The organism is Leifsonia williamsii (assembly GCF_030433685.1).
GTDB classification, from domain to species: domain Bacteria; phylum Actinomycetota; class Actinomycetes; order Actinomycetales; family Microbacteriaceae; genus Leifsonia; species Leifsonia williamsii.
Map to the genome: position 1 here is coordinate 2,201,424 of NZ_JAROCF010000001.1, position 54,392 is coordinate 2,255,815.

The 54,392-nt window shown below is 71.5% G+C and carries 58 protein-coding genes, 2 tRNA genes and 1 other RNA gene (3 of these 61 running past the window's edge); 29 read left to right on the forward strand and 32 right to left on the reverse strand.

Annotated elements, in window-relative coordinates; genetic code table 11:
- Positions 1-32 carry the 3' portion of a carbon-nitrogen hydrolase family protein gene (locus P5G50_RS10320; protein ID WP_301209336.1) on the forward strand. Its footprint begins 835 nt before the window's first position, so the window shows 32 of its 867 coding nt (coding positions 836-867); the start codon falls outside the window, past its left edge; it ends in the stop codon at positions 30-32.
- On the opposite strand, the gene P5G50_RS10325 is transcribed toward P5G50_RS10320, so the two are convergent.
- Positions 1-1,240: the 5' portion of a pyridoxal phosphate-dependent aminotransferase gene (locus P5G50_RS10325; RefSeq protein WP_301209334.1), read on the reverse strand. It extends 8 nt beyond the left edge of the window; the window shows 1,240 of its 1,248 coding nt (coding positions 1-1,240); it begins with the start codon at positions 1,238-1,240; its stop codon lies off the left edge, out of view. The genes P5G50_RS10320 and P5G50_RS10325 overlap by 40 nt on opposite strands.
- A gap of 167 nt (positions 1,241-1,407) precedes the next feature.
- Between P5G50_RS10325 and P5G50_RS10330 the strand changes: the two genes are divergently transcribed.
- The 4 genes from P5G50_RS10330 (at position 1,408) to P5G50_RS10345 (ending at position 6,141) form a co-directional block, all read left to right on the forward strand.
- Entirely contained in the window at positions 1,408-3,240 is a 1,833-nt protein-coding gene (locus tag P5G50_RS10330) for a S1C family serine protease (protein WP_301209333.1), read from the forward strand.
- Between the two features lie 123 nt (positions 3,241-3,363).
- The gene (locus P5G50_RS10335; RefSeq protein WP_301209331.1) at positions 3,364-4,407 is read left to right on the forward strand and encodes a glycosyltransferase family 2 protein; all 1,044 of its coding nucleotides are present in this window, start codon (positions 3,364-3,366) and stop codon (positions 4,405-4,407) included.
- 2 nt (positions 4,408-4,409) lie between these two features.
- Positions 4,410-5,228, forward strand: a complete 819-nt coding sequence (locus tag P5G50_RS10340; RefSeq protein WP_301209329.1) for a CDP-alcohol phosphatidyltransferase family protein — start codon at positions 4,410-4,412, stop codon at positions 5,226-5,228.
- Positions 5,221-6,141: a glycosyltransferase family 2 protein gene (locus P5G50_RS10345; protein WP_301209327.1), complete on the forward strand. Its 921-nt coding sequence runs from the start codon at positions 5,221-5,223 to the stop codon at positions 6,139-6,141. The genes P5G50_RS10340 and P5G50_RS10345 overlap by 8 nt, the downstream gene beginning before the upstream one ends.
- A gap of 134 nt (positions 6,142-6,275) precedes the next feature.
- On the opposite strand, the gene P5G50_RS18655 is transcribed toward P5G50_RS10345, so the two are convergent.
- The 6 genes from P5G50_RS18655 to P5G50_RS10375 all read right to left on the reverse strand — a co-directional run bounded on the left by P5G50_RS18655 (position 6,276) and on the right by P5G50_RS10375 (position 10,777).
- Entirely contained in the window at positions 6,276-7,526 is a 1,251-nt protein-coding gene (locus P5G50_RS18655) for a hypothetical protein (protein ID WP_435870865.1), read from the reverse strand.
- A 53-nt stretch (positions 7,527-7,579) separates the two neighbouring features.
- Positions 7,580-7,885, reverse strand: a complete 306-nt coding sequence (locus tag P5G50_RS10355) for a helix-turn-helix domain-containing protein (protein ID WP_301209325.1) — start codon at positions 7,883-7,885, stop codon at positions 7,580-7,582.
- 104 nt (positions 7,886-7,989) lie between these two features.
- Positions 7,990-8,307 (reverse strand): hypothetical protein, encoded by a 318-nt coding sequence (locus P5G50_RS10360; protein WP_301209323.1) that lies wholly within the window; start codon positions 8,305-8,307, stop codon positions 7,990-7,992.
- 106 nt (positions 8,308-8,413) lie between these two features.
- Complete coding sequence (locus P5G50_RS10365) at positions 8,414-9,148, reverse strand: ABC transporter ATP-binding protein (RefSeq protein ID WP_301209322.1); 735 nt, start codon at positions 9,146-9,148, stop codon at positions 8,414-8,416.
- The gene (locus tag P5G50_RS10370) at positions 9,149-10,033 is read right to left on the reverse strand and encodes an ABC transporter permease (protein WP_435870866.1); all 885 of its coding nucleotides are present in this window, start codon (positions 10,031-10,033) and stop codon (positions 9,149-9,151) included.
- 51 nt (positions 10,034-10,084) lie between these two features.
- Positions 10,085-10,777, reverse strand: coding sequence for a phosphocholine cytidylyltransferase family protein (locus P5G50_RS10375; protein ID WP_301209320.1), 693 nt, complete (start codon positions 10,775-10,777; stop codon positions 10,085-10,087).
- Positions 10,778-11,054: 277 nt separating this feature from the next.
- Here P5G50_RS10375 and P5G50_RS10380 point away from each other — a divergent pair, with 277 nt between their 5' ends.
- From P5G50_RS10380 to P5G50_RS10390, 3 genes are all read left to right on the forward strand, one after another.
- Entirely contained in the window at positions 11,055-12,320 is a 1,266-nt protein-coding gene (locus P5G50_RS10380) for an ABC transporter ATP-binding protein (RefSeq protein WP_435870867.1), read from the forward strand.
- Positions 12,296-13,873, forward strand: a complete 1,578-nt coding sequence (locus P5G50_RS10385; protein ID WP_301209318.1) for a hypothetical protein — start codon at positions 12,296-12,298, stop codon at positions 13,871-13,873. Before P5G50_RS10380 ends, P5G50_RS10385 begins: the two co-directional genes overlap by 25 nt.
- A 64-nt stretch (positions 13,874-13,937) precedes the next feature.
- On the forward strand, positions 13,938-14,213 hold the full coding sequence (locus P5G50_RS10390; protein WP_301209317.1) for a DUF3039 domain-containing protein: 276 nt from the start codon (positions 13,938-13,940) through the stop codon (positions 14,211-14,213).
- Positions 14,214-14,235: 22 nt separating this feature from the next.
- Here P5G50_RS10390 and P5G50_RS10395 read toward each other — a convergent pair whose 3' ends face one another.
- Positions 14,236-15,546 (reverse strand): nicotinate phosphoribosyltransferase, encoded by a 1,311-nt coding sequence (locus P5G50_RS10395; protein ID WP_301209315.1) that lies wholly within the window; start codon positions 15,544-15,546, stop codon positions 14,236-14,238.
- 53 nt (positions 15,547-15,599) lie between these two features.
- On the opposite strand from P5G50_RS10395, the gene murI reads away from it, so the two are divergent.
- The 4 genes from murI to P5G50_RS10415 all read left to right on the forward strand — a co-directional run bounded on the left by murI (position 15,600) and on the right by P5G50_RS10415 (position 18,839).
- Entirely contained in the window at positions 15,600-16,418 is an 819-nt protein-coding gene (gene murI, locus P5G50_RS10400; RefSeq protein ID WP_301209314.1) for a glutamate racemase, read from the forward strand.
- 70 nt (positions 16,419-16,488) lie between these two features.
- Positions 16,489-17,244, forward strand: coding sequence for a ribonuclease PH (rph, locus tag P5G50_RS10405; protein WP_301209312.1), 756 nt, complete (start codon positions 16,489-16,491; stop codon positions 17,242-17,244).
- 5 nt (positions 17,245-17,249) lie between these two features.
- Positions 17,250-17,855, forward strand: a complete 606-nt coding sequence (gene rdgB, locus P5G50_RS10410; RefSeq protein ID WP_301209311.1) for an RdgB/HAM1 family non-canonical purine NTP pyrophosphatase — start codon at positions 17,250-17,252, stop codon at positions 17,853-17,855.
- Positions 17,856-17,936: 81 nt separating this feature from the next.
- Positions 17,937-18,839 carry a cation diffusion facilitator family transporter gene (locus P5G50_RS10415; RefSeq protein ID WP_301209309.1) on the forward strand — a complete coding sequence of 301 codons (903 nt, stop codon included), beginning with the start codon at positions 17,937-17,939 and terminating at the stop codon, positions 18,837-18,839.
- Positions 18,840-19,066: 227 nt separating this feature from the next.
- Here P5G50_RS10415 and P5G50_RS10420 read toward each other — a convergent pair whose 3' ends face one another.
- On the reverse strand, positions 19,067-19,768 hold the full coding sequence (locus P5G50_RS10420) for a DedA family protein (protein ID WP_301209308.1): 702 nt from the start codon (positions 19,766-19,768) through the stop codon (positions 19,067-19,069).
- 128 nt (positions 19,769-19,896) lie between these two features.
- Here P5G50_RS10420 and P5G50_RS10425 point away from each other — a divergent pair, with 128 nt between their 5' ends.
- A complete protein-coding gene (locus P5G50_RS10425) occupies positions 19,897-20,373 on the forward strand; it encodes an SRPBCC domain-containing protein (protein ID WP_301209307.1) in 477 nt (158 codons plus the stop codon).
- Positions 20,374-20,385: 12 nt separating this feature from the next.
- Here P5G50_RS10425 and P5G50_RS10430 read toward each other — a convergent pair.
- The 3 genes from P5G50_RS10430 to P5G50_RS10440 form a co-directional block, all read right to left on the reverse strand.
- A tRNA-Leu gene (locus P5G50_RS10430) sits at positions 20,386-20,465 on the reverse strand.
- Between the two features lie 27 nt (positions 20,466-20,492).
- A complete protein-coding gene (locus P5G50_RS10435) occupies positions 20,493-21,527 on the reverse strand; it encodes an LLM class flavin-dependent oxidoreductase (RefSeq protein WP_301209305.1) in 1,035 nt (344 codons plus the stop codon).
- An 82-nt stretch (positions 21,528-21,609) separates the two neighbouring features.
- Positions 21,610-22,887: an MFS transporter gene (locus P5G50_RS10440; RefSeq protein ID WP_301209303.1), complete on the reverse strand. Its 1,278-nt coding sequence runs from the start codon at positions 22,885-22,887 to the stop codon at positions 21,610-21,612.
- Positions 22,888-23,000: 113 nt separating this feature from the next.
- Here P5G50_RS10440 and prfB point away from each other — a divergent pair, with 113 nt between their 5' ends.
- From prfB to P5G50_RS10470, 6 genes are all read left to right on the forward strand, one after another.
- On the forward strand, positions 23,001-24,119 hold the full coding sequence (gene prfB, locus P5G50_RS10445; protein ID WP_301209301.1) for a peptide chain release factor 2: 1,119 nt from the start codon (positions 23,001-23,003) through the stop codon (positions 24,117-24,119).
- Positions 24,120-24,199: 80 nt separating this feature from the next.
- Positions 24,200-25,330, forward strand: a complete 1,131-nt coding sequence (gene ftsE / locus P5G50_RS10450; RefSeq protein ID WP_301209300.1) for a cell division ATP-binding protein FtsE — start codon at positions 24,200-24,202, stop codon at positions 25,328-25,330.
- Complete coding sequence (gene ftsX / locus P5G50_RS10455) at positions 25,327-26,232, forward strand: permease-like cell division protein FtsX (protein ID WP_301209298.1); 906 nt, start codon at positions 25,327-25,329, stop codon at positions 26,230-26,232. The genes ftsE and ftsX overlap by 4 nt, the downstream gene beginning before the upstream one ends.
- Before the next feature lie 78 nt (positions 26,233-26,310).
- On the forward strand, positions 26,311-26,787 hold the full coding sequence (gene smpB / locus P5G50_RS10460) for an SsrA-binding protein SmpB (RefSeq protein WP_301209296.1): 477 nt from the start codon (positions 26,311-26,313) through the stop codon (positions 26,785-26,787).
- A 68-nt stretch (positions 26,788-26,855) separates the two neighbouring features.
- Positions 26,856-27,596 carry a tyrosine-protein phosphatase gene (locus P5G50_RS10465; RefSeq protein ID WP_301209295.1) on the forward strand — a complete coding sequence of 247 codons (741 nt, stop codon included), beginning with the start codon at positions 26,856-26,858 and terminating at the stop codon, positions 27,594-27,596.
- 68 nt (positions 27,597-27,664) lie between these two features.
- On the forward strand, positions 27,665-28,267 hold the full coding sequence (locus tag P5G50_RS10470) for a DUF5666 domain-containing protein (protein ID WP_301209293.1): 603 nt from the start codon (positions 27,665-27,667) through the stop codon (positions 28,265-28,267).
- 7 nt (positions 28,268-28,274) lie between these two features.
- Here P5G50_RS10470 and P5G50_RS10475 read toward each other — a convergent pair whose 3' ends face one another.
- Positions 28,275-28,940: an SIMPL domain-containing protein gene (locus P5G50_RS10475; RefSeq protein WP_301209291.1), complete on the reverse strand. Its 666-nt coding sequence runs from the start codon at positions 28,938-28,940 to the stop codon at positions 28,275-28,277.
- Between the two features lie 124 nt (positions 28,941-29,064).
- On the opposite strand from P5G50_RS10475, the gene ssrA reads away from it, so the two are divergent.
- Both ssrA and phoA read left to right on the forward strand, forming a co-directional pair.
- Positions 29,065-29,460, forward strand: a transfer-messenger RNA (tmRNA) gene (gene ssrA, locus P5G50_RS10480).
- A gap of 185 nt (positions 29,461-29,645) precedes the next feature.
- Positions 29,646-31,577, forward strand: a complete 1,932-nt coding sequence (gene phoA / locus P5G50_RS10485; protein WP_301209290.1) for an alkaline phosphatase — start codon at positions 29,646-29,648, stop codon at positions 31,575-31,577.
- Positions 31,578-31,777: 200 nt separating this feature from the next.
- Here phoA and P5G50_RS10490 read toward each other — a convergent pair whose 3' ends face one another.
- Both P5G50_RS10490 and P5G50_RS10495 read right to left on the reverse strand, forming a co-directional pair.
- On the reverse strand, positions 31,778-32,644 hold the full coding sequence (locus P5G50_RS10490; protein WP_301209288.1) for an alpha/beta fold hydrolase: 867 nt from the start codon (positions 32,642-32,644) through the stop codon (positions 31,778-31,780).
- A 43-nt stretch (positions 32,645-32,687) separates the two neighbouring features.
- A complete protein-coding gene (locus P5G50_RS10495) occupies positions 32,688-33,764 on the reverse strand; it encodes an adenosine deaminase (protein WP_301209286.1) in 1,077 nt (358 codons plus the stop codon).
- A gap of 96 nt (positions 33,765-33,860) precedes the next feature.
- Between P5G50_RS10495 and P5G50_RS10500 the strand changes: the two genes are divergently transcribed.
- Complete coding sequence (locus P5G50_RS10500) at positions 33,861-34,310, forward strand: DUF2809 domain-containing protein (RefSeq protein ID WP_301209285.1); 450 nt, start codon at positions 33,861-33,863, stop codon at positions 34,308-34,310.
- Here the strand turns inward: P5G50_RS10500 and P5G50_RS10505 are convergent.
- The 7 genes from P5G50_RS10505 to P5G50_RS10535 all read right to left on the reverse strand — a co-directional run bounded on the left by P5G50_RS10505 (position 34,213) and on the right by P5G50_RS10535 (position 40,524).
- Positions 34,213-35,193 carry an NAD(P)H-quinone oxidoreductase gene (locus tag P5G50_RS10505; RefSeq protein ID WP_301209283.1) on the reverse strand — a complete coding sequence of 327 codons (981 nt, stop codon included), beginning with the start codon at positions 35,191-35,193 and terminating at the stop codon, positions 34,213-34,215. The two genes, P5G50_RS10500 and P5G50_RS10505, sit on opposite strands and share 98 nt — an antisense overlap.
- Positions 35,193-36,434 carry an ABC transporter permease gene (locus P5G50_RS10510; protein WP_301209280.1) on the reverse strand — a complete coding sequence of 414 codons (1,242 nt, stop codon included), beginning with the start codon at positions 36,432-36,434 and terminating at the stop codon, positions 35,193-35,195. Before P5G50_RS10510 ends, P5G50_RS10505 begins: the two co-directional genes overlap by 1 nt.
- Position 36,435: 1 nt before the next feature.
- Positions 36,436-37,311 carry an ABC transporter ATP-binding protein gene (locus P5G50_RS10515; protein ID WP_301209451.1) on the reverse strand — a complete coding sequence of 292 codons (876 nt, stop codon included), beginning with the start codon at positions 37,309-37,311 and terminating at the stop codon, positions 36,436-36,438.
- A 102-nt stretch (positions 37,312-37,413) separates the two neighbouring features.
- The gene (locus tag P5G50_RS10520; RefSeq protein WP_301209277.1) at positions 37,414-37,644 is read right to left on the reverse strand and encodes a hypothetical protein; all 231 of its coding nucleotides are present in this window, start codon (positions 37,642-37,644) and stop codon (positions 37,414-37,416) included.
- A gap of 140 nt (positions 37,645-37,784) precedes the next feature.
- Positions 37,785-38,414, reverse strand: a complete 630-nt coding sequence (locus P5G50_RS10525) for a response regulator (RefSeq protein ID WP_301209274.1) — start codon at positions 38,412-38,414, stop codon at positions 37,785-37,787.
- Positions 38,411-39,661, reverse strand: a complete 1,251-nt coding sequence (locus tag P5G50_RS10530) for a sensor histidine kinase (protein WP_301209271.1) — start codon at positions 39,659-39,661, stop codon at positions 38,411-38,413. The genes P5G50_RS10525 and P5G50_RS10530 overlap by 4 nt, the downstream gene beginning before the upstream one ends.
- Positions 39,662-39,735: 74 nt before the next feature.
- On the reverse strand, positions 39,736-40,524 hold the full coding sequence (locus tag P5G50_RS10535; protein WP_301209268.1) for an inositol monophosphatase family protein: 789 nt from the start codon (positions 40,522-40,524) through the stop codon (positions 39,736-39,738).
- 109 nt (positions 40,525-40,633) lie between these two features.
- Here P5G50_RS10535 and P5G50_RS10540 point away from each other — a divergent pair.
- Positions 40,634-40,709 (forward strand) — tRNA-Lys (locus tag P5G50_RS10540).
- Between the two features lie 76 nt (positions 40,710-40,785).
- Entirely contained in the window at positions 40,786-41,091 is a 306-nt protein-coding gene (locus P5G50_RS10545) for a nucleotidyltransferase family protein (RefSeq protein WP_301209266.1), read from the forward strand.
- Position 41,092: 1 nt separating this feature from the next.
- Here the strand turns inward: P5G50_RS10545 and P5G50_RS18660 are convergent, their stop codons facing one another.
- Entirely contained in the window at positions 41,093-41,494 is a 402-nt protein-coding gene (locus P5G50_RS18660; RefSeq protein ID WP_301209263.1) for a hypothetical protein, read from the reverse strand.
- Between P5G50_RS18660 and P5G50_RS10555 the strand changes: the two genes are divergently transcribed.
- Positions 41,487-41,798, forward strand: a complete 312-nt coding sequence (locus P5G50_RS10555; RefSeq protein ID WP_301209260.1) for a hypothetical protein — start codon at positions 41,487-41,489, stop codon at positions 41,796-41,798. The two genes, P5G50_RS18660 and P5G50_RS10555, sit on opposite strands and share 8 nt — an antisense overlap.
- Before the next feature lie 110 nt (positions 41,799-41,908).
- Positions 41,909-43,672 (forward strand): cell wall-binding repeat-containing protein, encoded by a 1,764-nt coding sequence (locus P5G50_RS10560; protein WP_301209257.1) that lies wholly within the window; start codon positions 41,909-41,911, stop codon positions 43,670-43,672.
- Between the two features lie 27 nt (positions 43,673-43,699).
- On the opposite strand, the gene P5G50_RS10565 is transcribed toward P5G50_RS10560, so the two are convergent.
- From P5G50_RS10565 to P5G50_RS10580, 4 genes are all read right to left on the reverse strand, one after another.
- The gene (locus tag P5G50_RS10565) at positions 43,700-44,845 is read right to left on the reverse strand and encodes an AI-2E family transporter (protein WP_301209255.1); all 1,146 of its coding nucleotides are present in this window, start codon (positions 44,843-44,845) and stop codon (positions 43,700-43,702) included.
- A gap of 83 nt (positions 44,846-44,928) precedes the next feature.
- The gene (locus P5G50_RS10570; protein ID WP_301209252.1) at positions 44,929-45,771 is read right to left on the reverse strand and encodes an NAD(P)-dependent oxidoreductase; all 843 of its coding nucleotides are present in this window, start codon (positions 45,769-45,771) and stop codon (positions 44,929-44,931) included.
- A complete protein-coding gene (locus tag P5G50_RS10575; RefSeq protein ID WP_301209250.1) occupies positions 45,768-47,096 on the reverse strand; it encodes an RNA polymerase sigma factor in 1,329 nt (442 codons plus the stop codon). The genes P5G50_RS10570 and P5G50_RS10575 overlap by 4 nt, the downstream gene beginning before the upstream one ends.
- Before the next feature lies 1 nt (position 47,097).
- On the reverse strand, positions 47,098-47,439 hold the full coding sequence (locus P5G50_RS10580; protein WP_301209247.1) for a YciI family protein: 342 nt from the start codon (positions 47,437-47,439) through the stop codon (positions 47,098-47,100).
- Between the two features lie 170 nt (positions 47,440-47,609).
- On the opposite strand from P5G50_RS10580, the gene P5G50_RS10585 reads away from it, so the two are divergent.
- Positions 47,610-48,731 (forward strand): baeRF11 domain-containing protein, encoded by a 1,122-nt coding sequence (locus P5G50_RS10585; protein ID WP_301209245.1) that lies wholly within the window; start codon positions 47,610-47,612, stop codon positions 48,729-48,731.
- Between the two features lie 3 nt (positions 48,732-48,734).
- Here P5G50_RS10585 and P5G50_RS10590 read toward each other — a convergent pair whose 3' ends face one another.
- Genes P5G50_RS10590 through P5G50_RS10600 form a run of 3 tightly spaced genes read right to left on the reverse strand, consistent with a single transcriptional unit; the run spans position 48,735 to position 51,381 of the window.
- Positions 48,735-49,247 (reverse strand): DUF2017 family protein, encoded by a 513-nt coding sequence (locus P5G50_RS10590; RefSeq protein WP_301209243.1) that lies wholly within the window; start codon positions 49,245-49,247, stop codon positions 48,735-48,737.
- A complete protein-coding gene (gene clpS / locus P5G50_RS10595; protein ID WP_301209240.1) occupies positions 49,244-49,546 on the reverse strand; it encodes an ATP-dependent Clp protease adapter ClpS in 303 nt (100 codons plus the stop codon). Before clpS ends, P5G50_RS10590 begins: the two co-directional genes overlap by 4 nt.
- Entirely contained in the window at positions 49,546-51,381 is a 1,836-nt protein-coding gene (locus tag P5G50_RS10600) for a glycoside hydrolase family 15 protein (RefSeq protein WP_301209238.1), read from the reverse strand. The genes clpS and P5G50_RS10600 overlap by 1 nt, the downstream gene beginning before the upstream one ends.
- Positions 51,382-51,410: 29 nt before the next feature.
- On the opposite strand from P5G50_RS10600, the gene P5G50_RS10605 reads away from it, so the two are divergent.
- Entirely contained in the window at positions 51,411-52,787 is a 1,377-nt protein-coding gene (locus tag P5G50_RS10605; RefSeq protein WP_301209235.1) for a glucose-6-phosphate dehydrogenase, read from the forward strand.
- Positions 52,788-52,799: 12 nt separating this feature from the next.
- Here P5G50_RS10605 and P5G50_RS10610 read toward each other — a convergent pair whose 3' ends face one another.
- Together P5G50_RS10610 and P5G50_RS10615 are read right to left on the reverse strand one after the other, a co-directional pair.
- A complete protein-coding gene (locus tag P5G50_RS10610) occupies positions 52,800-53,300 on the reverse strand; it encodes a hypothetical protein (RefSeq protein ID WP_301209233.1) in 501 nt (166 codons plus the stop codon).
- Between the two features lie 107 nt (positions 53,301-53,407).
- Positions 53,408-53,626, reverse strand: coding sequence for a hypothetical protein (locus P5G50_RS10615; RefSeq protein ID WP_301209230.1), 219 nt, complete (start codon positions 53,624-53,626; stop codon positions 53,408-53,410).
- A gap of 84 nt (positions 53,627-53,710) precedes the next feature.
- Between P5G50_RS10615 and P5G50_RS10620 the strand changes: the two genes are divergently transcribed.
- Positions 53,711-54,392: the 5' portion of an SLC13 family permease gene (locus P5G50_RS10620; RefSeq protein WP_301209227.1), read on the forward strand. Its footprint extends 476 nt past the window's final position; only the first 682 of its 1,158 coding nucleotides appear in the window; its start codon is at positions 53,711-53,713; its stop codon lies beyond the right edge, outside the window.

The following is a 54,392-nucleotide window of genomic DNA, read 5'->3' on the forward strand; positions in this document are numbered from 1 at the left end:
TCGAGCCGGTCGACGGGGTACCCGGGGACTGATCGCTCAGCCGCGCGAGCTGCGCGGCCGCCCGCTCCAGCACCTCCACGCGCTTGCAGAACGCGAAGCGGACGAGCGAGGCCGTGCGCAGCGCGTACTCCGGCGTGCAGAAGGCGCTGAGCGGCACCGCGACCACGCCGGCGAGCTCCGGCAGCCGCCGGCACAGCTCGACGGCGTCGTCGAAGCCGAGCGGGGCGGCATCCGCGACGACGAAGTAGGTGCCGTCGGTGCGGTGCACGCCGAAGCCGGCCGCCGCGAGGCCCGCTGACAGCACGTCGCGCTTGTGGGCGAGGTCGGCGGCGATACCCCGGAAGTGCTCGTCGGGGAGGCGCAGGCCCGCGGCGATCGCGGGTTGGAAGGGGGCCGCGTTGACATAGGTGAGGAACTGCTTCACAGCGACGATCGCGGTCACCAGCGCCGGGGGAGCGGTGAGCCAGCCGACCTTCCAGCCGGTGGTGTTGAACGTCTTGCCGCCGGACGAGACGGTGACGGTGCGCTCCCGGGCGCCGGGAAGGGTGGCGACCGGGATGTGCTGAACGCCGAAGGTGAGGTGCTCGTAGACCTCGTCGGTGACGATGACGGCGTGGTGCCGCTCGGCCAGCTCCACCACCAACTGCAGGGTCTCCCGGTCGAGCACGGCGCCGGTGGGGTTGTGCGGCGTGTTGACGAGGATGACCCGCGTCCGATCGGAGACGGCCGCGCGCAGCCGCTCGGGGTCGGCCTGGAAGAGCGGAGGCTCGAGCGGCACGGTCACGTGCCTGCCGCCCGCGAGCGCGATCACCGCTCCGTACTCGTCGTAGAAGGGCTCGAACGTGACGACCTCGTCGCCCGGCTCGAGCAGGGCGAGGAGGGTCGCGGCGATCGCCTCGGTGGCGCCCGCGGTGATCAGGACCTCGCGCTCGGGGTCGACCTCCATCCCGTAGAAGCGGCGCTGGTGCTCGGCGACCGCTTCCCGCAGCACGGGAACGCCCATCCCCGGCGGGTACTGATTGGCGCCGGAGCGGATGGCGGAGACCGCGGCGTCGAGCACGACCGCCGGGCCGTCCTCGTCGGGGAACCCCTGGCCGAGGTTGATGGCACCGGTGCGGGCGGCGAGCGCGCTCATCTCGGCGAAGATCGTGGGGCGGACGACGCCGTCCGCTCCGAGCAGTCCTGCTCCGCCTGCTGCGCGCCGCCATGCCCCGGGAATTGCCGGCTCCGAGACCGTCATGTCGCTCCTTCCGTGCGCCCTGTCTCCAACCTAGAGCCTCGGTCACGGCGGAGGCCTGGGATACCGTGGGCGGAGTCATTGAAACGCCGCAGATCGCCCACAGGATCGACAAATAGAACGCCCAGGTTGGGCCCCCAAGCTGTTGAGTGCTTGGAAGGAGCAACACCATGACCGACACCCCGAACACCCCGGAGCCCGCGAAGGCCCAGGCCGACACCGACTCGGTCGTGGACGCCGCCGCAGCCCGCTCCGCCGACAGCACCCCGGCCGCGGAGGGCACTCCGGCCGCAGAGAGCACGCCGGTGAGGGCCGAGACCTCGGCCCCGGCTGAGCACCGCACCGCCGAGTGGACCGCGCCGTCCGCTGCGCAGCCGGCGGCTCAGCACACCCCCTCGGCCGACGCGCCGACGGAGCAGACTCCGGCCGCGCAGGCCGCGCCCGCACACGACAGCACCCAGACGGCCCCCACGCAGCCGTACGGCCAGCACCCCTACCAGCCGCAGCAGCCTCAGCACTACGGTCAGCCCTACGGCCAGCAGTCGTACGGCCAGCAGGGCTATGGCCAGCAGCCCACGGGCGCCCAGCCCACCGCGCAGCAGCCCACCGCCCAGCAGCCCACCGCCCAGCAGCCGAACTACGGCCAGGGCTCCTTCGGCCAGCCCGCGAACGGCTACGGGCAGTCCCACGCCCAGTCGCACTACACGCAGACCCCCTACGGCCAGCAGCCGTACGCCTCCGCTCCGGCGGGCACGGCGACCGCCGACCGCCCGGCGAAGAAGCGCAGCGGCGGCCTCATCATCGCGACCCTCGCCATCGGCGCCCTCGTCGGCGGCGTGGCGGGAGCGGGAGCCGGTGTCGGCATCTACTCCGCCACCAACGCCGGCTCGGCGACGATCAAGACCGTCTCGGGTCCGCAGAACATCACCGTCAACGACGCGAACGATGCCACCACCGTCACCGCCGTCGCCGCCAAGGCGTCCCCGAGCGTCGTGACGATCTCCGTGACCGCGTCGAGCGAGGGCGGCACCGGCTCCGGCGTCATCCTGACCTCCGACGGCTACGTGCTGACCAACACGCACGTCGTGACCCTCGACGGCCAGGCGGCCAACGTCAGCGTCAGCGTGACCGACAACGATGGCAAGATCTACAGCGCGAAGGTGGTCGGCACCGACCCGACGACCGACCTCGCCGTGATCAAGCTCGACGGCGCCTCCGGGCTCACCCCGATCACCTGGGCGAACTCCAGCAAGCTGAACGTTGGCGACACCGCCGTCGCGATCGGCGCACCGCTCGGCCTCTCCGGCACCGTTACCGACGGCATCGTCAGCGCCCTCAACCGCAGCATCAGCATCGCCTCCTCGGCAGCTCCGGAGTCGGGCGACAGCACGGACGGCGGCGACAGCGGCCAGGGCGGTCAGCAGGGCCCGTTCAACTTCGACTTCCCCGGCCAGGGCGGTCAGTCGCAGCAGCAGTCCAGCTCGCAGGGCACGATCTCGCTGCCGGTCATCCAGACCGACGCGTCGATCAACCCGGGCAACTCCGGCGGCGCGCTCCTCAACAGCAAGGGCGAGCTGATCGGCATCAACGTCGCGATCGCGAGCGCGGGCGGCAGCAGCAGCTCCGGCCAGCAGTCGGGCAGCATCGGCGTCGGCTTCTCGATCCCGTCGAACCTCGCCAAGCGCGTCTCCGACGAGATCATCAAGGACGGCAAGGCCACCCACGGCCTGCTCGGCGCCTCCGTCGCCGACGCGAGCACCTCCAGCGACGCCACGACGGTGGGCGCGCTGATCAAGGAGGTCACCTCCGGCGGCGCCGCGGCGAGCGCCGGCCTGAAGGCGGACGACGTCGTCGTCAACTTCAACGGCCTGCCGATCACCGACGCGACCGACCTCACCGCCCAGGTTCGCGCACTGGCGGCCGGCGCCAAGGCCGAGGTCACCTACGTCCGCGACGGCCAGACGAAGTCGGCCACGGTCACCCTCGGGTCGCTCTCCGAGTGATCCCCGGCCACCGGAGAGGGCCGTCCCGCAGCAGCGGGGCGGCCCTCTCCGCATGCCTGCCCTCCCGGCGTCCGCGCCGGCCCGGCTGGTAAGCTCGATCGACCCGAACGACGATTGGACCAGATGCCGGACGACAGCGTGAACACCCTCCCGGGTGTCTCATACGTGATGCCCGTGCTCAACGAGGTCACCCACGTCAGGGCGGCGGTCGACAGCCTCCTCGCGCAGGACTACGCCGGCCCGTTCGAGGTCACGATCGCCCTCGGCCCGAGCATGGACGGCACCACCGAGCTGGTCGAGGAGCTCGCAGCCGTCGACTCCCGCATCCACGTCGTCGACAACGTCGTCGGGTCGACCCCGGCCGGTCTCAACCTGGCGATCCGCGAATCGCACTACCCGGTCGTCATCCGCGTCGACGCGCACAGCGTGCTGCCCCCGGACTACGCGCGCATCGCCGTGGAGACCATCCTCGAAACCGGCGCGGACAACGTCGGCGGCCTCATGGACGCGCAGGGCACGACGCCGTTCGAGCGCGCGGTCGCCCGCGCGTACGGCAGCCGCATCGGCCTCGGGGGCACCAAGCTGCACGTGGGTGGGGAGGCTGGGCCCGCCGAGACCGTGTACCTGGGCGTCTTCCGCCGCGACCGCCTGCTCGAGGTCGGGCTCTTCGACGAGGAGATCAAGCGCGGGCAGGACTGGGAGCTCAACCGGCGCCTCCGCTCCACCGGCGGCATCGTGTGGTTCACGCCGCGGCTCAAGGTGACCTACCGGCCTCGGCCCAACCTGTACCGTCTCGCCCGCCAGTTCTTCTCGACCGGCATCTGGCGCGGGGAGCTCGCCCGACGCTTCCCGGCCTCCAACGGTCTGCGCTACTTCGCGCCCCCGGTGATGGTGCTCGGCGTCGTCGTCGGCACGCTGCTCGGCATCGCCGGCATCGTGCAGGCCATCGTCGGCGCGGCGCCGTGGCTGCTCTGGGGCTTCGCGATCCCGGCGTTCTACGTGCTCATCGTGCTGGTGTCCGCGCTGCTCTGGGGCCGGCGCGACGGTTTTCGCTCGTTCTGCTGGTTTCTCGTAGTCTTGCCCTGCATCCACTTCTGCTGGGGGATCGGCTTCGTCCTCGGATACCTGTCGCTCACCCGCAACATCACGGCCCACACGGGAAGGTAGGCATGTCCGCACAGGGAACCGGAGCGCACGGCGCGCGACCGGGCTCGATCGCCGAGCTCAGAGCCGTCGCCCAGCCGCCGGAGGTGCGCGGCCGCCGCAACGCCGAGCACTGGACGGCGTCGCTCTACCTGCGCCGGCTCTCCCCGTACCTGACGTGGGTGCTGCTCAAGACCTCGATCTCGGCCAACGGCGTGACCGGGCTGATGATCCTCACCGGCTGGGCGACCGCCGCGAGCCTTCTCATCCCCGGCATCGGCGGTGCTGCGCTGGCGCTCGTGCTCGGCCAGCTGCAGATGCTCGTCGACTGCTGCGACGGGGAGGTGGCGCGCTGGCGACGCACGTCGTCTCCCGCCGGGATCTTCCTCGACAACGTCGGTCACTACACGACGGAGACCCTGATCGCGATCGTGCTCGGCATCCGTGCCGCCGGGTATCCGCTGGAGACGCCGGAGGACTTCCTCTGGACGAACCTCGGCACCCTCCTCGCCCTCATCATCGTGTTGAACAAGGCGCTCAACGACATGGTGCGCGTCGCGCGGGCCAATGCCGGGCTGCCGAAGCTGGCCGATACGCAGTCGGAGTACGCGCCCACGCACGGCCTCGTCGCCACGCTGCGCCGGGCGGCGCGCTTCCTGCCGTTCCACCGCCTGTACCACTCGGTCGAGCTGACCATGCTGATCTTCGTGTTCGCCATCGTCGGGCTGTTCATCGGCCCGGTGCTCGCCGACCGCATCCTGCTCTCGGCGCTCGTGCCGCTGGCGCTGCTGGCGCTGGTCGGGCACTTCGTCACGATCATGGCCTCCCGGCGGGTCCGTGGCTGACGCCCGGCCCGCTCGCGACGTGGAGGACCGCTCGGCGGCCCCCCGGGTCGGAGTCGTCGTCCTGACGCAGGGCAGCCGGCCTGCGGAGCTGCGGCGCGGCATCGAGTCCGTGCTCGCGCAGCAGGGCGTCACCACCGACATCGTCGTCGTCGGCAACGGCTGGGACCCGGCGACAGCCGACCCCGCGCTGCCCGCCGGCGTCGCGTCGGTCGCCCTTCCCGAGAACGTCGGCATCCCTGCCGGCCGCAATCGCGGCGTGCCGGCCGTCGGCGGCGAGTGGTTGTTCTTCCTGGATGACGACGCGGACATCCCGTCGCCGACCTTCCTCGCCGACGCCGTCGCGACGATCGTCGCCGACCCCGGCATCGGGATGCTGCAGCCGCGGCTCGTCGACCCGGATGGGCGACCGTCGCCCCGGCGCTGGATCCCGCGCATCCGCAAGGGCGACCCGGCGCGCTCCAGCAACGTGTTCTCGGTGCTGGAGGCGGCGGTGCTGCTTCCGCGCGTCGTGTTCGAGCGCGCGGGAGGCTGGGCCGACCCGTTCTTCTACGCCCACGAGGGCATCGACCTCGCCTGGCGCGTGTGGGACCAGGACAAGCGCGTCTGGTACGCGGGCGACCTGCAGGCGGAGCACCCGGCCGTCTCGCCGACGCGGCACTCGTACTACTACCGCCTCAACGCCCGCAACCGCGTCTGGCTGGCCCGCCGCAACCTCCCAACGCCCCTGATCCTGCTCTACGTCGGATCGTGGACGGGCATCCAGCTGCTGCGCTGGTTCCGGAAGCCGGCCGTGCTGCGCGCCTGGTTCGGCGGCTGGCGCGAAGGCTGGCGCACCGACCCGGGCGAGCGCCGCCCGCTGCGCTGGCGCACCGTCTGGCGGATGACGCTGGCGGGCCGTCCGCCGATCGTCTGAGGGTCGTTCCGGAGGCTCGCTGCCTGGTAGTGGCGGCCGCTCGACGGCGGTCGCCGGACTGGCGGGTTCGGCTGGCGCCTTCGGCCGGCGCTGCCGTGACGCGTTCCGGGCCGCGAACCGAGGTACCACCGACCTCAGGCGGAGCGCTCCTCACCCGGCGCGACGTCATCGTGCGCGGCAGGCAGCGTGATGGCGCCGCGACGATCCGCGCCCTCGGCGGCTGCAGAAGGCTGCTGAGCCGTCTCGGGCGACGGGGGAGTGCTGTCGGGCTGCTGCGTGGTGCTTGCGGGCGTCTGCGGGGCATTGGCGGGCGGCTGCGAGCTCCCCGCGCCTCCCGACGGCAGCGCGATCGCACCGCCGCCGGTCGTACTCTCGGCCACGACCTCCGCATCCCGGCCGTCCTCGCGGCCCTGAGCCCGCGAGCGGCCTCCCCGACGCAGTCGACGCGGTCGGCCACGACGATCCTCCACATCGGGTGTCGAGGCGACCGCGCCGGGTGTCGAGGCGTCCGCGCCGTCGACCTCCTCCTCCGCAGCCCCGCCACGTCCGCGGCCGATGCGGGGCATGGCGCTGCGGAGCACACGTCCGGCAGCGACCGCGCGGACGCCGGCAGCGGCGCCGAGGCGGTAGACGGGGTTCGGGCCCTCGGCGACGTCGAGTGCCGGCGGGATCTGCAGCGGGGCCGGGCCGAAGGCGAGGCGGGAGTTCTGCACGACGCGGCGGCCGACGATGTGGTTGCCCGTCCCGCCGATGACGGCGCCGACGCCGAAGGGGAGCGCGCGTCCGATGATCCCCGCGCCGCCGCGCACGGCGAAGTGGCGGATGAAGGCGTTCTTCAGCCGGTCCACGAGCGGGCCCACGAGGGCCGACGGGAGGTTGGAGGTCACGAGCTCGCCCCAGTACGCGCTGCGCGAGACGCCCGCGCCGCCGAACTGCCCCGCGAGCTGGCGGACGAGCTCGGAGCCCTCCCGCCCGAGCATCATGGTGAGCACGAGCGCGCGGGCACGCTCGGGATCGTCCACGGCGATGCCGTGCAGCTCGCCGAGCGACTGCGCGTACAGGGCGGTCGCCTCCAGGAAGCCGGCCGTCTCGAGCCCCGAGAGCGCCAGCGTGACACCCGTGCCGATCGCCGGGATGACCGCGGTCGCGCCGACCGCGGCGCCGCCCGTCGTCACCGCGGCGAGGTAGCGGCGCTCGAGGATCGCGGCCAGCTCGGGTCCGGTGGCGTCCGGGTGCCGTCGGCGGATGCTGCGCAGGTGCGCCAGCACGACCGGGCGCTGGATGCCGAGGAAGCGGTCCAGCGCCGCGTTGAGTGCCCGCGGCGTCTCGCCGCCGCGGGCGGGTCCTCCGGTGACGGAGACGAACGGTTCCTGCTTCTTGGCCATCCCTACCGAGTGTAGGTCGTGGTTCCGGGAGCGCCAGGGGGTTGCGCACCGGCTCAGGCGATGCGGCGTCGCTCGCGCTCGCGCAGATACTCGGCGGCCGTGACGACGCTGAGCTGCGGAGGCAGGTGCTCGCCCTCCAGCCCGCCGGTGAGGGCGGCGACGTCGCAGCCCAGCACCGTGGCGATGCGCACGATGGTCAGGAGGCTGGGGTTGGCGGCGCCGCGCTCGATCTTGCCGTAGTTGGTCACGTGCATCTGGGCGAGCGCGGCGACGGTCTCCTGGCTCAGAGCGAGCCCGGTGCGGGCGAGTCGCACGCGGTCGCCGAAGACGCGTGCGGCGGGGGAGAGAACTTCTGGCATGTGATATTTGTAAAGCGGGCGATGCATGCTGACCAGAGCGCTTCTGCCTGAGGTGCAGACGCGCGGCCCTCCCGCGTCCGACAGAGCACGCGGGAGGGCCGCGATCAGAAGCTCACCGACCAGAGGTACTCGCGACCGTCCGGCGGGAACCAGCGCACGACCAGCACGGTGTCGAGCGCGGGATCGGGGCCGGAGAGGCTCGCGCGCACGGCCTCTCCCGGCCGCACGACGGCCGGAGCGCTGACCCGGAGGCGCGATGAGCCCGCGACGCTGACGGTGACGCCGCGAAGGGGCTGCCGGCCGGTGTTCACGAGCCGGAAGTGCGGCGCGGTGCTCCGGTCGACGCGCCAGGGCACCGGGTAGGCGATGCGGCGAGGACGCGGCGGGCGAGACGGCTGGCGAAGGATCCGAAGGTGTTTCATGCCGCAGACGTTAGCCACCCCGTCCGACGCTCGAGGCGTCGGATCGGGCGTTCGTGCCCCTTCTGTGGACAACTCGTCTGAGAATTCTTCTGTGGACGGATCCGGGTCAGCTCCCGTAGTCCTTGTTGTAGAGGTCGAGCACGTCCCCGATCGGCCCGTCGAGGACCAGCCGGCCCTTGTCCAGATAGAGGCCGCGCTCGCAGAACCGGCGCAGGTCCTTCTCGTTGTGCGACACGAAGAACAGGGTGCGGCCGCCCGCCAGCAGCTCCTCGATCCGCCGGTAGCACTTCTCGCGGAAGCCGCGGTCGCCGACCGCGAGCACCTCGTCGACGAGCAGGACCGGCTCCTCGAGCTGGGCGATGACGGAGAACGCGATGCGCACCTTCATACCGCTCGAGAGGTGCTTGTACGGGGTGTCGACGAAGTCGCCGATCTCGGCGAAGTCGATGATCTCGTCGAAGCGGGCGTCGATCTGCGCGCGCGACATGCCGTGCAGGCCGGCCGTCAGATACACGTTGTCCCTGACGGTGAGGTCGTCCACGAACCCGCCGGTGATCTCGATCAGGGGAGCGACGCCGTCCGTGACCTTCACCGTGCCCTCGTCGGGAAGCAGCACGCCGGCGACGAGCTTCAGGAGGGTCGACTTGCCCTGGCCGTTGCGGCCGACCACGCCGATCGCCTCGCCGGGCTGCACATGGAAGGTCACGTTGCGCAGCGGCCAGAAGTCGTCAGGGCGGGTGCGGCGCTGCCGCGACGAGAACAGGTCCTTGAACGAGCGGCGCGCTCCGCGGTTGCGGCGGAAGCGCACGCCGAGACCGTCGACGGCGATGACGGGGGCCACTCAGATCTCCTTCAGCACGTCGCGCTCGAACCGCTTGAACACCAGCCAGCCGATACCGAGCAGCAGCACCGACATGACCGCACTCACGCCCACCAGGAACCAGTCCAGCTCCTCGGGGAAGAACGCGGAGCGGTAGAGGCTGAAGATGCCGGTGAGCGGATTGAAGGCCGACCAGAAGTGCAGCGAGAACAGGGTGTCCGTCTGCGCGCCCGGATGGGCCGCCAGGTACGCGGCGCAGTCGCGGGCGGCGACGCCCCCGCCGCAGCCGCCCGGCAGGTCGCGCGCGCTGTAGATGATGGGGGAGGCGTAGAAGAGGAACCGCAGCACGAGCTTGACGGCGCGCTCCAAATCGCGGAAGAACACGACCAGCGGAGCGACGATGAGGCCCACGCCGATGGTGAGGATCGTCTGCAGCACGATGGCGAGCGGGAACAGCAGGATGTCGACGTTCACCGGCGCGCCCGTGATCACCGCGAAGAACGCGAGCACCGGCAGCGACAGCAGGAACTCGATGCCCTTCGACGCCACGATCCGGTTCACCCAGATGGTGCGCGGGATCATGGTCGAGCGGATCAGCTTCGCCTCGCGGATGTAGGCCCTGGTGCTGTCGGAGACGGCGCCGTTGAACCACATCCACGGCAGCAGCGCTGCGAGCAGGAAGACGATGTACGGGTTCTCACCGACGTCGCGGCGGAACACCACGGTGAACACGAACCAGTAGATCGCGCTCATGACCAGCGGGTCGAGGATCGACCACACGTAGCCGAGCACACTCGTGGAGTACCGCACCCGCAGGTCGCGCTTGGTCAGCAACCAGAGCGAGTGCCGGTAGCGCGCGAAGCGCGTGCGCTGCGCAGGGCGCAGCTCAGCGGAAGTACTGGTCACGGGAACCCATCGTATTGATCGAAGCTGCGTGCCATGCGCACGCGGCTTCGACTATACGAAAAGATTGGCCCGCTCGAGGTCCTCCTGGAAGTCGACCTCCACGGCGTAGAGGTCGGAGATGTCGACCGGCTCGACGAGCAGGCCGTCCTGCTCGATCGCGAGCTCGATGCCGCGCTCGAAGTAGTCCTGGTCGGCGACGCGCTGCAGCTGGCGCAGCAGGGCGGCCTTGTCCTTGCCGGAGATGTAGTTGATGCCGACGGCCTCGCCGAGACCGCCCTTGACGGTCTTGGACAGCTCCTGGATGTAGCCCTCCGGGCCGGTGGTGTACTTGACCTCCTCGTCGGCGACCGACGAGGTGTTGACGGTGACGAAGGTCTGATCGCGGGCGACCATGGCGGCGCCGCGCACGAGCACGGCCGGGTCGAAGACCACGTCGCCGTTCATCCAGAGCACGCCGCCCTGGCCGGACGCCTGAAGGGCGCGCATGAGGCTCTTGGAGGTGTTGGTCTGGTCGTACTGCTCGTTGTAGACGAACTGCGCGTCGGGGAAGGCCTCGATGATGTGCTCGAGCTTGTAGCCGACCACCAGCGTGACGGTGACGTCGTTGCCGAACGCCGCGTGGATGTTGTCGAACTGCTGCTGCATGATCGTGCGACCGTCGCTCAGCTCCGTCAGCGGCTTGGGGAGGCTCCGCCCGAGCCGGCTGCCCATGCCGGCGGCGAGGATCACTACCTGAGTCGTCACAATCTTCTCCTTGTCATCGCGTGGATGCGGCGGAGACGGCGGGTCGCCGTCCGAGCCGGAGCCGGACCGATTAACCCGGGGTTCATCCGCGCTTACGCGTATCGACACCTCTTCATGCCTCGGCAAGACTACCGGGGCCCCCGATTCGGGGGCAGGGGTTGACGGCGGTCGTTGCCGGGTCGTTATGTAGCTCCCAGGACTTTCGGAGGCGGCGGATCGGCGCCCGGACGGCCGCGCGGAGGGTTCGCATCCAGCCGGGTGTTGGTACGGTGGCGTGGTGAGTCCCGAGCGCGCGCGAGTACAGAACGGCGAGGTCCAGCAGGCCCGTTCCGTCCCCGACGAGCCCGGGATCGCACAGGGCGCGCCCGCACCGGGCGGCGCTGCGGGGAAGCAGACGGGGGACAGCATGGCCGAGGCCACAGGCGACGAGCAGGCGCCGCCGACGAAGGCGCGTCCTGCCGCGAAACGCACGCCGCAGAAGACCGCTGCCGCCGGCACGGCGAGCAGCACGCGCACCCCGCGCACCCGCAGCACGGCGGCCAAGCCGCGCACGCCGAAGACCGCGGCGGCGCGCGCCGCCGCGGCGAAGGCGCCCGCCGCTCCCGAGACGCCGGCGACTCCCGTGGAGCCCGTCGTGGCGGCCCCCGAGGAGACGACGGTCGCCGCTCCCGCGCAGATCGCCGCGCCTCCGGCGCCCGCCGCGCCCGCCGCGCCCGCCGCGCCCGCCGCTCCGGCCGCCCCGGTCACCCAGGACACCGTCCCCGCCGCCGCGCCCGACCCGCGCCCGACCGTGCTCTCGCTGCACGGCCTCCGCAAGCGCTACGGCGACACCGTGGCCGTGGACGACGTCTCCCTCGACATCAAGGAGGGCTCGTTCTACGGCATCGTCGGCCCGAACGGCGCCGGCAAGACGACGACGCTCTCGATCGCGACCGGGCTGCTCCGGCCGGACGAGGGTCGCGTCGTCGTGCACGGCGTCGACGCCTGGGCCGAGCCGGTGCGCGCCAAGCACGTGATCGGCGTGCTCCCCGACAAGCTCCGCCTGTTCGACCGCCTGACCGGCGCGCAGTTCCTGCACTACGCCGGCACCCTGCGCGGCCTCAACGCCAAGACCGTGCGCGCCCGCACCGCCGATCTCGCCGCGGCGTTCGGCATCGAGGACGCCCTCGAACGCCTGGTCGCCGACTACTCCGCCGGCATGACGAAGAAGATCGCGCTGGCCGCCGCGATGATCCACTCGCCGCGGCTGCTCGTCCTCGACGAGCCGTTCGAGTCGGTCGACCCGGTCTCGGCGGCGAACGTCGTCGACATCCTCCAGCGCTACACCGCCGCAGGCGGCACCGTCGTCGTCTCCAGCCACGGCATGGACATGATCCAGCGGGTCTGCGACAGCGTCGCGATCATCGTGCGCGGCAGGGTGCTGGCCTCCGGCACCATCGACCAGGTGCGCGGGGAGCAGACCCTGGAGGAGCGGTTCGTCGAGCTCGCCGGCGGGCGCAAGGCTGCGGAGGGCATGGAGTGGTTGCACAGTTTCTCGGACTGAAGCTGCGGCTGCTGGGCAACGCCTTCCGGCGCAGCACCTGGCACGTGGTCGGGCTGGTCGCGGGGCTGCTCTACGGCGCCGTCATCACGGTCATCGTCGTCTCGTCGCTGTTCGCGGCGCGGACGCTTCCGGACCTCGGCGCGGTGCACACCGTCCTCGTCGTGCTCGGCTCCATCGTGGTCGCCGGCTTCGTGCTGCTGCCGCTGCTGTTCGGCATCGACGACACGCTCGATCCCCGCAAGTTCGCGCTCTTCGGCATCCCGAGCAGGAGGCTGGCGGCCGGCCTGCTGCTGGCCGGGCTCCTCGGGGTGCCTGCCCTCGTGCTCGCGCTGTGCAGCGCGGCGACGGTCGTGACGTGGTCCAGCAACCCGGGCGCCAGCCTCCTCGCCGTCCTCTGCACGGTGATCGTGGTGCTGACCTGCGTGCTGGCGTCGCGGGTCGTCGCGAGCATCGCCTCCACCCTCCTGGACACCCGCCGCTCGCGCGAGGCCGGGAGCGTCGCGGGCGTGGTCGTCGTCGTGCTGCTCGCGCCGGTGCTGCTGCTCCTGCTCACCGTCGACTGGGGTCGCGACGGCCTCGGCGTGCTCGGCGGCTTCGCCGGGTGGCTGCAGTGGACGCCGCTCGGCGCCGTCTGGAGCGCGCCCGGCGCCGCCGCGACCGGCGACGTGGGCGGCGCGCTCGTGCAGCTGCTGATCGCCCTCGTCACCCTCGCGCTGCTGTGGTTCGCCTGGCAGGCGCTGGTCGACCGTGTCGTCGTGACGCCGACCAGGGAGGCGCGGGCGCGCGACTACCGCGGGCTCGGCTGGTTCTCGCGGTTGCGCGGAGGCCCGACGGCCGCCATCGCCGCCCGCTCGATGACGTACTGGGGACGCGACCCGCGCTACTGGGTGTCGATGATCATGATCCCGGTCATCCCGGTGTTCGTCATCGTCGCGCTCACGCTCGCCGGCATCCCTGCGCACTACGTGTGCCTGGTGCCCCTGCCGCTGGTCTGCCTCTTCCTCGGCTGGAGCATCCACAACGACCTCGCCTACGACAGCACCGCCGTGTGGCTGCACCTCGTGTCCGGCACGCGCGGCATCGCCGACCGGGCGGGCCGCATGTTCCCCCCGGTGGTCATCGGCATCCCCGTGATCGCGATCGGCTCGGTCGTCACCGCCGCGACGTTCGGCGACTGGGCCGTGCTCCCCGCGGTCGCGGCGCTGAGCGGCGCCGTCCTGGTCATCGGACTCGGTCTCTCCAGCATCTCGTCGGCCTTGGTGCCGTACCCGGCCACGAAGCCCGGCGACAGCGCGTTCACCCAGCCGCAGACCTCGGGCGGCTCGGCCGCGCTGATCCAGACGTTCAGCTTCTTCGCGACCGTGATCATCTCGTCGCCGGTGCTCGTGTTCCTCATCCTCGGTCTCACGGTGAGCCCGTTCTGGCTCGGCATCGCGCCCATCGCGGCGGTGCTGCTCGGCTTCGGCACGCTCTTCCTCGGGCTGTGGGTCGGGGGCCGCGTCTTCGACCGGCGCGGGCCGGAGCTGATGGCGTTCGCCAACCGCAACGACTGACGGGCCCCGTCCGCTTCCTGCCCCGCCCCGACACGCCGTGCTGTCGCGCGTCTAGACTGGAGGCATGAACGACGCCAGCATCTCCGAGCCGGGTGGACTGCCCACCGGCGGCGGCTCGACCACGTTGGAGCGCGAGCTCCAGGAGCTGACGCAGGACTTCGACCCGGGCGACCACGACCGCTTCTCGCACTATGTGAAGAAGGAGCAGATCCTCGAGTCGGCCGTCACCGGCAAGCCCGTCAAGGCGCTGTGCGGCAAGAAGTGGACGCCCGGCCGCGACCCCGAGAAGTTCCCGGTCTGCCCCGCCTGCAAGGAGATCTACGAGTCGCTGACGGAGTGATCCGTCTCCGGGCGGGCGGTCGTCACGCGAAGATCGTCGGCAGCACCGGGTCGCCGCGGCCCAGCCGGAACGCCTCGTCGGGCAGCTCCCGCATCGCCGTGGCGCGGTGCTCGCGCGCCCGGCGCGTGCCCTCGACGCCCAGGTGCTCGCGGTGCACCTCGCCGTCGGTGATCAGGGGCACCAGGAGGTCGCGACCGTTGTCGTCGGGCGTCTCGCCCTCCTCGATGATGTGCACGACCTCCGCCACGGCCTCCCCGGCCCGGTCGAGCCGGCGCACGGGGTGCTTGCGTCCGCCGACGCTCGCCTTGCCGTCGGACTTCTTCGCGACGGGGATCCAGTCGCCCTCGCTGCCGCGCGGCCGGTGGGCGACGAGCTTGTAGACCATCCCGGAGGCGGGGGAGCCCGACCCGGTCACGACCGACGTGCCGACGCCGTACGAGTCGACGGGCGAGGCGGCCAGTGCAGCGATGGTGAACTCGTCGAGGTCGTTGGTCACGGTGATCTTCGTCTTCGTGGCTCCGAGGGAGTCGAGCTGCTCGCGCACCTGCCGGACCAGCTTGGGCAGGTCGCCGGAATCGAGCCGGATCGCGCCGAGCTCGGGACCGGCGACCTTCACGGCGGTCTCGATGCCCTTCTCGACGTCGAACGTGTCGACGAGCAGCGTGGTCCCGGGGCCGAGCGCGTCGACCTGGGCGCGGAACGCGTCCTCCTCGCTGTCGTGCAGGAGGGTGAAGGCGTGGGCCGCGGTGCCCATCGTCGGCACACCCCAGGTGCGGCCGGCCTCCAGGTTGGAGGTGGCGCTGAAGCCGGCGATGAAGGCCGCCCTCGCCGCGGCGACCGCGCTGTGCTCGTTGGCGCGCCGCGATCCCATCTCGGCGAGCGGACGCCCTCCCGCCGCGCTCACCATGCGGGCGGCGGCGGAGGCGACGGCCGAGTCGTAGTTGAAGACGCTGAGCAGCAGCGTCTCGAGGATGACGCCCTCGGCGAAGGGCGCGTCGACGATGAAGAACGGCGACCCCGGGAAGAAGACCTCGCCCTCCCGGTAGCCACGGATGGTCCCCGAGAACCGGTAGTCGGCGAGCCAGTCGATCGTCTCGTCGCGGACGACATGGTTGTCGCGCAGGTAGGCGAGCTCCTCGTCGCCGAACCGGAACCGCTCGATCAGCTCCAGCAGCCGCCCGGTGCCGGCGAGCACGCCGTAGCGGCGCCCGGCTGGCAGCCGGCGGGTGAACGCCTCGAACACGCACTCGCGGTCGTGCGTGCCCTTGAGCAGGGCGGCGTCGAGCATCGTGAGCTCGTAGCGGTCGGTCAACAGCGCGGAGGACTCGGTCACTGCTCCACCATAGCCGCGCCCCTCCCGGCCGGCGGGGGATAGGCTGGGATGCTGTGACGGATGCGCCGATCGGGATCTTCGACTCAGGGGTCGGCGGGCTCACCGTCGCCCGCGCGATCCGCGACCAGCTGCCCAACGAGTCGCTGCTCTACGTCGGCGACACGGCCCACTCGCCCTACGGGCCCAAGTCGATCGCGGACGTGCGGCGGTACTCGCTCGAGGTGCTCGACTTCTTGGTCGACCAGGGCGTGAAGCTGCTCGTGATCGCGTGCAACACGGCGTCCTCCGCGATGCTGAGGGACGCGCGCGAGCGGTACTCCGTTCCGGTCATCGAGGTCATCCAGCCGGCCGTGCGCCGAGCGGTGGCAGCGACCCGCACCGGCCGCGTCGGCGTGATCGGCACGGTCGGCACCATCGCCTCACGGGCGTACGAGGACGCCTTCGCCGCCGCTCCCACCCTCCAGCTGTTCACGCAGGCCTGCCCGCGGTTCGTGGAGTTCGTGGAGGCGGGCATCACGAGCGGTGATGAGGTGCTGCGCGTGACCGCCGAGTACCTGGAGCCGCTGCGCGCGGCCGACGTCGACACGCTCGTGCTGGGCTGCACGCACTACCCGTTCCTCAAGGGCGCGATCTCATACGTGATGGGGGAGGGCGTCTCGCTCGTCTCCAGCGACACCGAGACCGCCAAAGACGTCTACCGAACGCTCGTCGGCGGCGGCCTGGAGCGGCGCTCGTCCGCGCCTCCCACCATCCGCTACGAGGCCACCGGCTCCGACGCCGACAACTTCCTGCGCCTTGCGCACCGCTTCATCGGCCCGGAGGTCTCGAGAGTCGATCTGGTGACCACCGGCGTCATCGACCTGCCGCTCTGACCGCACCGCCACCGCACTCCACCGCAGCATCTTCGCCGCGCACCGCCCCACCCCCACCGAGGAGACGACCGTGACCGACACCACCCGCGCCGACGGGCGCACCGCCGACCAGCTGCGACCCGTGACCATCGAACGCGGCTGGAGCCGCCAGGCCGAGGGCTCGGCGCTGATCTCGTTCGGCAACACGCGCGTGCTCTGCACCGCCTCCTTCACCAACGGCGTGCCGCGCTGGATGGCCGGCAAGGGCCGCGGCTGGGTCACCGCCGAGTACGCCATGCTGCCGCGCTCCACCAACGAGCGCATGGACCGGGAGGCCGTCAAGGGCAAGGTGGGCGGCCGCACGCACGAGATCAGCCGGCTCATCGGCCGCAGCCTCCGCGCCGTCGTCGACATGAAGGCGCTCGGCGAGAACACGATCGTGCTGGACTGCGACGTGCTGCAGGCCGACGGCGGCACCCGCACCGCTGCGATCACCGGCGCTTACGTCGCCCTGGCCGACGCGCTGGAGTGGGGGAGGCAGAAGCGGTTCATCGGGCAGAAGGCCACGCCGCTGATCGACTCCGTCTCCGCCGTCTCGGTCGGCATCATCGACGGCACGCCCATGCTCGACCTGGCCTACGTCGAGGACGTGCGCGCCGAGACCGACATGAACGTCGTCGTCACGGGCCGCGGCCTGTTCGTGGAGGTGCAGGGCACGGCCGAGGGCGCGCCCTTCGACCGCAGCGAGCTGAACAACCTGCTCGACCTCGCCCTCGGCGGGACCGCGGAGCTGGCCGGCATCCAGCAGACGGCGCTCGCCTCGTCCGCGTTGGGCATCGAGGGCTGACGCCGATGGTCCGCGTCGTCCTCGCCACGCACAACCCGCACAAGGCGCGGGAGTTCCAGCAGATCCTGGGCGACGCCGTTCCCGGGCTCGAGATCGTCGCCTACGACGGTCCAGAGCCGGTCGAGGACGGCGTCACGTTCGAGGAGAACGCCCTGATCAAGGCGCGTGCGGCGGCGGCGCACACGGGCCTCCCGGTGCTGGCGGACGACTCCGGCATCTGCGTGGACGCGATGGGAGGCGCGCCCGGCATCTTCTCGGCGCGCTGGGCGGGGCGGCACGGCGACGCGGAGGCGAACCTGCGCCTCCTGCTCGACCAGCTCGCCGAGCTGCCGGAGGCGTCGCGCGGCGCCCACTTCACGGCGACGCTCGCGCTCGTCGTGCCCGGGCAGGAGCCGACGGTCGTGCAGGGAGTCTGGCCGGGGCGGATCGCGCTGGAGGCGCGTGGCGAGCACGGGCACGGCTACGACCCGATCTTCGTGCCGGAGGGGCACGACGTGACGGCGGCGCAGCTCCCGTCCGAGGCCAAGAACGCCGAGAGCCACCGGGCGCGCGCGTTCGCGGCGATCGTGCCGGCGCTGCGCGGGTTGGCCGAGCGGGCCGCCGGGGTATGAGAGCGGCGCTGAGAACGGCACTCATTCCCATCTAGGTCGTGGGCCTGGCGGGGCGGCCGACTTCTATCTACCGTAGAAGTAATGAGTCACTCCCACGGCCATGAGGCCAACCGCAACCGGCTGCTGATCGCGATCGCGATCGTCGCGGCCGTGCTCGTCGTGGAGGTCGTGGGCGCCTGGCTGAGCGGGTCGCTGGCGCTGCTCGCCGACGCCGGGCACATGCTGAGCGACGGCACGGGCCTCGTGATCGCGCTCATGGCGACGATCGTGGCGGCGCGGCCGGCGACCGACCGGCAGACCTTCGGCTTCCGGCGCGCGGAGGTGTTCGGCGCGCTGATCAACGGGCTCATCCTCGTGGCGGTGGCCGTCGGCGTGGCGATCGGCGCGGTCTCGCGGCTGATGTCGGGGGAGGCGGAGGTGCACAGCCTCCCGATGCTGGTCGTCGCGGTGATCGGTCTGCTGGCGAACCTGGTGGCGCTGCTGGTGCTCCGCCCCTCCGCAGGGCACTCGATCAACATGCGCGGCGCCTACCTGGAGGTGCTGGGCGACCTGATCGGGTCGGCGCTGGTGATCGCCGCCGCGCTGGTCATCCTCACCACGGGCTTCCTCCCGGCGGACGCGATCGCGTCGCTGGCGATCGCGGCGCTGATCCTGCCGCGGGCGTTCGTGCTGCTGCGCGACGTGGTGCACGTGCTGAGCGAGTCGGCGCCGGCCGACACCGATGTCGCGGAGATCCGCCGTCACATCCTCGGGACGCCGGGTGTGGTCGCCGTGCACGACGTGCACGTGTGGGCTATCACGTCGGGCGCGCCGGTGTTCACGGCGCACGTGGTGGTGGAGCCGCGAGTGTTCCGCTCGGGCGAGACCGGCCGCCTCCTCGACGACCTCTCGGGGTGCCTTGCGAAGCACTTCGACGTGGAGCACTCGACGTTCCAGCTCGAACCCGCCGAGCATGCCGCCCACGAGGACGAGCTGCACCGCTAGCGGTGCTGCCGCCGCGTCGGCAACTCCGGAGGATCGGCCCGACACGCCGCTGCGCTGCCGGTAACTCCGGAAGGCGGAGCCGCGATTCGGGCGGCCTCCGGAGTTGCGCGCGACGGCCGGGGTGTCCGCAACTCCGGAGGATCGGAGCGGGACGCGGCCCGGTTCCGGAGGAACGGGCCCGGCAGCGGCGCGTCGCGCGGCGCCTCCGGAGATGCCGACGACGCGGCTCAGATGTCGGGGGTCGGCGTGGGGTGCGCGGCGGCGGCCTCGGCCGCGCGCTTGCGCTTCGCCTTGCGGAGCGACTGGAAGTAGTGGAACAGCGTCGGCACCAGCGTGATGACGACCGCGCCGATCAGGATGATGTCGATGTAGTTCGAGACGAAGGTCGCGACCGGCGGGATGTAGCCGATCAGATAGCCGAACAGAGTCAGGCCGGCGCCCCAGAGCAGCGCGCCCATCGCGTTGTAGAGCGAGTACTTGCGGTAGTTCATGTGGCCGACGCCCGCGGCGACCGGCGCGAAGGTGCGCACGATCGGGACGAAGCGGGCGAGGATAATCGCCAGCGCGCCGAACCGCTCGAAGAAGGCGTTGGTGCGGCGCACGTTCTCGACGCTGAACAGCCCGCTCTCCTTGCGTTCGAAGATGCGGGGCCCGGCCTTATGGCCGATCAGATACCCGACTTCGCCGCCGAGGAACGCCGCGAAGGCGATCGCGAGGCACACCCACCAGATGTCGACGCCGAACACCAGCGAGGTGTGCGTCAGCAGGCCCGAGATGACGAGCAGCGTGTCGCCCGGGAGCAGGAAGCCGACCAGCAGACCCGTCTCGGAGAAGATGATCCCGCAGACGACGAGCAGGGCCCACGGGCCCGCGGCCGAGATGATGGTCTCGGGGTCGAGCCAGGGGATGAGGCCGGCGTGGTGGATCACGTGTCTCCAGAGGGGTTCGGGGCGATGCTGCCGAGTCTAGCGGCGCTAAGCTGCGCGCTCCGTGAAAAATCCGCGGCATGCGTGAAGATCATCCTGTGGTCTGACACCGAGAACGCTGGGAGGCGCCGATGACCGGAGAGCTGCACGAGACCTTCACCGTCACCAGTCGGCTGGAGGCACCGCCCGAGCGGGTGTTCGCCGCCTTCGCCGACGACGCCGTGCGTCGGCGCTGGTTCCGCCTGCCCGGTCGGTCGCCCGAGTACCGGCACCTCTTCGCGGTCGGCGGAGGGGAGGAGGCGCACAGCACCTTCACGCATCCCGACGGCAGCACCGAGAGCCTCCGGTACCGCTCGCGCTACCTCGACATCGTGCCGGCGCGGCGCATCGTGTTCGGCTACGAGTCGTCGGTGGACGACGTGCTGCGCTGGACCTCCCTGGTCACCGTGCTCCTCGCGCCGGACGGCGACGGCACGACGCTCGACTGGATCGAGCAGGTCGCGTTCCTCGAGCGGACGGGCGACGGGAGCGCCGACCTGCCGCACCTGCGCGGCGGCACGATCCTGCGCCTCAACGGGCTGCCGGCGGCTCTCGACGGGGCCGCCTGAGCGGCGGCGCAGTGCGGGAGAAGGGACTCGAACCCTCACGCCGAAGCACAGGAACCTAAATCCTGCGTGTCTGCCAGTTTCACCACTCCCGCGGCGCGCTGAGCACGGCTGCAGCGCGGCTACGACAATAGCTCATGCACGCGCGGCGCCACCTGCGTGCCGTAGAGCTCGATCGCCCGCATGAGGTGGTCGTGACCCAGCGTGCCGTTGCTGATCTTGAGGTCGAACCGCGACAGGCCGAGGCCGCGGGCGGCGTAGGCGATCTTGGTCGCGACGGTCTCGGGCGAGCCGACGAACAGCGCGCCGTCCGGTCCCGCCTCGTGCTCGAACCGGGCGCGGGAGGCCGGCGGCCAGCCGCGCTCGGCGCCGATGCGGTTGGTCATCGCCTCCCAGTGCGGCCAGAGCAGGTCCTTCGCCTCGTCGTCGGTCGCGGCGATGAAGCCGGGGGAGTGGACGCCGATCGGGAGGGTCGCGTCCTGCTCGAACTGGTCGAGCGCCTTGCGGTACAGCTCGGCGAGCGGCTGGAAGCGCATCGGGCCGCCGCCGATGATCGCGAGCATCAGGGGGAGGCCGTAGTGCGCGGCGCGGATCACCGACTCGGGGCTGCCGCCGACGCCGATCCAGGTCTTCAGGAGGCCGTGCTCCAGGTGCGGGAAGACCGACTGCCCGTCGAGCGACGGCCGCAGCGACCCCTCCCAGGTGACGGGCTGCTGCTTGCGGACCTCGGCGAACAGGTTGAGCTTCTCCTCGAAGAGCTCCTCGTACTGGGCGAGGTCGAAGCCGAACAGCGGGAACGACTCGATGAACGAGCCGCGGCCCAGGATGACCTCCGCCCGGCCGCCCGAGACGCCGTCGAGCGTCGCGAAGCGCTGGAAGACGCGCACCGGGTCGTCGGAGCTCAGCACGGTGACCGCGGAGCCGAGGTGGATGTGCTCCGTGCGGCCGGCGATCGCGGCGAGCACGACCTCCGGCGCGGACACGGCGAAGTCCTTGCGGTGGTGCTCGCCGACGCCGATGAAGTCGAGGCCGACCTGGTCGGCCAGCACGCCCTCCTCGACGACGTTGCGCAGCACCTGCGCGTGCGGCAGCGGCGCGCCGTCCGCGTCGAGCGTCACGTCGCCGAAGGTGTCGATGCCGAGTTCGAGCGCGGCCATGGTGAGTCCTCCCGTCGGTGCGCCCAGTGTATGCGAACGCATGGAGATGAACCTCCTCCGCGCGGAGGCTATTCCGGCAGCGCTACTCGCTGACGGGCAGGGGCTGCGGCCGCCGCGGCACGTAGCGCGGGATGTACCGGCCGAGCAGAGCGGCCCCGACCAGTCCGAGCGCGCCCATGACGCCGCTCGCGAAGGCGATCGAGACGAGCGCGGTCAGCAGCGACACCACCAGTGGTGCGACCGCCTGCCCGGCGTCGCCGGCGAACCGCCAGGCGCCGAGGAAGGCCGCCGGGCTCTCCTTCGGGGCGAGGTCGGCGCCGAGCGTCATGATGATGCCCGAGCCGATGCCGTTGGCGACCGCCAGGAAGATCGAGACCGCGATGTACCAGGCGACCCGGGCGTCGAGGTCGTGGGAGAACGCCAGCACGAGGAAGCCCGTGCCGAGCCCGATCATCGACGGGATGGCGCTCCACATCCGGCCGAACCGGTCCATGATCTGCCCGCTCGCGTAGAACAGGGCGAAGTCGACCGCGCCGGCGATGCCGATGATCAGCGCCGTGTTCGACTCGCTCAGACCGATGGAGACCGCCCACAGCGGCAGGAGCACGGTGCGTGCCGAGCGGACCGCGGCGACCAGCGAGACGCCTCCGCCCATCCGCGCCAGCACGGCCCGGAACGACCAGATCGTGCGGAACAGGCCGTGCGTGCGCTCCTCGGCCTCCTCCTCGCCCGCGGTGACGAGCGCGCCGGAGGCGTCGGCGGTCCGCGGACTCGGTCCGAACATCCGCTCGGGGTCCGGCAGTGCCAGCAGCACGATGACGGACCCGAGGCAGCTGACGATGAAGATCCAGAACACCGACTGCGTCGAGCCGGTCAGCGCGATCACGGCCGAGGCGATCAGCGGCCCGACGAACCAGCCGGCCCGGAACACGCCGCCCAGCGTCGACAGCGCCCGCGCGCGGTAGCGCGGCGGCACGTACGTGGTCATGAAGGCATGACGCGCGAGCGCGAACACCGCGGTCGAGAGCCCGACGACGAAGATGCCGGCCGTCAGCACCCAGTAGTTCGGCGCGAGGAGGCACACCACGACCCCGAGGATCGCGACGACGGCCGCGCCGATCATGGCGCGACGCTCGCCGATGCGCGACACGATCCACCCGCTCGGGATGTCGCCCGCCAGCTCGCCCAGCATGATCATCGACGCGATGAAGCCGGCCATCGCGAGCCCGGCGCCGAGGTTGCCCGCGGCGATCGGGATGATGGGGATGATCGCGCCCTCGCCGATCGAGAACAGCAGCGTGGGCAGGAACGCGGCCAGGGCGACGGAGCGGAAGCTGAAGGGGCGCTCGTCGGAAGTCATCTCGTTAACAGGCTACAACTTCCGTCGGAGGCGGCCCCGGCCTCCCCGCTGCCGGATCCCCGCTGCCGGCTCCCTGCTCACGCGGGGCGGCGGCCGGTAGGCTGGACGCCGACATGATCGAACTAGACCTCTCCCAGCAGATCGCCGACCTGCGCTCGACGCTCTCCGACATCAAGGCCGTCGTCGACGTCGACAAGCTGCGCGCCGACATCGCCGCCCTCAGCGAGCAGGCGGGCGCCCCCGACCTCTGGGACGACACCGCGAACGCGCAGAAGGTGACGAGCGCGCTCAGCCACCGCCAGTCCGAGCTCAACCGCATCACCTCCGTGGAGCAGCGCCTCGACGACCTGGAGGTGCTGGTCGAGCTGGCGAACGAGGGCGACGACGAGGAGTCGGCGGCCGAGGCCCGCACCGAGCTCGAGGCCCTGCAGAAGACGCTCGGCGACCTCGAGGTGCAGACCCTGCTGAGCGGCGAGTACGACGAGCGGTCCGCCATCGTCACGATCCGCTCCGGCGCCGGCGGCGACGACGCCACCGACTTCGCCGAGATGCTGCTGCGCATGTACCTCCGCTGGGCCGAGCAGCACAAGTACCCGGTGAAGGTGATGGACACCTCCTACGCCGAGGGCGCCGGCATCAAGTCGGCGACCTTCGAGGTCGACGTGCCGTACGCCTTCGGCACGCTGTCGGTGGAGGCCGGAACGCACCGCCTCGCCCGCATCAGCCCGTTCGGCTCTGCCGACAAGCGCCAGACGTCGTTCGCGGCGGTCGAGGTCATCCCGCTCATGGAGGAGGCGACCGAGGTCGACATCCCCGAGGGCGACATCCGCGTCGACGTCTTCCGGTCCTCCGGTCCGGGCGGCCAGTCGGTCAACACCACCGACTCCGCGGTGCGCATCACGCACCTCCCGACCGGGATCGTCGTCTCGATGCAGAACGAGAAGTCGCAGATCCAGAACCGCGCCGCCGCCATGCGCGTGCTGCAGACGCGCCTCCTGCTGCTCCAGAAGGAGGAGGAGGCCGCCAAGAAGAAGGAGCTCGCCGGCACCATCACCGCGAGCTGGGGCGACCAGATGCGCTCCTACTTCCTCTACGGCCAGCAGCTCGTGAAGGACCTTCGGACCGGCTACGAGTCCGGCAACCCGCAGACCGTCTTCGACGGCGACCTCGACGGCTTCATCGCGGCGGGCATCCGCTGGCGCGCCGGAAGCAAAGCCGAGGCTCAGGCGTAGTCCACCCGACGCTCAGGCTTGACCGCGCCTGGCATGTCGCGGTGCCGGTTGCGCCGGATCGTGTCTAGTCTCTAGACGTCATGATCCGGTTCGAACACGTATCCAAGCAGTATTCGGGCACCACGCGTCCGGCGCTGAACGGCATCAACCTCGAAGTGCTGCGCGGAGAGTTCGTCTTCCTCGTCGGCGCCTCGGGGTCGGGCAAGTCCAGCTGCCTGCGCCTCATCCTCAAAGAGGAGAAGCCGTCCAAGGGCAAGATCCACGTGCTGGGTCAGGACCTCGGCACGATCTCGTCGCGCAAGGTGCCGTACTTCCGCCGCAACATCGGCGTCGTCTTCCAGGACTTCCGCCTGCTGCCCAACAAGACGGTGTTCCAGAACGTCGCCTTCACGCTGCAGGTGATCGGCAAGTCCCGCGGCTTCATCCAGGAGGCCGTCCCGGACGTGCTGAAGATGGTGGGCCTCGAGGGCAAGGAGCAGCGCCTCCCGAACGAGCTCTCCGGCGGTGAGCAGCAGCGTGTCGCGATCGCGCGCGCCGTGGTCAACAAGCCGCAGATCCTCCTCGCCGACGAGCCGACCGGAAACCTCGATCCCGCGACCAGCGCCGGCATCATGGCGGTGCTCGAGCGCATCAACGCCGGAGGCACCACGGTGCTCATGGCCACGCACGAGGCCGCGATCGTCGACCAGATGAAGCGGCGCGTGATCGAGCTGGTCGGCGGCCAGATCATCCGCGACGAGCGCCACGGCGGGTACGGCTTCACGGCCGCGATCCCGGTGGCGCAGGGTGCGCATGCCGCGCAGCCGGCTCCGCAGGCCGCGCCTGCTCCGCAGGCCGCGCCGGTTCCGGCCGGTGCAGCAGCGGCAGCCGCGGCGCAGCCGATGACGCGACCGCACGCTCCGACCGGCAACCCGACCGGACCGGTGTCCGCGCCGCAGCCGGTGCAGCAGCAGCCCGTCCAGCCGCAGCCGGTCCAGCAGCAGCCGGTCCAGCAGCAGCCGCAGCCCGCGCAGCACCAGCCGGCTCCTGCGCCGCAGCCGGTGCCCGACCGCTACCCGGCGCCCGTGCAGTTCGCGACGGCGCCCGTGCCTCCGGCCCCGGCCTCCGAGGAGCTGCCGGAGCACCTCAACTTCACCGCGAACCTCGACCTGCGCGGACTCCGCGACGGCGACGACCGCGACGGCGAGCAGAATGTGGGGCCGACGAAATGAGATTCGGGCTCATCTGGTCGGAGGTCGCCAACGGCCTCCGCCGCAACCTCTCGATGGTCGTCTCGGTCGTCCTCGTGACCTTCATCTCGCTGACCTTCGTCGGTACCGCCGTGCTGCTGCAGCTGCAGATCGGCCAGATGAAGACCTACTGGTACGACCGCGCCCAGGTGGCGGTGTACATGTGCACCGAGACCGACAACTGCCAGGGCGGCGCCGCGACCGAGCAGACGATCGCCGCCGTCAAGAAGCAGCTGGAGTCGCCGGAGCTGTCGCCGTACATCCAGAAGTTCTACTTCCAGGACCAGCAGCAGGGCTACGAGCAGTTCCAGCAGCAGTTCAAGGGCAACCAGATCGCCGACTTCGTCACGCCGGAGATGATCCCGCAGACGTTCTGGGTCAACCTGAAGGACCCGAACAACTCCGCGGTGCTCACCGAGACGCTCTCCGGCGCCGCCGGCGTGCAGAGCGTCGTCGACCAGCGCAGCTACCTGGACCAGATCTTCAGCATCCTGAACGCCGCGAGTCTCACGGCCATCGGGATAGCCGTGATCATGCTCGTGGCCGCGGTGCTGCTGATCGCGACGACGATCCGGCTCTCCGCCTTCTCGCGCCGCAGGGAGATCGGGATCATGCGGCTGGTGGGCGCCTCCAACCGCTTCATCCAGACCCCCTTCATCATCGAGGGCGTGATCGCCGCGCTGATCGGCTCGGTGCTCTCGTGCGTGGTGATAGCGCTGCTCGTGCAGTTCTTCGTGCGCGACTTCCTCGGCAACCGCATCCAATCGATCAACTTCGTGTCGATGGAGCAGGCCTGGCTCGTGATCCCGGTGCTGATCGTGATCGGCGTCGTGCTCGCCGCCGCGAGCGCGAACTTCGCGATCAAGCGGTATCTGAAGGTCTGATCCGCACTGCGCTAGACTGGTCTGCTGCCCGGCCGCGTGCCGGGCGGCATCCCGTCGTCTGATCGTGAGGAGTGAGCCGTGCCCAAGGAGAAGGGGCAGAAGGTGGTCGCCACCAACCGCCGCGCCCGTCACGACTACCTCATCGAGGACACCTTCGAGGCGGGGCTCGTGCTGACCGGCACCGAGGTGAAGTCGCTGCGGCTCGGCCGAGCGTCGCTCGTCGACGGGTACGGGTTCATCGACGGCGGGGAGGCGTGGCTCGATGCCGTGCACATCCCCGAGTACGCCGACGGCACCTGGAACAACCACGCGCCGCGGCGCAAGCGCAAGCTGCTGCTGCACAAGCCTCAGATCCTGAAGATCGAGAGCAAGGTCAAGCAGGGCGGCTACACGATCGTCCCGCTGCAGATCTACTTCAACGACGGCCGGGCGAAGGTCGAGATCGCGGTCGCGAAGGGCAAGCGCGAGTACGACAAGCGGCAGGCGCTGCGCGAGCGGCAAGACAAGCGCGAGGCGGAGCGCGCGATGTCGAGCCGCAAGCACCTGGGGGAGTGACCGGCCGCACCGGGCGCCGGGCGCCGGCCGCTGAGCGGCGCGTCGGCCGTGGGTGACAGACTGAGGCCATGACGACTCCGGCCTCCCGCATCCCGGTCAACGGCACGTACAACTTCCGCGACATCGGCGGCTACCCGGCCGACGGCGGCGCGACCCGCACCGGCAAGTTGTACCGCTCCGACGGGCTCGCCCGGCTCGGGGAGGAGGGGCGCGAGGCCCTGCGCGAGCGCCGCATCCGCGTCGTCATCGACCTGCGCGACGACTTCGAGGTCCGGGCACTGCCCGACGACCTCGACGGTCTCGACGTCACCGTGCTGCGGCTGCCGGTCTTCGAGGGCTCCGGAGCCTCCGCCTCCACGATCGGCGCCACGCTCGTCGACCTCTACGAGAAGATCGTGCTGCAGCACCGCGACGTCGTCGTGCGCGCCCTGCGGGAGATCGCCGACACCGGCGACGAGGCCGTCGTCGTGCACTGCACCGCAGGCAAGGACCGCACCGGCATGGTCGTCGCCCTCGCGCTCCTCGCCGTGGGCGTCGACCGCGAGACCGTGATCGCCGACTACGCGGCCACCCAGGCCAACCTCGACGGGCCGTGGCTGGAGGGCATGGTGGCGCTGATCCGCTCGCACGGCGTCGAGGTGACCCCCGACCTCCGCATCATCCTCGGCGGCAGCCCGCCGGAGGCGCTGGAGGCGGTGCTCGACCTGATCGACCGCGAGCACGGCGGCGTGCGCGAGTACCTGCTCGACGCCGGAATGGACGAGTTGGAGCTCGCCAAGCTGCGCTCGGTGCTGGTGCAGCCCGCCTGAACCGGCTCACACCCGATCCATAACGATCTGGCAGCCCGGATTCGGCGAGTCGGTGCTTGCATGAGTTCATGGACGAGAACGAGGCGAGGGAGCCGGCCGAGAGGGTCGCGCCGGCCGAGCAGCCGGCCGCGCCGGCTGAGCAGCCGCCCGTGCAGCCGGTCGTGCGCGAGCCGTTCTACAGGCGGCACGGGCTGGCGTTCGCCATCTCGACGCTCGTCCTTGGCCTGATCGTGCTGTTCGGCGCGGTCGGCGTGGGCGCCTTCACGGTCGCGACCGTCGCCTCCCACTCCGGTCCGGTGATGTCGTGGCTGAACCGGCTCGACCACGGGGAGCGCGGAGACCGCCCCGGCAAAGCGCAGCCTCCCCGCGAATCGGGCCCGCAACGAGGGCTCGTGCAGGGCACGATCGACTCCGTCTCGGGGTCGACCTGGAAGCTCACTGCGGATAACGGGCGCACGCTCACGGTGAAGCTCACCTCCTCCACGCGCTTCGGCCACCCCGGCGCCGAGGGAGGCTCCGCCTCCGACTTCGCGAAGGGCGACGAGGTGATCGTGGTCGGCACGCGCGAGGGCTCGACCGTCACCGCCACCCGGGTGCTGCGGCTCGCGGACTTCCCGCTGCGACCGCCGTCGACGCCCGGTCCGCCGGCGACGCCGGGTTCCGGTCTGTAGAGGTGGCTCAGGAGGCGGCGAACCGCGCGTGCACCTGCACAGCGATCGTCAGGTCCTCCGGCTTGAGGGCGAGCGTCGCACCTCCCAGATCGGCGGCGGCCCGGGCGAACATGGGCTGCGGAGGCTGCGGGGGAGCGGCGCCGTCGCCGAGCATGCCAGGGTCGCTGAGCGCGACGGGACGCACCGACGACAGGCCGAGGCTGGTGGCGTACACCGTGGCCTTGGCGACGGCGTTCTCGACGGCGCGGCGACGGGCCTCCTGCGTGAGCGACTGCCGCCTGGCCTCCGTGAGACCCCACGTCACCCCCTCCACCTGGACGCCGTCGAGGAGCGACACGACGCCGACCCAGTCGGAGAGTGCGCCCAGCTCGCCGAAGACGGCCTCGACGCCCACCTGGGCGTGGAAGACGACAGGGAGGCGGCGCCCCTCCTGGTTCCAGGGCCGCTCGCCCCAGACACGGAGGCTGTCGGACGACCACTGCGCGACCGGGCCGGAGGTGCCTTCCTGGAGATCGCGGAGCTCACGCGCGAGCTGCTGATGACGCTGCGTGGCGAGGGCGAGCGTCTCCTCCCTGTCCTCGCCGTCGTAGGCGACGAGGAGGCGCACCGTGCCGCGCTCCGCCGGGTGCCGCAGCTCGTACTCGCCCTGGACGGTGATGATGGTGTCGGCCATGCCCCGATGCTGGCATAGAAGTGGGGGCCGTGGTGTTATAGAATGAGAAGCTCGCCGGAGACGGCGACCAGCACCTCCACAACTCAACAGCGCGTGACTGCGACCCGGCCATCAGGCCGCGCATGGGGATGATCGGTTTCGACATTGTCTGCGTGACTGTGAGAAGCGGGTCGAGGATGCATGCTTATCTCGTTAACGATGCATGCGAAAAAATAAGTGCCAATTCCAAGAGCACTGTCTCGGCCAAGGCCGACTTCGCCCTCGCGGCGTAAGTTCACCTCCGCCATTTAGAGAGACCGTCAGACCGGGAATCGTCTCCTACCCGGATCCTGGCGTCAGCTAGGGGACTTGCTTCTGCGTTGAGCATCAGGGCGCAGAGGGACTTCCACTGATACTGGGCCCGTCGGATCAGGTGCCAGCGACAAGATCCGGGGCCGAGAACACGTCTGCACTGGCTACGCCCGTAGAAGGCACATGACCACAGCAGTGGACGGGGGTTCGATTCCCCCCATCTCCACCATCAGGTCGCGTCACGCGATGTTCGAGGCGAGGGCCTCCTCCGGTTGCGGGGGAGGCCCTCGTCATTTCGGAGCAGGCGTGCGCGCCCCTGAGGATGTTCACATCGTCGCCGACCCCCGTTCACGGGGGGTTCATGGCGCACCGGTGGGCTGTGGGGCGTTCCCTCTTCGAAAGGATCACCTCACCATGTCCTTCTCCTCCTCCCGTCGGCGCGGCGGCGTGCTGGCGCTGGCGGCGGCCTCCGGGCTGCTCGCGGCGGCGCTGATCCCGTCGGCCGCCCTCGCGGCTCCGTCCGACAACGGCGGCGCGACCCGCGACCAGCAGGACTCGACGGCCGCCCTGCGCGCGTCGATCGTGAACGGCCCGGCCAAGAACGTCATCCTCCTCATCGGCGACGGCATGGGCGACAGCGAGATCACCGTCGCGCGCAACTACCAGTACGGCGCAGGCGGGATGCTGCCGGGCATCGACGCCCTGCCGCTCACCGGCCAGTACACGACCTACTCGCTGTACAAGGACGGCGCCAACAAGGGCAAGCCGGACTACGTGCCCGACTCGGCCGCCACCGGCACCGCGTGGTCGACCGGCACCAAGACCTACGACAATGCGGTCGGCGTCGACATCGACGGCAAGCCGCACGCCACGCTGCTGGAGCTGGCCCGCGCCAACGGCCTCCGGACCGGCAACGTCAGCACCGCGGAGATCCAGGACGCGACACCGGCCGTCGAGGTCGCGCACGTCGGCGCGCGCTCCTGCTACGGCCCCGACAGCGCCACCTGCGGCACCGACGCGCTCGACAAGGGCGGTCTCGGCTCCATCAGCGAGCAGCTGCTCGACGCGCGCGCCGACGTGACGCTGGGTGGAGGCTCCACCTCCTTCGGCCAGACCGCCAAGGCCGGTCAGTGGCAGGGCAAGACGCTGTTCCAGCAGGCGGCGGACCGCGGCTACCAGGTCGTCGGGGACGCCGCGGGCCTCGACGGCGTCACCGAGGCGGACCAGGACAAGCCGCTGCTCGGCCTGTTCACGCCCGGCAACTTCCCGACCCGGTACGCGCCGACCACTGCGACCGTCGGCGGTGCCGACCAGGCACCGGTCACCTGCCAGCCGAACGCCGACCGCCTCGACACGAAGCTCTCGCTCGCGTCGCTGACGAACAAGGCCATCTCGCTGCTCGACAAGCCCAGCGGCGACGGCTTCTTCCTGCAGGTGGAGGGTGCGAGCATCGACAAGCAGGACCACTCGGCCAACGCGTGCGGCCAGATCGGCGAGACCGTCGACCTCGACGAGGCCGTGCAGGCCGCCCTCGCCTTCGCTAAGAAGGACGGCAACACGCTCGTCATCGTGACCGCCGACCACGCCCACACCAGCCAGATCGTCGACTCCACCCCGCCGGCCACGCTCAGCACCGCGCTGACCACGGCCGACGGCACGGTCATGAAGGTGGCTTACGGCACCGCGGCGGCCGGCGGCTCGCAGCAGCACACCGGCGCCCAGCTCCGCATCGCCGGCTACGGGCCCGGTGCGGCGAACGTGGTCGGCCTCACCGACCAGACCGACACCTTCTTCACCATCGCGAACGCCTTGCAGCTGGAGCGCAGCTACGCGAAGCTCAGCGCGGGCGCGAAGGCGACCCCGTCGGCGACGTCGGTCAAGCCGGGCCAGGAGTTCACGGTGGCGCTCAGCGGCTGGGCCGGCGACCGCCAGGTGAACGGCGTGGTGCAGTCCGACCCGGTGACGCTGCCGCGCACCGACGTCCTGAGCGGCGGCGCCACCATCACGGTGACGGCCCCGCAGGAGACGGGCCAGCACACGGTGACGCTCACCGGCGCGCAGAGCGCGGTGCAGGTCGTGGTGCCGTTCGAGGTCACGGCCGACGGCGCTCCGTCGGGCCAGACCCCTGGCGGTGCGGGCGGCGGCGCGGCGGGCGGCGCGGGCGGCTCCGGCGGCTCGGGTGCGGCGGGCGACCCCGCGGTGGTGGCCGGCACGGCCGTGAACGCGCTCGCCTCGACCGGCTCGGTGGTCGCGCCGATCGTGGTGGTGGCGCTCGCGCTGCTGCTCGGCGGCTCCCTGCTCTGGACGCGTGGGCGCCGGAGCGTGAGCGGAGTGTCGCGCGGCTGATGCGCGTGGACCGGTGATCGCGCCGGGATGCAGGGGCGGGCGCCTCGTGAGGGATCGCGGGGCGCCCGCTCGGTCGTCACGAGTGGCAGCGTGGATGGCGTCTTCGCCGGCCTGCCGGGGTGGGATCGGGGCGGCGGCGCTCAGGTCTCCGCAGGGGCGCCGTCCCGCTGGGCCGCCGTCGGTGAGCCGGGCGGCGGCGATCAGGTCGGCGCGGGGGCACCGTCCCGCTGGCCCAGCGCCCAGTCGAGCCCCGTGCCGAGGGCGGTGAGCACCGACACGTGACCCTCGCGGGGGCGCAGCCACAGCTCGGCGGTGGGGAGGCGCTCGAGCTGGCGGTGGGCGTGGAGGGGCGGGACGACGCGGTCGCGGCCGCCCTGGACCAGGAGGACCGGGGCGGTGATCGCGGACAGGTCGGCTCCCCACGGGGTGATGTAAGCAACGTCGTCGTCGGCCTCGCCGTCGGGGCCGGCGGCAGAGCCGGCCTGCGCGTCGGCGCCCAGCGCGCGCCACGGGCCGTCGAGGGCCGCGTAGTCGCGGTCGATGAAGCTGTTCGGGTCGAACTCGGCCGTCTGCGCGTGGGCGAGGCGGGCGTCGCGGCCGAGCAGGGCGCTCCCGGTGCCGCTCGGGTCGGCCATGCCGGCGAACCAGTCCGGGGTGCCGTCGTACGGGGCGATGCCGGCCAGCACCAGCACCGCGGTCACGCGCTCCGGCGCCAGGGCGGCGCAGGCGAGGGCGTGCGGGCCGCCTCCGGACGCACCGGCGGTGATCAGGCGGTCGACGCCGAGGGCTTCGAGGACCGTCAGCGCGTCGCGGGCGGCGTCCGCCACGCTGCGGCCCGGCAGGGGCGTCGAGCCCGGGTAGCCGGGGCGGGCGCACGAGACCACGCGGAGGCCGCGGGCGGCCGCGGCCTGCGCGACCGGCTCGATGACGGCTCCGGTCTGCGGGGTGCCGTGGTGCCACAGCAGCACCGGGGCGCCGGCCGGGCCACCGGTATCGAACCAGCGGACGTCGCGGCCGTCGGGGGTGCGGAGGCTGCCCGCGGTCGCGGGTTCCGGCTGTGCGTTCATCCGTGCTCCCGTTCCTGCCCCGCCAGCGCGGCCGCCTCCACTCTCATCCCCGCCACGCCTCCAGCTCGCGACGCAGCTCCGCCTTGCGGGCATCGGAGGCGAAGGAGGCGTCGATCGAGGTGCGGGCGTACGCCTCGGCCTGGGCGCTGGTCAGGCCGAGGGTGTCGCGGACCGCGATGAAGTTGTCGGCGATGTAGCCGCCGAAGTAGGCGGGGTCGTCGGAATTGATGGTGACCGCGACTCCGGCCTCCGCCAGGCTGTGCAGCGGGTGGAGCGCGAGGTCGGGGGTCGCCTGGAGGCGCTGATTCGAGAGCGGGCACACCGTGAGCGGGATGCGGTCGCGGGCGAGGCGTTCGATCAGGGCCGGGTCGTCGAGGGAGCGGATGCCGTGGTCGATGCGCTCAGCGCCCAGGAGGTCGAGGGCCTCGACGACGTAGCCGGCCGGGCCCTCCTCTCCTGCGTGGGCGACGGCGTGCAGCCCTTCTGCGCGCGCCCGGGCGAAGACGTCCTGGAAGAGCGACGGCGGATAGCCGACCTCGGCCGAGTCGAGGCCGACGCCCAGCAGGCGCTCGCGACGGGTCAGCGCCGCGCTCAGCGTGCGGTCGGCCGACGCGACCGGCTGGTCGCGCAGGAAGCAGAGGATCAACCCGCCGCTGATGCCGAGGTCGCGCTCGGCCTCGTCCAGGGCGCCGCCGATGCCGTCGATCACCGTCTCGATCGGCACGCCGCGTGCGGTGTGCGCCTGCGGGTCGAAGAACAGCTCGGCGTGCCGCACGCCCTGCTCGGACGCGCGGCGCAGGTAGTGGCGGGTCAGCTCGGCGAAGTCGTCCTCGGTCTGCAGCACCGCCATCGTCGCGTAGTACAGGTCGAGGAACGACTGCAGGTCCGCGAAGTCGTAGGCGGCTGCGAGCTCGTCGACCGACGCGAACGGCAGCGCCACCCCGTTGCGAGCGGCCAGCTCGAAGGCGAGCTCCGGCTCCAGCGTGCCCTCGATGTGCAGGTGCAGCTCGGCCTTCGGCAGCGCCCGGAGCGCGTCGTCGGACGGCGAGGAGGCGGAGAAGGCAGAGAAAGCGGAGGAAGCGCGGGAGGGGGAGGAGGCGGGCGCGGTGCTGTCGGTCATGCGTTCGATCCTGCCAGCTGCGCCCGCGCCGTGACCCGCCGATCGTCATTCTGTGGAGGGACGCGCGTCTCCACAGGCGGCGGCTAGCCTGCGGGGATGCGATCCCGACGCGCCGCCATCGCCATCGCCGCCGCCGTCACCGTCGCGGCCGGTCTGCTGGTGCACGCCACGACGACCGGGGAGCCGGGAGGGGCGATCGGCGATGCGCTCTACGCGGCGCTCGCGTACCTCCTCGTCGCCCTGATCGCTCCACGGCTGCGTCCGGCGATCGCGGCCGGCATCGCGGTCGCCGGCTGCGCGGCCGTCGAACTGCTGCAGCTCACGCCGCTGCCGGCGCGGCTGGCGGAGGTCGCACCTCCCGTCGCCCTGGTGCTCGGCACGACCTTCCAGGCCGCCGACTTGGCCTTCTACGCCCTGGGCGCGGCGGCTGCCGCGGCCGCGGACGCATTCAGTCGACGCGCAGCAGGATCTTCCCGAGGTGCGCGGACGACTCCATCCTCCGGTGCGCCTGCGCGGCGTCCGCCAGCGGGAACACGGAGTCGATGACCGGGCGCACCCGGCCCTCGGCGAGCAGCGGCCATACGTGCTCGCGTACGCCGGCGATGACGGCCCGCCTCTCCTCCAGCGGCCGGGCGCGCAGCGTCGTGCCCCAGAGCCGCGCCCGCTTGCGCATCAGCAGCCCGATGTCGAGGGAAGCCGGGGTGCGGTCCCTGGTCGCGATCGCCATGATCCGGCCGCCGGTGGCGAGCGCGTCGAGGTCGCGCGCGATGTAGGAGCCGCCCACGATGTCGAGCACGACGTCGACACCGCGGCCGTCGGTGAAGGCGAGCGCCGCCTCCACGAAATCCTGCGTGCGGTACTCGACGGCGGCGTCGGCGCCGAGACCGCGGCAGAACTCCGCCTTCTCGGGGCTGCCGGCGGTGGCGATCACGTTCGCTCCGAACGCGCGGCCCAACTGCACCGCCATGCTGCCGATGCCGCTCGACCCGCCGTGGACGAGCAGCGTCTCGCCCGCGGCGAGGCCGGCGAGCTGGAAGACGTTGGACCATACGGTCGCGACGACCTCGGGGAGGCCGGCGGCCTCCACCAGCTCCACCGAGGAGGGGACCGGCAGTACGAGCCCGGCGTCGACCGTCACCAGCTCCGCGTAGCCGCCGCCGGGCAGCAGCGCGCAGACGCGGTCGCCGACCCGCCAGCCCGTGACCTCGGTGCCGAGCGCGTCGATCGTGCCCGACACCTCCAGCCCCGGCCATTCCGGCGCGCCGGGAGGCGACGGGTAGAAGCCGCGGCGCTGGCTGAGGTCGGCGCCGTTGAGACCGGCGGCGGCCACGCGGATGCGCACCTCGCCGGGCGCGGGTGTCGGGTCGTCGACAACGGCCTCCTGCAGCATCTCCGGGCCGCCCGGCCGGGCGACGACGATGGCGCGCATCAGGCGGCGCGCTCGGGAGCGGTGGAGCGGCGGCCGAGCACGTCGCGGATGCGCACCTTGCTGGAGTACTCGATCGACCCGTAGCGGAACAGCCGCACCGCCAGCCGCAGCACGATCACGGCCAGCACGAACAGCTCCACGATGATGATGATCGCCTGCCACAGGGGCAGCGAGCCGAACGCGTTCAGCAGGAGTGCCGTGATCGGCGCCGTGTACGGGAAGAACGCGAGGATCTGCACGATCGGCGACTGCGGCGAGCTGATCGCGAAGCCGGAGGCGTACAGCGGGATCACCACGGCGAAGATCACGACCGAGAACACCGGGGCCGCGTCCTTCGCGGTCGGCATCACGGCTCCCACCGCCACCAGGGTGCCGGTGAACAGCGCGAACCCGCCGACCAGGATCAGGGCGCCCACGATCATCTTCTGCGGATCGAACACCAGTCCGCTGAGGTCGAAATCCGGGATGTTCAACTGGTCGCGGAAGAACAGGTACCCGATCAGCACCGGCAGGGCGAACGCCGCGATCTGGATCAACCCGATCAGGAACAGCGACACCACCTTGCCGATCAGCAGGTTCGTCGGGTTGATCGTGGTGAGGATCATCTCGGTGACGCGGTTCTCCTTCTCCTCGAGCGTGGAGTTCAGCATCTGGTTGCCGAGGAAGACGATGACCACGAAGAAGGCGGCGAGGAACACGAGCGCGGGCAGGATCGCCTCGAAGCCGGGCGCGACGGCACCGTCCTTGAACGTGGTCGTCGAGGTCTTCACGTCGCCCCGCAGCACGGCGACGTCGGTGGGCGAGTCGAGCTTCTGCTCCACGCTGGTGGAGAGGAGGCTCTCGGCGACGGCTGCATACCGGCTGTTCTGGAACAGGCCCGCGTCGGCGCCCCAGATCTTCACCTGCTCCGTCGCCGGGTCGGCCGGGTAGTCGAAGTAGGCGGTGGTGCCGCCGATCTGCACCTCCTCCACGCCCTCCGCGCTGCTCCCGATCGCGCTGCCGCCGTACTGCCGGGCGACGCCGGGGTCGATCAGGCCGGAGGCGTCGGTGTAGAGGAACTCGAAGCGCGCGTTCTTCTGCTCGTCGGCGGTGTTCGAGGTGGAGACGTTCGACGCGACGATCAGCGCGCCGAGACCGAAGACGAGCAGCGGCAGGATGAGCGTGATCGCCCAGAACCGCTTCTTGGTCACCGTGCGGGTGAACTCGAAACCGATGACGGTGGAGAGGTTGTGCCTGGCCATGTCAGTCCTCCTGGCGGCTCTCGGCGCCGTAGACCTCGACGAAGATGTCGTCGAGCGACTTGCGGGTGGGGGAGAAGCGGGTGATGCCGGCCCCGCCCTCCACGAGCTCCCGGAGGATCGCGGCGGTGTCGGCACCGGCCGCTGGCTCGAGCTCGGCGTGCCCGGCGGCATCGGAGAGGACGCGGTAGGAGGCGGAGGCCGGAAGCGCGCCCTCGTGGTCGACGCGCACGATCGTGCCGCCGAACTGCTCCTGCACCTCGGGCACGGTGCCGTAGGCGCGCGAGACGCCGTCCTTCAGGAGGATGACGCGGTCGCAGAGGCGCTCCACCTCCTCCATCTGATGGGTGACCATCATCACGGTGGAGCCGGCGCGCTTCTGGTCGGCGATGATGTCCATGAGCAGCCGGCGGTTGACCGGGTCGAAGCCCTTGGTCGGCTCGTCGAGGATGAGCAGCTCGGGCTCGTTCATGATGGTGACGCCGAGCTGCACCTTCTGCTGCTGGCCGCCGGAGAGCTTGTCGAGCCGCACCTTCTCCTTGTCGCCGATGCCGACGCGCTCCAGATAGCTGCGCGACCACCGCCTGGCCTGCTCGGCGCCGAGCCCCTTCAGCCGGCCGAAGTAGACCATCACATCGATGACGGACTCCTTCTTGTACAGACCGCGCTCCTCCGGCAGGTAGCCGAGCCGCTCGCCCGCCTCGGGGCTGAACGGCCGGCCGTCGATGTGGAGGATGCCCGCGGTCGGCTGGTAGATACCGAGCAGTGCGCGGATCGTCGTCGTCTTGCCGGAGCCGTTGCTGCCGAGGAAGCCGAACGTCTCTCCGCGCGCGATGTCGAACGAGAGGTCGCGGATGACCGTGGTGCGGCCGAAATCCATGCGGAACCCGGCGATGTGGACGAGGGGATCGGTGGGGGCTGCTGCGCTCACACCGGCCAGCCTAGGGGAGGCCGGCGCGGCGGAGGGCTGACGCCCCGGGCCTCACGTGAAGAGCGCCCACTCCGCCCGCCGCAGCTGCGTCTCCTCCCCGCGGAGGCGGACGTACCAGGTGCCCTCGTCGCGGTGGTGGTACTCGGCCAGCAGCGTCGAATAGTGCCAGTCCCCGTGCTCGCAGGACCAGTGGACCAGCGAGATCAACTGGCCCTGCCGGAGATACGGGACGGCGCAGATGTCGTCGTTGCCCGCGCTGGTCGATGCGATGTCCGTGCTCATGCGTGCCCCTCCCTGCAACGCCCTGCTGCGGCTCGCGGTCGACCGGAGCCGAGTGGGGGAAAAATAACGCGGGGGCAAGCAGAATGGCTAGAGGGGTTTTCGCGTCTTCACAACTTTCGAAATCTGGGAACGTTTGCGCTTCACCGCACCAGCCCGTTCTCGTACGCGAACGCCACCAGCTGCACCCGGGAGACCAGGCCGAGCTTGGCGAGGATGCTGCGGATGTGCGACTTCACCGTCGCCTCGGCGATGAAGGCGGTGCGGCCGATGTCCGTGTTGCTCAGGCCGCGGGCGGCGAGGAGGAAGACCTCCTTCTCGCGCACCGACAGGGCGTCGATGGCCTCCGGGCGGCGGCGCGCCAGGGAGCGGAACAGCTCGCTGGTCGACTTCGGCGCGATCACCGCGTGGCCCTCGTGCACCGTGCGGACGGCGGCGAGAATGAAATCCGGCGTGGCGTCCTTGAGCAGGAAGCCGTCGGCGCCTGCGCGCAGCGCCGCTGCGACCGCCTCGTCGCGGTCGAACGTCGTGAGCACGACGATGCGTGGCGGGTCGGGGAGGCGGCGGAGCTCGGTCGTGGCGGCGATGCCATCCATGACGGGCATGCGGATGTCCATCAGGATGACGTCCGGACGTTCGGCGCGCACGAGGTCGAGGGCCTCGCGGCCGTCCGAGGCGGCGCCGGCGAACGCGAGGTCCCGCTGCGACTCGATCAGCATCTGCAGGCCGGAGCAGAACAGCGGCTGATCGTCGGCGACGGCGACGCGGATCACGCCTCCACCTCCTGACGGGTGCCGGCGGGAAGGTACGCCGTGATCAGGAAGCCGCCCGGCACGTCGTCGTCGGGCCCGGCGTCGAGCCAGCCTCCGGCGAGCCGCGCGCGCTCGCGCATGTTGATGATGCCGCGTCCGTGCGGGTTGGCGGGCGGGCTCGCCGGTGTGGCGGCGTCGTCCCTCGGGCGGGAAGCCAGCGAGAGCGCCAGCCCGTCGGCGCGCTGGTCGAGGGCGAGCCGGGCGGAGGCGCCGGGGCCGGCGTGCTTCAGCGCGTTGGTGAGCCCCTCCTGCACGATCCGGTAGGCCGCGAGCTGCTGGGCGGGGGTGAGGGCGGGAGGCGGGTCGGTCCTTGTGCTGTCGCTGTCGCTATCGCCGAACCGCTCCACCGTCAGGGCGAGACCGGAGGCGGACATGCGGCCGACGAGGTCGTCGAGGTCGCCCAGCCCGGGGTGGACAGGGCCCTCCGGCGACCCGACGAGCGTCTCGATCAGGACCCGCACCTCCGTGAGCGAGGAGCGGGCGGTGGAGGCGATGGTGGCGAGCGAGGGCGCCACCGCCGCCGGCCGCTCTTCGGCGAGCAGTCGGGCACCGTCCGCCTGGGCGAGGATGACCGACAGCGAGTGCGCCATGATGTCGTGCACGTCCTGCGCGATCCGCTCGCGCTCGGCGGTCACCATCGCCTCCGTCTCCGCGGCGCGCAGGTCGTCGACGGTCCGCGACAGCTCCCGCTCGATCGCGCGCGTCCGCGTCCACACGCCGATCAGGGTGCCGACCAGCCAGGCGACGGCGCCGGCGCTGCCGCAGAGGACGAAGAGGGCGGTGCGTGCTCCCGCGTCGCCCCGCGCGGCGCCGAACCACCAGGCGAGCAGCCCTGCGATCGAGACGCCGGCCCCGACCGCGAACGCCAGCGCGACGACGCGCCACCGGCCGCGGACCGACGCGGCGACGATCAGGACAACGATGCCGTACCCGAGGTACACCACCGGCTCGTCGAAGATGCCGCCGGGGAAGAGGAGCTGCCCGATCAGCACCGCGGTCCCGACGGCCATCGCGACGATCGGCTGCAGGCGGGAGACGCCGATCGCGATCGCCAGTAGCAGCAGCGCCGCCCAGAACGGCAGGGTCGAGCGCAGCATGCCGGGAAGGAGCTGATGGCGGCCGACGAGCGCCATCGCCCAGAACACGAAGAACAGGACGGCGATGGCGGGCTCGAACAACCACCGGCTGCGCAGGAGGAGCGTACTCATACGGCCACGGTAGGGGCAGGCGACGGGCCGTGTCCGCCGTCGCGGCGGGGAATCAGCCCTGGGGCGGAGGCGGGTCAGCCCAGCAGGCGGAGCAGCGCGGAGTGCAGCATCCCGTTCGAGGCGAGCGCCGACCCGTTGCCCGGCCCGGCCTCCCCGGTGACGGACGTGAAGGTGCCGCCGGCCTCCTCCACGATCGGGATGAGCGCGGCGAGGTCGTACGTCTTCACGTCGAACTCGCCGACGGCGTCGAGCACGCCCTCGGCGAGCAGCATGTACGACCACATGTCGCCATACGCGCGGTCGCGCCACACGGCCCTGGTCAGCGCGATGAGCTTGTCGAGGTAGCCGGCGTCGTCCCACTGCGCGATGCTCTGGAAGCTCACGGAGGCGTGCTCGAGGTCGGCGACGCCGGAGACGCGGAGGCTGCGCGGCTGCGCTCCCGGCGCGTCCGTCGTCCACGCGCCTCCACCCTCCGCCGCCCACCAGCGCCGGCCGAGCGCGGGCGCGCTGACGACCCCGACGACCGGCTTGCCGTCGACGGCGAGCGCGATCAGGGTGCCCCACACCGGCACGCCGCGCAGGTAGTTGGCCGTGCCGTCGATGGGGTCGAGGATCCACTGCCGAAAGGTGGTGCCTCCGCCGGACGCCTCGCCGAACTCCTCGCCGAGGATCGCGTCCTCGGGCCGCTCGGCCGCCAGCGCCTCCCGGATCGCCCGCTCCACCGCGAGGTCGGCCTCGGTCACCGGCGTGCGGTCGGGCTTGGTGTCGACGTGGAGGTCGTGGTCGCGGAACCGGGCGGCGGAGATGCCGTCGGCGAGGTCGGCGAGCCGCAGGGCGAGGGCGAGATCGGCGTCGTAGGTCACGGCTCCGAGCCTAGCGGGGGCGGGTCGACACTCCCGAGCGTCACCCGATTGGCGAACCCCGCGGAACGGATGCTAGTGTTGAGCCTCGGTTCGGGTCACCGGATCGGATGCGCCTCTAGCTCAATCGGCAGAGCAATTGACTCTTAATCAATGGGTTCAGGGTTCAAGTCCCTGGGGGCGCACCAGAGGAGAAGCCCTCGATCGGCGGTAGCGGATCGGGGGCTTCTTCGTTGTCTTGCGCGCCCATGGGACAATTGCGGTATGACCACCGCGGTGCCGATCGACGTGCAGGCGATCGCACGCGCGTGCGAGGCGCACGGGGTCGAGAGGCTTCGTATCTTCGGGTCGGTGCTCGGCGGCGCATTCGACGACGAGACGAGCGACGTCGACTTCCTCGTCGACTTCCTCCCCGGCCGCGGCGGGTTGTTGCATGACTTCTTCGACTTGAAGGTAGACCTCGAGCGCATCGTCGGCCGCAGCGTCGATCTTGTCGACGCAGGCGCAGTGCGCAATCCCTACTTCGCCCGGTCGGCATTCGCGAGCGCAGAGAACGTCTATGCAGCCTGAGTCACCGGCCTAGCTGTGGGATGCGCACGAGGCCGCGACGAAGGCCGCGTCGATCGCTCACGGACACGAGCGAGCGACGTATCTGGGCGACTGGGTACTTCAAGCCGCGGTCGAGCGCCAGCTCGAGATACTTGGCGAGGCCCTCAAGAAACTTCGCTCGGCCGACGCGCACACCGCAGGCCGGATTCCGGACGTTCACGCGATCATCGCGACCCGCAACATCCTGGTGCACGCATACGCGCAGGTCGATCAGCGGCGCGTGTGGGACATCCTGACCGACGACCTCCCCAGGCTGATCCCGGTCCTCGCCGATTTGCTCAGAGAAGTCGACGATGCCGGAGATGAGGACGAGTATGACGACTCGTCGCTCCTCCCCGGTCCGTGAGAATGGCGGGATGATCACCGATCCCGATGTCATCGCGGAGCTGCGCGACGTCGGCTGGCGGCGCGCGGATCCAGACCGCGAAGAGCCGTACGACTACCGGATCACCGGCATCAGGCTCGCCCCGGGAAACGTGACTCTGGAACTGGCGCAGCGCGACGGGCGGTCCGGCTCGCTGTACATCGGACTGCCCTCCTCGGATGCGCCGAAGCCGTGGTTGTACCTGCCCCCCGAAGATGCCCGGGACTGGGTCGCCCAGCTTCTGATCTCCCTCGACGAGGAGGCCTTCACGGCGGGCTTCGACGGTGTGATCCGCCTGTCGTGAGGCTTCGCCGTTTCTCAGGAGTCGTCTCGGAAGAATTCCTGCGCTTCTGCACCTTTTCCCCTAAGCTGCCCCGGGGACCGCGGCGTCGCGGTCGGAGGGGGAGGCACATCGTGCAGGTCAGCATCCGTAGGGTCATCGGGGCCGTCACCGCGGCGGGGGCCGCAGCGGCGCTCGTCGTCGCGGGAGTGACGCCCGCGTCGGCCACGCAGGACCCGGGGGACGGCCCGCAGCCGTCGCTCGAGCAGATGAACACCGCGCGGGATCACACGCTCGGCGCCACACTTGACCGGAGCGACGGCGTGGAGGCGCTGGCGGGATCATCCGCGCCGCCGCCCGGTGTGCCCGGCATCGACGTGAGCTACTGGCAGGGCAACGTCGACTGGGCGAAGGTCGCGGCCGGCGGGAAGAAGTTCGCGTACGTGAAGGCCACGGAAGACATAGACACCCCGAACTCGCTGTACAACAGTCAGTGGTCCGGTGCCAGGAGCGCAGGGCTTCTGACCGGTGCGTACCACTTCGCGACGCCGAACACCTCGTCGGGGACCGCCCAAGCGTCCTACTTCCTCAGCAACGGTGGCTCGTGGACTGCGGACGGGCGCACCCTGCCGCCGATGCTGGATATCGAGGCGAACCCATACAAGAACGGTCTCAACGAGTGCTGGGGGATGACTCCCGCGAACCTCGTGCGCTGGGTGAAGGACTTCACTTTCACCGTGGAGAACAAGATCGGCCGTACCCCGGTGATCTATACCAACACCGGTTGGTGGAGCCGCTGCACGTCGAACAACGGTGACATGGCCAACTATCCTCTCACCGTCGCCAACTGGACCACAGCCAAGACCCCCGGCGCATTGCCGGCGACCTGGCCCGGGTACACGTTCTGGCAGTACAACGACGATGACAAGGGCGCTCTCGTCGGCGACCAGCAGGTCTTCAACGGCACGCTCGCCCAGCTGCGCGACTTCGCGCTCAACGCGCGCGTCTCCGGCGCCGACCGGTTCGGGACCAGTGCGTCGCTCGCGGCGGCGTTCAAGCCGGGTGGCGTCGTCTACGTCGCCTCGGGGGCCGCGTTCCCGGACGCGCTGTCGGCGGGGCCGGCGACGAAGGGGGCAGGACCGGTGCTGCTCATCCAGCCGTTCGCCATCCCGGCGCCGGTCGCCACCGAGCTGCGGAGACTCAAGCCGTCGAAGATCGTGGTGCTGGGCGGGGCGACGTCGGTGAATGCCTCCACCGTCAACGCCCTCAAGAGCTACTCGGGCAACGTGATCCGCTACTCGGGCCCCGACCGCTATGACACGAGCGCGGCGGTGGCAGCCACCTTCAGCGCACCCCAGAAGGACGTGTACGTGGCTTCCGGCCTCAACTTCCCCGATGCGCTCTCGGGTGCGGCGGTCGCTGCCGGGCGTGTGCCCGGGCCACTGCTCCTCACCACGCCCGGCGGCATCCCGCAGCGGGTCGCCAACGAGCTGGCGCGGCTCAAGCCGGCAACTATCCACGTCATCGGCGGCGCTGCCTCGGTGAGCTCTCAGGTCGAGGTGCAGCTCAAGAACTACACGGCGAGCCGAACGCCCGCCTCGGTGAAGCGCGTCTCCGGCGCCGACCGCTTCGACACGAGCGCGGCCATCGCGGCGCCGTTCCCCGCGGGCGGCACCGTCTACGTCGCCAACGGGCTCGGCTTCCCCGACGCGCTGTCGGGGGCTCCGGTGGCCGGGGCGACCGACTCGCCGGTGCTGCTCGTGCAGGCGACCGCGATCCCGGAGAGTGTGAAGGCGCGGCTGCAGCAGCTCAAGCCGAAGCGGATCGTCATCCTCGGCGGCAACGCGTCGGTGTCGCCGTCGGTCGCGGCGCAGCTGCAGAGCTACCGCGTCGGCTGACCGCACGCGGGGGGAGGGGGCGCGCGGTCAGCGCGCCTCCTTCCTCGGCCAGACCAGCTCCTTCACGATGAGGATGATGCCGGCGGAGATGGGGATGGCGACCAGCGCCCCGGGCAGGCCGAACAGCGTCGAGCCGGCGAGTGCCGAGATCAGGACCACCGAGCCGGGCACCTGCACCGCCTTGCCCATCACCTTCGGGGTCAGGATGTACGCCTCCACCTGCATGTAGATCAGCATCAGCACGAGCACGACGACACCGCTGACCGGCGAATGGATGAACGCCAGCACACTCATGATCACGGTGGTGAGCACGGTGCCGATCAACGGGATCAGCGTGATGAAGAAGGCCGCGATGCCGATCAGGTAGGCACCGGGGACGCCGGTCGCGACCAGCAGGATGATGCTGTACACCGAGTTGAAGAACGCCAGCACGACCATCCCGCTGAGGTAGCGCCCGAAGTTCTGCAGGATGCGCTCCGCGTAGGACACGAACGTGTCGCGGTGCGAGCGTGACACCAGCCGGTACGCGGCCTGCTTCGTCGCGTCGTACGAGGCGATGAAGTAGATGGTGAGCACGACGATGAAGAAGCCGGTGGTGAGCCCGTCGACCACCGACAGGCCGAAGCCGAGCAGGCCCTCCCCGAGCCCGGCCCACAGCTGAGGGCTCTGCGCCTGCTGCTGCACCCACGACACGAACTGGCCCAGCACGCCGTTGCTCGACGCGTTCGCCTGGTCGAACCAGCCCTCGTCGCGCAGCCGTGCCACCTCCGCCGGGATCGCGGTCGCGAGCGCCTGCACCTGGGAGACGACCAGCGGCACCACGATCCACACGATCGCGACGAGCAGTGCGACCAGCAGCACGATCACGGTCACGATCGCCCAGCCGCGGCGCATCCCGTGGCGCTGGAACCACCGGATCAGCGGGTCGAGGCCGACGGTCGCGAACAGCGCCAGGAACACGGAGAACAGGATGGAGCGGAGCCCGTACAGGGCGAGCCCGGTGACGACCGCTCCGACGGCGCCGAGGGCGACCAGGTAGCCGAAGGTGAGGGGGCTGCGGTGCAGGAGCGGCACACGGTCGGGGACGGGAGCCGCCTGCGGTGCCGCGGCGGGAGGGGACGCCGTGGCCGCGCCGCGGGCGGCGGGCCGGGCGGCGGGCCGGATGAATCGCATGGCCGAGAGCGTATCGGCCCCCGATCACGCACAACAGGACCGACGCACGCCGGCGCCGAGAGCGACCGAGTGACAGGCCCGGGTCAGCGGTCCGCAGCGATGACCGAGAAGTCGTCCTCGCCGCGCCCTGCGTCGATGGCGCGTTGCAGCTCGGCCGCGACGAGGGCGACCGCCGGGAGCGGCACGTCGGCGCTCGCGAGCATCAGCCGGGTGTCCTTGGCGAGCGCCGCCGCCGAGAACTGGGCGTCGCCGTAGTCGCCGGAGGCCACCACGGGCCCCTTCGTCGCGGCGAGCGCCGCCAGCGGGGTCAGCGACAGCGTCTCCAGGGCGTCTTCGGCGGACATCCCGGCGCTCTGGCCGAGCCGGAGCGCCTCGGACAGGGCCTCCATGCCGACCGCGAGCGCCAGGTTCGCGACGAGCTTGGCCGCGGCGGCTTCGCGGGCGGCGGGGTAGGTGCGCAGCTTGTCGGGGTCCGCCCACAGCCCGACGACGCGGCGGGCGGCGCGCACCGCCTCCGTCTCGCCGCCGAGCAGCACGGCGAGCGAGCCGGCGCGGGCGGGTGCGAGCGAGCCGATGACAGGGGAGTGGACGTGGCGGAGGTCGTGGTCGGCCGCCCACGCCGAGAACGCGTCGGCGTCGGCGGGGGAGACGGTGGTCACGTCGATCCAGAGCGCTCCCGGGAGGAAGGGCAGGCCGCCGTCGACGATCACCTCGCGCACGGTCTCGGGCCCGAACAGCACGCTGACGACCGCGTCGGCGTCGCCCACCGCCTCGGCGGCCGAGGCGGCGACCCGGGCGCCGCGCCTCCCCACCTCCTCGGCGGGTCCGGGCGAGCGGTTCCACACGGTCACCTGGTGGCCGTTGTCGATCAGATGCGTGACGAGCTCGCGCCCCATGCGGCCGAGCCCGAGGAAGGCGATCTTCATCCCTCCACTGTGCGCTCCCGCTGCGCATCGGGGAAGGGGCCGGGCGCGGGGAGGTCGTGCGCGAGCGCCTCCCGCTCGCGCCGCAGGAAGACGCGCTCGGCGGGCGTGCGGCACAGCGCCTCGGCACGCTCGTACGCGGCCGCCGCCTCGGTCGTGCGTCCGAGCCGGCGCAGCAGCGCTGCGCGCGCCGCGTGCAGCAGGTGGTAGCCGTCCAGCCGCTCCCGCACGGGTTCCAGCGCGGCGAGGGCGGCGTCGGGGCCGTGCACCTCCGCCACGGCCACGGCCCGGTTCAGCGCGACGACCGGCGTCGGGTGGAGGCGCTGCAGCTGGTCGTAGAGCGCGACGATCTGCCGCCAGTCGGTGTCGCCGGCGGTCGCCGCGTCGTCGTGCACCGCCTGGATCGCGGCCTGCAGCTGGTACGGTCCCGGCCGGCCCCGCGCCAGGAGGGCCCGGACGAGCGCGTGGCCCTCCGCGATCCTGGTCGCGTCCCAGCGGGATCGGTCCTGCAGCGGCAAGGGGATCAGCACCCCGTCGGCATCGAGCCGCGCCGTGCGCCGGGCGTCGATCAGCAGCAGCAGCGCCAGCAGCCCGGCCGCCTCCTCCTCGTCCGGCAGCAGCCGGTGCAGCAGGCGCGCGAGCCGCAGGGCCTCGTCGCACAGCTCCTCGCGCAGCAGGTCGTCGCCGGCGCTCGCCGCGTACCCCTCGTTGAACACGAGGTAGACGACCGCCAGCACCGAGCCGAGCCGCTCGGGCAGCTCGCCGGAGGAGGGGATGCGGTACGGGATGCGCGCGTCCCTGATCTTCGCCTTCGCGCGCGATATCCGCTGGGCCATCGTGGTCTCCGGGACGAGGAAGGCGTGCGCGATCTCGGCGGTCGTCAGCCCGCCGAGCAGGCGCAGGGTCAGCGCGACCCGGGCCGACGGGGCGAGTGCGGGGTGGCAGCAGGTGAACAGGAGGCGGAGGCGGTCGTCGCCGAAGCGGGCGTCGGCGGTAGCCGGGTCGGCGGACGCGTCCGCGTCGCCGTGCGCGCGCTCGAGCGCGTGCAGGAGGGCCGCCTCCGCCTCCTTCGTCCGCCCGTTCGCCTCGCGGCGCAGCCGGTCGATCGCGCGCCGCCGGGCGGTGGTGATGATCCACCCGGCGGGAGCGGGCGGCACGCCGTCTCGCGGCCAGCGCTCGACCGCGGCGGCGAACGCCTCCTGCACGGCGTCCTCCGCCCGGTCGAGGTCGCCGAGCACGCGGTAGAGCACCGACACGGCACGGCCGTACTCGGCGCGTGCGGCCGCCGCCACTACTGCGACCGCGGCCGGGTCGGAGGAGGTCGTCACGTCAGCCCGCGAACGGCCGCACCTCGATGGGCAGCGTCGTCGCCGCGGCGACGCGCCTGCCCCACTCGAGCGCGGCGTCGAGATCGGGGACGTCGACGATCGTGAAGCCGCCGAGGAACTCCTTCGCCTCCGCGAACGGCCCGTCGGTCACGAGCAGCTCGCCGCCGGAGGGGCGCACGACGGTCGCCGTGGCCGGCGGCAGGAGGCCGCCCGAGAACACCCACACGCCGGCGGCGCGCATGTCGGCGTTGACGTCCGTCACGTCGCGCTCGATGACGTCCATCACCTCCGGCTCCGGGATGGGGCCGTCGGGCTGGATGACGCTGAGCAGGTACTGGGTCATGGTGAGGTCCTTTCTCTCACCGTCCATACGAACGGGAGGGCGCCTTCTCGACATCATGACGGGGGATCGCCGACACGCTCCAGCCCCTCCCGGGGTGAACCGATGAGGTCTTGCGCCGCCGGTCGCCTCCCGGAAGACTGGCGACCAGGTGATGACGCCAGGAGGTTGACGTGGAGTACAAGGACATCCCCACCAAGGCCGACATCGAGCGGATCGCCGCCCGCCGGCGTCCCGGTTCCGTGAGCATCTATCTGCCGACAGGGACCACACCCCCCGAGGCGGACCACGCGCGCATCGAGCTGAAGAACCATCTGGCGCGGGCGCTGCGCGAGTTGGAGGCCGCGCAGGTTCCGCGCGAGCGCGTCGACGCCGTGCGGGCCGAGGGCGAGCGCATCCTCGAGGACCGCGACTTCTGGCGCTACCAGTCGCGCAGCCTCGCGGTCTTCCTCGACGGCGAGCTCGCCGAGACGTTCCGGCTGCCGAACCGGCTGTCCTCCTCGTGCGACATCGGCGATCGCTTCTACGTGAAGCCGCTGGTGCGGGCGATCACGTTCCCGCAGACCGCGCTCGTGCTGGCGCTCGCGCAGAACTCCGTGCGCCTCATCCGCGTCTCACCTGAAGGGCCCGCCACCGAGGTGGAGGTGCCGGGCATGCCCAAGGATGTCGCGGCGGCCGTCGGCAAGACGAGCGTCAGCGGCCGCTCGGCGGAGGGACGCATCCAGGGGTCCGAAGGTCAGAAGGTGCGGATGCTGGAGTACGTACAGGCGATCGAGCGCGCCCTGCACCCGGTGCTGGCGACCTCCACCGTCCCGCTGATCCTCGCCGCGACCGAGCCGCTCGTCGGCATCTTCCGCGGCGCGATCGACCACTCGCGACTGGTCGACGAGGTCATCCCCGGCAACCCGGAGGAGAAGACCGCCGAGGAGCTCGCCGCGGCGGCGCGGCTCGTGCTCGACCGCGTCTACGCGCAGACCATCGGGCAGCTGAAGGAGGATTTCTCGTCCCGCATCGCCGCCGGGACCGGGCTCGTCGACCTTTCCGACATCGCGCGCGCGGCCACGTTCGGGGCCGTCGAGACGCTGGTGTTCGACATCGACCGGCGCGTGCCGGGCTCCGTCGACGACGAGTCGGGCGCGATCGTGTACGCCGACGAGGACACGATCGCCAACCACGGCGTCGTCGACGAGATCCTGCGCCGGTCGCTCGCGTCGAAGGCGCGGGTCTACGCCCTGCGCGCCGACGACGTCCCGGGCGGGGGTGCGGCGGCGGCGACCGTGCGCTACCCGGTCTGACGGCTAGCCGGCCGCGTCCTCCAGCGCGACGACGAGCGAGTCCTGCACCTCGGCGAGCCACTCGTACACCGCGCGCTGGAACAGGGCGCGCTCGTCGCTCAGGTCGCCGACATCGCCGTCCTGCACGATGTCGAGCCGCGCCGCGAGCACGAGCCGGATGTCGGTGAGGCAGCGCAGCCACGCCGTCGCCTGCGCCTGGTCGAGCAGCGCCTCCACGGGCCCGTCGTCGGGGCGGGCGAGCGACTCCACGACCGTGCGGGCGTTGAGGGCCTTGCGCTCGGCGATGCCGTCGGCGGTGAACCGGCGGAACTCGGCCGACTTCTCCGGGTCGCCGGGATAGGCGTCGGGCAGGAGTCGCACCAGCGCCGGGTCGGTCAGCGCGTCCTCCTCGGGGCGGGAGGCGGCGGCCGCGGCCAGCTCGGCGGCCTCCGCGGCGAGCCGCAGCAGCAGCTCCACCTCCTCCGGCTCGAAGCGGCCGCGCACGCTCCCGTCGGCGACGGGCTGGAACGGGGTCATGCGTCGGCCTTGGTGAGCGTGGCCCACAGGCCGTAGTCGTGCATCGCCTCCACGTGCCGCTCCATCTCCTCGCGGGTGCCGGTCGCGACGACCGCCCTGCCGTCATTGTGCACCTGCAGCATCAGCCGCTCCGCCTCCGCGCAAGGGAAGCCGAAGTAGCTGCGGAACACGTAGCTGACGTACGACATGAGGTTCACCGGGTCGTTCCAGACGATGGTGACCCACGGGCTGCCCAGGTCGATGCGTTCGTCGAGCCGCTCGTCGAGGCCTTCCTCCGGGCGTGTGCGCACGTCGCCCATCACCGCGTCGCTCCGGCGCCGGACGGCTCGGCGTCCGCCGGTTGCGCCAGCGCCTCCGCGATCGCGTCGGCCGCCCGCACGAGCGTCAGGTGCGTGAGCGCCTGCGGCGTGTTGCCTGCCTGCGACCTCCCCTCGACGTCGTACTCCTCCGACAGCATGCCGACGTCGTTGGCGAACGACAGGAGGCGGTCCATGAGCCGCACCGCGTCCTCCAGACGCCCGGACCGCGCGTACTGCTCGACCAGCCAGAAGGAGCAGGCGACGAACGGATGCTCCCCGGGCGGCAGGCCGTCGACACCCCGCTCGGTGCGGTAACGCAGCACCAGGCCGTCGCGCAGCAGGTCCTCCTCGATGGCGCGGACCGTGCCCAGCATCCGCGGGTCGCGCCAGTCGACGTAGCCGACCTGGGCCAGCTGCAGCAGGGAGGCGTCCACCTCCTTCGTGCCGTAGTACTGCACGTAGGTGCCGCGCTCCTCGTCGAAGCCGTTCGCCTCGATGTCGGCCCGGATCTCGTCGCGGAGCCGCCGCCAGCGGTCCACCGGACCCTCCAGCCCGTACATCTCCACCGCGCGCACGGCGCAGTCGAACGCCGCCCAGACCAGCGCCCGCGAGTGCGTGAACACCTGCGGGTCGCCGCGGATCTCCCAGATGCCGTGGTCCGGCTGCCGCCAGTGCTCCTCCAGGTAGCCCATCAGCGCGCGCTGCAGCGCCCACGAGAACCGCGTCTCCGTGCTGCCGGTGCGCCGCCCGGCGTCCAGCCCCAGCATCACCTCGCCGATCACGTCGGCCTGGAACTGGGTGGAGGCGCCGTTGCCGGTCCGCACCGGGTGCGCGCCCTGGTAGCCGGGCAGGCTCGCCAGCACGCGCTCGTCGAGGTCGCGCTCGCCCGACAGCCCGTACATGATCTGCACGTCGGCGGGGTCACCCGCGATCGCGCGCAGCAGCCAGTCGCGCCAGTGGTCGACCGAGTCGTTGTAGCCGTGGTTCAGCAGCGTCCCGATCGTGAGGGAGGCGTCGCGCAGCCACACGTAGCGGTAGTCCCAGTTGCGCTCGCCGCCGAACGCCTCGGGGAGGGAGGTCGTCGCCGCGGCCACGATGCCGCCGGTCTCGAAGTGGGTGAGCGCGCGCAGCAGGATGAGCGAGCGCACCACGTGCTCGTGGTACCGGCCCTCGGCCGTGGCGGCTTCGGGCGTACGGGCGCCGGAGGCCCAGTCCGTCCACCACGCGCGGGTGGCGTGCAGCGCGTCGTCCACCGGGAGTGGCGGAGGAGCGGAGCGGTGCGACGGGAACCACGTCATCGTCAGGTCGACCGTCTCCCCGGCGCGCACGTCGAAGGTGCCCTCGTGCGAGTGGTTCGTCGCGTGCAGCAGCGGGCCGCGCAGCACGATCGCGTCCGGGCCGGCCACGGCGACCAGCGCGGGAGGCTCCTCCGAGAGCTCCTTGCGCACCCACGGGATCGCGTCGGCGTACCCGAACCGGATGCGCAGATCCTGCCGCATCCGTACGGTGCCGCTCACGCCGCGCACCCGCCGGACGACGTCGGCACGGCCGTCGCCGAGCGGCATCGCGTCGATCACCTCCACCTCGCCCGTCGCGGTGGTCCATCGGGTCACGAGGATCATGGTGTCGCCGGCGTAGTGCCGGCGGCAGCTCGCCGCGGAATCGTCGGGCGCGAGCAGCCAGCGGCCGTGATCCTCGGTGCCGAGCAGCGCGCCGAACATCGACATGGAGTCGTAGCGCGGCAGGCAGAGCCAATCGATGCTGCCGTCCTTGCCGACGAGCGCTCCGGTGAAGCAGTCACTGACCAGGGCGTAATCCTCGATGGGGAGCGACATATCCCCAGTATGGCCGTACTGTCTGGGGCATGAAGCAGTCCATCGGCACTCTCGTGATCCTCGGAGCCAGCGGCGATCTGTCGTCCAGGCTCCTGCTTCCCGCCATCGGCCAGCTGCTGACGCTGCACCCCGACCGCCGGTTCCGCCTCCTCGGAGCGGGGATGGAGGAGTGGGACGACGAGCGCTGGACCTCCGTCGTGCGGAAGGCGTTCGAGGGCGTCGAGGCGAAGGGTGACGCGATCGACGAGCTGCTGAAGGACACCTCGTACATCCAGGCGGACGTCACGGAGAAGGACGACCTGCAGCGCATCTTCGACGCCTGCGAGGGCGCCCCCGCCCTCTACTTCGCGCTGCCGCCGGCGGTGGCGGCGAAGGCGTGCACCGCCCTGGAGGCCATGGACCGGTCGGAGGGGCTGACCCTGGCCCTCGAGAAGCCGTTCGGCCTCGACGCCGACAGCGCCCAGGCGCTCAACACCCAGCTGCTGAAGCTCGTCCCGGAGGAACGCATCCACCGGGTCGACCACTTCCTCGGCCGGTCGACGGTGTTCAACATGATCGGGCTGCGCTTCGCCAACAGCATCTTCGAGCCGGTGTGGAGCGGCGAGCACATCGACCGGGTCGACATCGTCTACGACGAGACGCTGGGGCTCGAGGACCGCGCCCGCTACTACGACGGCGCCGGCGCGTTGATCGACATGATCCAGAGCCACCTGCTGCAGGTGCTCGCGGTGTTCGCGATGGAGCCGCCCGCGACGCTGGAGGCGGTCGACTTCCGCGACGCGAAGGCCGCCGTGCTGCGAGCGACGCGCGTGCGCGGCGACGACCCGGCCACGAGCAGTCGCCGGGCCCGCTACACGGCCGGGAGCGTCGAGGGCAAGACGATGCCGTCCTACGCGGACGAGCAGGGCGTCGACCCCTCGCGCAAGACCGAGACGCTGGCGGAGGTCGTGGTGGAGGTCGACACCTGGCGCTGGGCCGGCGTCCCGTTCACCCTCCGCTCGGGCAAGGCGCTCGGGAGACGCCGCCGGGAGGTCGTGATCACCTTCAAGCCGGCGCGGCACATCCCCTCCGGCCTGCACGGCTCGGTGGAGCCGACCCGTCTGCGGATCATGCTCGCGCCCGACGAGATGGCGCTGGAGCTCAACATCAACGGCCCCGGCGACCCGTACGAGATCGACAGGGCGGCGCTGACCGCGGAGTTCGGGCCGGGGGAGCTGCTGGCCTACGCGGAGGTGCTGGAGGGCATCCTCGACGGCGACCCCACCCTCTCGGTGCGCGCGGACACGGCGGTGCAGTGCTGGCGGATCGTGGAGCCCGTGATCGCGAGCTGGAAGGCCGACGACGTGCCGCTGGAGGAGTACGCGGCGGGGTCGGAGGGACCGGCGGACTGGCCGGTGACGCCCTGAGCGGGGCGCCGGTTACGCGGCCGAGCGCTCGCTGACGAGCGGGAACTCGCCGGTGACAGGCTTGCGGAGGTCCGTCCACACGGTGATGGGGGCGGGCTCCCAGCCGAAGGCCGCCGGCTCGGCGTGCTCTTCGACGGGGGAGGCGTCCGCGACGGCGACGTCCGCTGCGGCGGCCGGGGCCTCCACCTCGGCGGTCCCCTGGGCCGGAGCTGCCGGGAGGTCGGCACGCGGAGCGGCGAGGTGCTGCGGCGCGGAGAAGCCCTCGCCGGCCTCGAGCCGGTTGCGCGCCTCCACGATCGCGGCGGTGATGCCGACCGAGACCGACTGGGCGAGCACCGAGTGGAAGATCGTGTCGGTGTCGTCCGCGGAGCGGCGCGACACGGTCCACTCGCCGTTCTCGCCGATGAGCTCGGCCACCTTGCTGTGCACCAGCTCCAGGATCTGTGCGTCCGTCAGCCGGGGCGCCGGCGCGGCCGGGGCCTGAACTGCGGCGTGCCGCCTACGTCCGAACATCGCGATCCTCCCAGATTCACCGTCGTGTACCAGTGTCCTGGACGTTCGCGGTGCATCCGGTGCGGACACGCCGTGTGATCAGCGGAAATCCGCGGAAGGTTGCGTGTTCACTTGCGACCGCGTGCGCCGACCGGCTGCCGCTCGCGCTCGTCGGCCTCCTTCGACTCCGCGATGACCGTGCCCACGGCGATGACAAGCGAGATCGCGGCGTTGATCCACATGAGCGGCACCCGCCAGTCCTTCGGTCCCTGCCTGCTCGACTGGACGGTCGACCAGAGCCCGATCGCGGCCGAGATCACGGCGCCGTTGAAGAGGTACTTGCGCATGCGCATCCTTTCGTCGCCAGAGAGCGTACGCTTCCATCGGCGCCGCCGGGAGGCAGGACAGCGGGTGCGGCCGGAAGGAGACGGATGCGCACCGCGATCGTGGGGACCGTGCTGCTCGTGCTCGGCGTCGTCGCCGTCATCACCGGCCTGCTGCCGGTCGCCGACGCGCTGGTGCTCTGGGACCGGGTGTGGCCCATCCTGCTGTTCGTCGCCGCGATCACGGTCGTGACCGAGCTCGCCGCCGAGGCCGGGGTCTTCACGGCGGTGGCCCAGCGGACGGCGCGTTGGGGGCGGGGCCGGGCCTGGGTGCTGTGGCTGCTGGTCGTCGTCCTCGCCGCGCTGAGCACCGTCTTCCTCTCGCTCGACACCACCGCCGTGCTGCTGACGCCGGTCGTCATCGTGCTCGCGCGGCATGCCGGGCTGAATCCGCTGCCGTTCGCCCTGACGACGGTGTGGATGGCGAACGCCGGCTCGCTGCTGCTCCCGGTCTCCAACCTCACGAACCTGCTGGCCCAGCACACGCTGGGAGACCCGTCGCCTCTCGCCTTCGCCGCGCTGATGTGGGCGCCCGCGCTGGTCGCGATGGTGGTGCCGATGGTCGCCGTGTTCGTCGTCGCCCGCCGCTCGCTGCTCGTGCGCTACGAGACGGGGGAGGAGGACCCGGTCGAGGACCGCGTGCTGTTCGGCTTCTCCGCCGTGGTCGTCGTCGTGCTGCTGCCGCTGCTCGTCTCCGGGCTGCCCGTGTGGCTGCCCGCGTCGGCGGCCG

What these genes read in the sequence shown, in the direction of transcription:
- P5G50_RS10520 (WP_301209277.1), bottom strand. Translation starts at nt 37,644, where the DNA reads ATGAGCACGGACATCGCATCGACCAGCGCGGGCAACGACGACATCTGC.
- P5G50_RS10510 (WP_301209280.1), bottom strand. Translation starts at nt 36,434, where the DNA reads ATGGCCAGGCACAACCTCTCCACCGTCATCGGTTTCGAGTTCACCCGC.
- P5G50_RS10415 (WP_301209309.1), top strand. Translation starts at nt 17,937, where the DNA reads ATGAGTCACTCCCACGGCCATGAGGCCAACCGCAACCGGCTGCTGATC.
- P5G50_RS10435 (WP_301209305.1), bottom strand. Translation starts at nt 21,527, where the DNA reads ATGGCCGCGCTCGAACTCGGCATCGACACCTTCGGCGACGTGACGCTC.
- P5G50_RS10360 (WP_301209323.1), bottom strand. Translation starts at nt 8,307, where the DNA reads ATGAAACACCTTCGGATCCTTCGCCAGCCGTCTCGCCCGCCGCGTCCT.
- P5G50_RS10515 (WP_301209451.1), bottom strand. Translation starts at nt 37,311, where the DNA reads ATGGATTTCGGCCGCACCACGGTCATCCGCGACCTCTCGTTCGACATC.
- P5G50_RS10465 (WP_301209295.1), top strand. Translation starts at nt 26,856, where the DNA reads ATGACGACTCCGGCCTCCCGCATCCCGGTCAACGGCACGTACAACTTC.
- P5G50_RS10555 (WP_301209260.1), top strand. Translation starts at nt 41,487, where the DNA reads ATGATCACCGATCCCGATGTCATCGCGGAGCTGCGCGACGTCGGCTGG.
- P5G50_RS10470 (WP_301209293.1), top strand. Translation starts at nt 27,665, where the DNA reads ATGGACGAGAACGAGGCGAGGGAGCCGGCCGAGAGGGTCGCGCCGGCC.
- P5G50_RS10605 (WP_301209235.1), top strand. Translation starts at nt 51,411, where the DNA reads ATGAAGCAGTCCATCGGCACTCTCGTGATCCTCGGAGCCAGCGGCGAT.
- P5G50_RS10390 (WP_301209317.1), top strand. Translation starts at nt 13,938, where the DNA reads ATGAACGACGCCAGCATCTCCGAGCCGGGTGGACTGCCCACCGGCGGC.
- P5G50_RS10490 (WP_301209288.1), bottom strand. Translation starts at nt 32,644, where the DNA reads ATGAACGCACAGCCGGAACCCGCGACCGCGGGCAGCCTCCGCACCCCC.
- P5G50_RS10505 (WP_301209283.1), bottom strand. Translation starts at nt 35,193, where the DNA reads ATGCGCGCCATCGTCGTCGCCCGGCCGGGCGGCCCGGAGATGCTGCAG.
- P5G50_RS10590 (WP_301209243.1), bottom strand. Translation starts at nt 49,247, where the DNA reads ATGACCCCGTTCCAGCCCGTCGCCGACGGGAGCGTGCGCGGCCGCTTC.
- P5G50_RS10615 (WP_301209230.1), bottom strand. Translation starts at nt 53,626, where the DNA reads ATGCGCAAGTACCTCTTCAACGGCGCCGTGATCTCGGCCGCGATCGGG.
- P5G50_RS10610 (WP_301209233.1), bottom strand. Translation starts at nt 53,300, where the DNA reads ATGTTCGGACGTAGGCGGCACGCCGCAGTTCAGGCCCCGGCCGCGCCG.
- P5G50_RS10580 (WP_301209247.1), bottom strand. Translation starts at nt 47,439, where the DNA reads ATGACCCAGTACCTGCTCAGCGTCATCCAGCCCGACGGCCCCATCCCG.
- P5G50_RS10570 (WP_301209252.1), bottom strand. Translation starts at nt 45,771, where the DNA reads ATGAAGATCGCCTTCCTCGGGCTCGGCCGCATGGGGCGCGAGCTCGTC.
- P5G50_RS10500 (WP_301209285.1), top strand. Translation starts at nt 33,861, where the DNA reads ATGCGATCCCGACGCGCCGCCATCGCCATCGCCGCCGCCGTCACCGTC.
- P5G50_RS10335 (WP_301209331.1), top strand. Translation starts at nt 3,364, where the DNA reads ATGCCGGACGACAGCGTGAACACCCTCCCGGGTGTCTCATACGTGATG.
- P5G50_RS10355 (WP_301209325.1), bottom strand. Translation starts at nt 7,885, where the DNA reads ATGCCAGAAGTTCTCTCCCCCGCCGCACGCGTCTTCGGCGACCGCGTG.
- P5G50_RS10475 (WP_301209291.1), bottom strand. Translation starts at nt 28,940, where the DNA reads ATGGCCGACACCATCATCACCGTCCAGGGCGAGTACGAGCTGCGGCAC.
- P5G50_RS10440 (WP_301209303.1), bottom strand. Translation starts at nt 22,887, where the DNA reads ATGACTTCCGACGAGCGCCCCTTCAGCTTCCGCTCCGTCGCCCTGGCC.
- P5G50_RS10495 (WP_301209286.1), bottom strand. Translation starts at nt 33,764, where the DNA reads ATGACCGACAGCACCGCGCCCGCCTCCTCCCCCTCCCGCGCTTCCTCC.
- P5G50_RS10545 (WP_301209266.1), top strand. Translation starts at nt 40,786, where the DNA reads ATGACCACCGCGGTGCCGATCGACGTGCAGGCGATCGCACGCGCGTGC.
- P5G50_RS10330 (WP_301209333.1), top strand. Translation starts at nt 1,408, where the DNA reads ATGACCGACACCCCGAACACCCCGGAGCCCGCGAAGGCCCAGGCCGAC.
- ftsX (WP_301209298.1), top strand. Translation starts at nt 25,327, where the DNA reads ATGAGATTCGGGCTCATCTGGTCGGAGGTCGCCAACGGCCTCCGCCGC.
- prfB (WP_301209301.1), top strand. Translation starts at nt 23,001, where the DNA reads ATGATCGAACTAGACCTCTCCCAGCAGATCGCCGACCTGCGCTCGACG.
- rdgB (WP_301209311.1), top strand. Translation starts at nt 17,250, where the DNA reads ATGGTCCGCGTCGTCCTCGCCACGCACAACCCGCACAAGGCGCGGGAG.
- P5G50_RS10565 (WP_301209255.1), bottom strand. Translation starts at nt 44,845, where the DNA reads ATGCGATTCATCCGGCCCGCCGCCCGGCCCGCCGCCCGCGGCGCGGCC.
- phoA (WP_301209290.1), top strand. Translation starts at nt 29,646, where the DNA reads ATGTCCTTCTCCTCCTCCCGTCGGCGCGGCGGCGTGCTGGCGCTGGCG.
- P5G50_RS18655 (WP_435870865.1), bottom strand. Translation starts at nt 7,526, where the DNA reads ATGGCCAAGAAGCAGGAACCGTTCGTCTCCGTCACCGGAGGACCCGCC.
- ftsE (WP_301209300.1), top strand. Translation starts at nt 24,200, where the DNA reads ATGATCCGGTTCGAACACGTATCCAAGCAGTATTCGGGCACCACGCGT.
- P5G50_RS10530 (WP_301209271.1), bottom strand. Translation starts at nt 39,661, where the DNA reads ATGAGTACGCTCCTCCTGCGCAGCCGGTGGTTGTTCGAGCCCGCCATC.
- clpS (WP_301209240.1), bottom strand. Translation starts at nt 49,546, where the DNA reads ATGGGCGACGTGCGCACACGCCCGGAGGAAGGCCTCGACGAGCGGCTC.
- P5G50_RS10600 (WP_301209238.1), bottom strand. Translation starts at nt 51,381, where the DNA reads ATGTCGCTCCCCATCGAGGATTACGCCCTGGTCAGTGACTGCTTCACC.
- P5G50_RS10425 (WP_301209307.1), top strand. Translation starts at nt 19,897, where the DNA reads ATGACCGGAGAGCTGCACGAGACCTTCACCGTCACCAGTCGGCTGGAG.
- P5G50_RS10340 (WP_301209329.1), top strand. Translation starts at nt 4,410, where the DNA reads ATGTCCGCACAGGGAACCGGAGCGCACGGCGCGCGACCGGGCTCGATC.